The following is a 44,878-nucleotide window of genomic DNA, read 5'->3' as shown; positions in this document are numbered from 1 at the left end:
TTTTCGTTGCCGTCAACACCCTGTTTCGAGGAAGTTGCCGCTGCTTCGTGGTTGCCGTCACCGGAGTGGCGGGCGCCGTGAAGCGAGGGAGCGAATTCTAGACATGTTTGTGAAATGTGCAATCACTTTTTGCGCCTGCGGCGCAGGAAGTGCGTTGGCGCCAGACTCGGCAAGGTCACCACCCGCCACGGCCACCTGCTGGCGTTGCCGGAGGGGCCACGCGGCTGCCGTCTCACATATGGCCTCCCACACATACATGCGTGGGAGGCCGCGATTGCGGCCGCACCGGGTGGCCGGCCGTGCTGCTGGGCCACAATGGGGGTTTCCCCTGCCCTGCACCGCCCGATGGCCGATTCCGCACCGCGCTCCCTGTTACGTGATCTTTCCCTGCCGGCAGTGGTGGCCGGCTTCATCACGGTCCTGGTGGGTTTCGCCAGTTCGGCGGTGATCGTGTTCCAGGCGGCGCAGGCGGTCGGCGCCGGCCAGGCTGAGATCGCCTCGTGGATGTGGGCGCTGGGCATCGGCATGGGCGTGACCTGCATCGGCCTGTCGCTGCGCTACCGCATGCCGGTGGTGACGGCCTGGTCCACGCCCGGTGCGGCGATGCTGGTGGTCGGCTCCGCGGCGCTGCCGCTGTCCGATGCGATCGGCGCGTTCGTGCTGGCCGCGCTGATGGGCACGCTGGCCGGCTTCTCCGGCGTGTTCGAGAAGGCGATGCGGCGCATCCCGGTGTCGCTGGCCTCCGGCATGCTGGCCGGCGTCCTGCTGCGCTTCGGGCTGGACGTGTTCGTCTCGGTCGGCACGCAGCCGTTGCTGGTCTTGGCGATGTTCGCCACCTACCTGGGCGGACGCCGGCTGGCGCCGCGCTACGCGGTGATCGCCACCTTGCTGGTGGGCGTGGCCATCGCCGGCGGCCAGGGGCTGATGCACATGGACCAGGTGCAGCTGCAGCTGGCACGACCACTGTTCACCCTGCCGACACTGTCGTGGGCGGCGGTGTTCGGCATCGCGTTGCCGCTGTTCATCGTCACCATGGCCTCACAGAACGTCCCCGGCGTGGCGGTATTGAAGGCCTCCGGCTACGACGCGCCGATCTCGCCGGTGGTGGGCTGGATCGGCGTGGCCAATACGCTGCTGGCGCCATTCGGCGGGTATGCGCTGAACCTGGCGGCGATCACCGCGGCGATCTGCATGGGCCGCGACGTACACGAGGACCGGGCGCGGCGTTATCCGGCGGCGGTGAGCGCGGGCGTGTTCTATATCGTGATCGGGCTGTTCGGGGCGACGGTGGCGGCGGTGTTCGCCGCCTTCCCCAGGGAGCTGATCGCCACCCTGGCCGGCATTGCGCTGCTGGGCACCATCGGCAACAGCCTGGCGGTGGCGCTGAAGGACGAGGGCGAGCGCGAACCTGCGCTGGTGACTTTCCTGGTCACCGCCTCGGGGCTGTCGATGGCCGGGATCGGGTCGGCGTTCTGGGGGCTGGTGGCGGGCGCGGTGACGTTGCTGGCGCTGCGCCGGCGATAGCGGTTGCGCGCTGGCCACCGCCAGTGCCGGCGCATGCCGGCCTTACAACGGCCGGACCTCGAATACCTGCTTGAGGACGTGGCTGCCGCCCGGCGCCAGTTCGATCAGGTCCGGGCCGACATTGCCGGCTTCGACGCACACGTAGTTGCGCCAGCCGGCGCCGATGTCGTCCATCTTCGCGGCGGCCGCTTCGCCGGCGTTCCAGACGACGGCGGAACGGCTGCCTTGGGTGGTGATGTCGATGCTGCGGCCGAAACCCGGGTCGCGCAGCACGTAGTGGCCGCGCGCCTGCGTGTAGATGCGGTCGCTGCGGCCGGGATCGCGCGGGTCGCGCAGGTTCCAGTCGCCCTGCTGGACGTGGGCGTTGCCAGCGTCGAGCTTGTCCAGGTAGGTCAGGCCATCCAGGCCGGCGACGTCGACCTTGAGCGCATCGCTGACGTTGAAGTAGTTGTGCAGCGCCTGGGTGAAGACCGCCGGCTGGCTGCCGGTGTTCTCGGTGATGAGCTCCTGCTCCAGCGTGCGGCCGATGCGCAGCTTCATGGTCAGGCGCAGCGACAGGCCCTCCAGCACGGGCGGCGCCAGGGTCAGGAGCATGCTGCCATCGGCCTCGCGGCGGGCATCGCGCAGTTCCCAGGGCACGGTGCGCACGAAGCCGTGCGAGGGGACGTCGCTGCCCTGGCCCTGCCTGGCGAAATACGGCCAGCACACCGGGCTGCCGCCACGGATCGGCGTCGGCGGTGGCTTCGCCGCGGGCGAGAGCCACATCACCTCGCGTCCGCCGTTGGGCACGAACGACAGCAACTGGCCGCCGAACACGCTGATCGCCGCGGTGGAGAACGGCGTCTCCACCTTCCAGGCGGTGAAGCCGTTGAAATCGCCTGTGTCCAGGCCCTGCACATCCTTCATCGGAACCTCGCTCCGTACGATCGCTGAGTGGACGAACCGCGAATGGTCGGCGGGCAGCCGGAACACGGTGGGCGGCGCCGGCCGGGCATCGCGCAACGCCTGCAGGATGCGGCTGCCGGCGCGGCCGTCGGCATTCTGCCAGCCCAACCGCTGCTGTTCGATGCGGATCGCGCGGCGGGTGGCGTCGCCGACCATGCCATCGGCGCTACCGATGTCGTGGCCGCGCGCGAGCAGCAGGGACTGCAGTTCGCGGCGCTCGCCACGGCCCAGGCCGGGATCGTCGGTGGGCCATGCCGCGACCAGTCCATTGCCGCCGCGCAGGCGGTCGGCCAGGGTGGCGATGGCCAGCGCGTAGCTCTCGGCCGCGTTGTAGGAATAGATCGCGTCGTAGTTGCGGAACACCAGCAACGCCGGCCCCGTGCTGCCCGCCGGCAGCAGCAGCGCGGCGGGGCTGTCGTCGGCCAGCGCCGCGGCCTGCACTGCACCACCATCGACCCCGGTGATGCCCAGCGCGCGCCACGCCGCCAGCGGCCTGCGCTTGCCGCGCCCGGCCACGCTGGCGTCGAACCCGGCGGGAATGCGTACTTCCACGCCCCACGGCTGGCCGCTGCGCCACCCCGACTGCTTGAGGTAGTTGGCGGTGGAGGCCAGCGCATCGGGGATGCTGCCGACCAGATCGCGGCGGCCATCGCCATCGCCGTCGACCGCGATGCGCGCGTAGGTGGACGGCATGAACTGGGTCTGGCCGAAGGCCCCGGCCCAGGAGCCGGTGAGGCCATCGGCGACCAGGTCGCCACGATCGATCAGCCGCAGCAGCGCCAGCAGTTCGCTGCGGAAGAACGCCTGGCGGCGCCCGTTGCAGGACAGGGTCGCCAGTGACTGCAGCAGCGGGCGCCGGCCGGCGATCCGGCCGTAGTCGCTTTCCACGCCCCATACCGCGACCACGGTGGCCGGATCGACCCCGTACCCGCTGGCGATCCGCTCCAGCAGTGCGCGATGGGTGTCGAGCATGGCGCGGCCATCGGCCACGCGCTGCGCATCCACCAGCGCGGCGAGGTAGTCCCAGATCGGCGTGGTGAATTCGGGCTGGGCATCGAGCAGGGGCAACACGCCCAGGTCCGGGGTGACCTCGGCGAACAGCGCGTCGAAGCGTTCGGCGGGCATGCCCTGGGCCAGCGCCGCATCGCGCACGCCGGCACCGCAACGACCGAAATCGGCAAGGGCGGCATGCGCCTGGGGCGCGGTGGCGAGCGCGCCGGCCAGGGCCAGCGCCGGCAATCTCCGCAACGACTTCATGCAACGGCTCCCTGCTTCGCGCCATCCTGGAACGCAGCCCGATGATAAGAGGCGCGGCGCCCGCCGTGCGAACTCAATCCGGCCGCAGCAGGCGCAGGCCGAACATGCGCGCGGGCGCATCCCAGGCGGCCGCCACCCGCAGGCCGGCGGCGGCCGCCATCGCGGCGAACTGCGCGTCGTCGTACTTGTGGCTGTATTCCACGTGCATGGCCTCGCCGTGTTCGAAGGCGAATGCATGCCCGGCCACGTGCACCACCTGCGCGCGGCGACTCACCAGCGAGGTCTCGATGCGCCGCCAGGGCACCACGTAGCGGGCTCGATGGGCGAAGCAGGAAAGGTCGAAGTCGCTGCCGATCTCGCGGTTCAGCCGTGCCAGCAGGTTGAGGGTGAAGTCGGCAGTGACCCCGGCCGCATCGTTGTAGGCGGCCTCGATCAGCGCCGGATCCTTGTCCAGGTCGATGCCGATCAGCGCCAGCCCCTCCTCGCCCATCGCCTGGCGCATGCCGCGCAGGATCGCCACCGCCGCGGCTTCGGTGAAGTTGCCCAGGGTCGAACCCGGGAAGAACAGCAGCGTGCGCCGCGCCGCACGCCGTGGCGGCGGCAGCGCCGGCAGCGCGGTGAAGTCGGCGCAGACCGGGAGCATCTCGACCGCGGGGAAGTCCACCGCCAGCGCGCGGATGCTGTCCAGCAGCGCGGTGCGCGAGATCTCCACCGGGGTATAGGCCACCACGTCGTCCAGGCCCTGCAGCAGCAGCCGGGTCTTGCGGCCACTGCCGCTGCCGTACTCCACCACCCGCACCCGCGGCCCCGCATGCGCGGCGATCTCCGGCAGCACCCGGGACAGCAGCTCGAGCTCGGCGCGGGTGAGGTAGTACTCCGGTTGCCGGGTGATGCACTCGAACAGCGCCGAGCCGCGCGCGTCGTAGAAGTACTTGGAGGGCAATGCACGCGGCCGCGCCGACAGCCCGGCGAGCACGTCGGCGGTGATGGTGGCACGGTCGGGACGGTGGTCGACCAACCCCTCCAGCAACGGATCGGCGCTGCCCATCAAAGATCCCTGGCCAGGCGCAGGCCGGCGAACTGCCAGCGCGCCGAGGGTGGAAAGAAATTGCGGTAACTGGGGCGCACGTGCCCGGCCGGCGTGGCGCAACTGCCGCCGCGCAGTACGAACTGGCCACACATGAACTTGCCGTTGTATTCACCGGCACTGCCCGGCAGCGGGCGGAAGCCGGGATAGCCGGTGTATGCGCTGCCGGTCCATTCCCAGACATCGCCGAACAGCTGCCGTGGCACGCCCGGCGCCGTGGCCGCGGCGGCGGCCGGGTGCAGCAGGCCGGCGTCGGCGAAGTTGCCGGCCACCGGCCTTGCCGCGGCCGCCGCTTCCCATTCGAACTCGCTGGGCAGGCGCGCACCGGCCCAGCGCGCGCAGGCGTCGGCCTCGAACCAGCTCAGGTGGCACACCGGCGCATCCGGATCCAGCGCGCGCCAGCCGCCCAGGGTGTATTCGCGTTCCAGCGCCGGGTCCCAGTACAGCGGACGGCACCATTGCCCTGCCTGCAGCTGCGCCCAGCCGTCGCTCATCCACAGCAGGGGATCGCGATACCCGCCATCGTCGATGAAGGCGCGGTACTCGGCGTTGCTCACGGGGCGGTCGGCCAGCGCGTGCGCCGGGACCAGCGCGCGGTGCCGGGGCGACTCGTTGTCGTAGGCAAAGCGCGCATGCGCGGGCCAGGCCTGCGCGCCGATCTCGACGATGCGTTCGGCGCTTTCGATCCACACCGCGTCGGCACGGGCAGGCAGCGCGGGCGGTGCGGGCAGGTCGTCGCGGTAGGCCGGCTGCAGCGGGTTGCTCCACAGCGCGTGCTTGATGTCGGTCAGCAGCAGTTCCTGGTGCTGCTGCTCGTGCTGCAGGCCCAGCAGCAGCAGGCGTTGGCCCTCCTCGTCCAGGCTGCCGGCGCGCAGGCACTGGCCGATGCGCTCGTCGACCTGGGCGCGGTACGCCAGCACCTGGGCCAGTGCCGGTCGCGACAGCAGCCCGCGTTGCGCGCGCGCATGCGCCGGGCCAACACTCTGGTAGTAGCTGTTGAACAGCACCTGCCAATGCGGCTGCAGCGGCCGGTAGCCGGGTAGCCGGCCAAGCACGAACTGCTCGAAGAACCAGGTGGTGTGGGCCAGGTGCCACTTGGCCGGGCTGGCGTCGGCCATGCTCTGCACCATGGCGTCCTCGGCCGACAGCGACGCCGACAGCGCCAGGCTGGCCTGGCGCACGGCGCGGTAACGCTCGGCCAGCGTGGGCGGCGTTGTCGCAGCGCTGGAGGCCTTCAGCAATGCGGCACTGGAAATCTGCATGTCCCCGAGCTTAGCCATGCCCGGTTAGCGCGGCGTCATCGACGCCGGGCAGTGTTCAGGCAAGCGCGTCCAGGTAGTACCAGCGCCCGTCCTGACGCACGAAGCGGCTGTGTTCCTGCATGCGCACGGCACTGCCGCCGCCGATGCGGTAGCGGGCGACGAACTCCACCTCGGCGGTATCGGCGCCGGTGACCCGGTGCCGCTTCACGTCCAGGCCGAGCCATTGCGTGCGCTGGCCCGGCGCATCGTCCAGTGACAGCGCCTGCGGCCGTGTATCGGGATGCCAGGTGGCAAGCAGGTAGTCGCTGTTTCCGGTGACGTAGGCGCTGTAGCGCGAACGCATCAGCGCCTCGGCATCGGGGGCGGCCTCGCCGGCATGCCAGCGCGCGCAGCAGCGGCCGTGGGGGTGGCCGGAGCCGCAGGGACAAGGAGAGGTCGGGGTGATCGGCATGCGCGTATTTTCCCTCCCCGCCACCGCCGCGGCCAGCCGGCACCGGCGTATGCTGTCGCGCCCCCCGTTCAGGTCCGACCATGCTGGAACTCCTGCCCACCGAGTTGCCCTGGCTGCTGGCCATCGCCTTCATCGCCGGGCTGGTGGACGCCGCGGTCGGCGGCGGCGGGCTGATCCAGCTGCCGGGCCTGTTCACGGTGCTGCCGCAGCACACGCCGGCCGCACTGCTGGGCACCAACAAGTTCAGCTCGGTGTTCGGCACCGGTGCGGCGACCTGGCGCTACGCGCGCTCGGTGCGGTTCCCGTGGCGGCCGGTGCTGCTGGCCGCGGCGACCGCGTTCGTGTTCGCCTTCCTCGGCGCCACCGCGGTCAGCCTGCTGGCCAAGGACGCGGTGCGTCCGCTGGTGCTGGCCCTGTTGATCGTGATGCTCGGCTACACGCTGGCGAAGAAGGACTTCGGCGCCCTGCACCGGCCGCGCGAAGTCGGCCGCCGCGAACTGGGCATCGCGCTGGCGATGGGCGCGGTGATCGGCTTCTACGACGGCTTCTTCGGCCCCGGCACCGGCAGCTTCCTGATCTTCCTGTTCATCCGTTTCTTCGGCCTGGATTTCCTGCGCGCTTCGGCCGCCTCCAAGGTGGTCAACCTGGCCACCAACGTGGCCGCACTGTCGTTTTTCGTGCCCAGCGGCAACGTGCTGCTGGCCTTCGCGGTGCCGATGGCGGCGGCCAACGTCGCCGGGTCGGTGACCGGCACCCGGCTGGCCCTGCGCGGCGGCACGCCGCTGATCCGCAAACTGTTCCTGCTGCTGGTGGTGGTACTGATCGCGCGCATGGCGTGGGACACGTTCGCTGGCTGAACGCAGCAGGACGGATTGATCGAGGACAACGCCGCTACCACGCGCGGATGTGGATGATGGGGCGATGGCGGCTCTCCCCGGCCGCCCTGGAGACCCACCATGCAACTGGATTTTTCAGGCAAGGTCGCGCTGGTCACCGGCGCCGCCTCGGGCATCGGCGAGGCCGTCGCCCGGCAACTGGCCGCCGGCGGCGCGCAGGTCGTCGTCGCCGACCTCCACCGCGACGCCGCCGAGCAGGTGGCCTCGAGCATCGGCGCCCAGGCCCGCGCACGCCAGCTCGACGTCAGCGACGCCGACGCGGTACGGCAACTGGTGGACGCCACGGTGGCCGAGTACGGCGGGCTGCACCTGGCGGTCAACAATGCCGGCATCGGCGGCGCCAGCCAGGACACCGCCGACTACCCGTTGGAGGAATGGCACCGCGTGCTCGGGGTGAACCTGCACGGGGTGTTCTATTCGATGAAGTACGAGATCGCCGCGATGCTGGCCGGCGGCGGCGGTGCCATCGTCAACATGGCCTCGATCCTCGGCAGCAACGGCTGGGCCGGGTCCACCGCGTACGTCGCGGCCAAGCATGCGCTGGTCGGCATGACCAAGACCGCGGCGCTGGAGTACTCGGCGCGGGGGCTGCGCATCAACGCGGTAGGCCCCGGATTCATCGACACGCCGCTGCTCGCCGGCATGGACCGCGCGGCCTACGACGGCCTGGTCGCGCTGCATCCGGCCGGGCGCCTGGGCAAGGCCGCCGAAGTGGCGGCGCTGACCTGCTTCCTGCTTTCCGGGCAGGCGTCCTTCATCACCGGCAGCTACCACCTGGTCGACGGCGGCTTCTCGGCCCGCTGAACCACCGCGGCCGGCGGTGGCGGCGCGGGCCCGGCGGCTGCCGTCCGTCGGGTCCGCCCGCGTCTTCACCTGTTCGCTCCTAACGAATTGCTTACATGTCGCCCACGCCCGTCATGGTGGCGGGCGAGGTAGTCCGGCAATCCAAGGAGCTTCCCGATGACGTCGTTATCGTTGCATCCGCACCGCCTGACCAGAGCCATACAGCTTTCCCTGCTGTGCCTGTTGCCTGCCGTCGCCACCGCACAGGAATCCACCACCGCCCGCACCCTGGACACGATCCAGGTCACCGGCACCCGCATCAAGAAGGCCGAACTGGAAACCCAGGTGCCGGTGCAGGTGCTCACCCGCGAGACCATCGACCGCACCGGCTACACCTCGGTGGCGGACGTGGTGCAGCACCTCACCGCCAGCGGCGCCTCGCTGAGCACCAAGCTCAACTCCAGCGGCAACTTCGGCTTCCCGCCCGACGGCGGCGGCGTCGGTGCCGGCGCGGCGACAGTGGACCTGCGCCACCTCGGCCCCAAGCGCGTGCTGGTGCTGGTGGACGGCATCCGCTGGGTCAATGAATCCTCCGGCTCGGGCGTGGGCTCGTCGGTGGACCTGAACACCATCCCGCTGGCGCTGGTCGAGCGCATCGAGGTGCTGGAGGACGGCGCCTCGTCGATCTACGGCTCCGATGCCATTGCCGGCGTGGTCAACATCATCACCCGGAAGAACGTGGAAGGTGGCCGCGTCGAGGTCCAGTACGGCGACTACAACCTCAAGGGCGGCGGCACCACCGGCGTGGACTTCAGCTTCGGCCGCAGCGGCGACCGCGCGCAGTGGGTGGTCGGCGCCTCGTACTTCAAACAGAAGGAAATCTCCTCGGCCGAGTACCAGTGGGCACGCGAGCCGGTACCGGGCACCGGGCTGGCCAACGGCAGCTCGGCCACGCCGCAGGGCCGGCTGGTGTTCGCCGACCCGGGCGGCAATACCTACAGCATCACCTCCAACACGGGCGTCACCAGCCCGCGCTTCGATCCCACCCAGACCGGGTGCGTGCGCACCGACGACTACCACTGCTTCGCGACGCCGGACCGCTTCAACTTCGCGCCGTACAACCTGCTGCTGACGCCGAGCGAGCGCAAATCGGTGTTCGGCCAGGTGCGCCTGGACTTCACCCCTGCGGTCAGCGGCTGGTTCCGCGGCCTGTACAGCGAGCGCACGTCGGCCAACCAGGCGGCACCGGAGCCGATCTTCCTGGGCACCGATGCCGGCGTGTACAACGCGTGGGCCGAAACCCGGCTGGTGATCCCCGCCAACCAGCGCTACAACCCGTTCGGCTTCGACCTGACCACCATCGGCCCGGACGCCAACCTGTTCCTGATCGGGCGCCGCCCGGTCGAAGGCGGGCCGCGCCGCTACGAGCAGGACGTGAAGACCTGGTACGCCGCCGGTGGGCTGGAAGGCAGCTTCGAGGTCAACAGCCGGCCGTGGAGCTGGGACATCAACGCCATGTCCAGCCAGAGCAAGGCCACCCAGACCAACACCGGCAGCTACAACGTCAAGCACATCAACCAGGCGCTGGGCGACCCGGCGGCGTGCGCGGCCATTGCCGGCTGCGTGCCGCTGAATATCTTCGGCGGCCCCGGAACCATCACCGCGGACATGCTGGCGTGGATCTCGCCGGTGGTGCGCGACCGCAGCAAGAACACCCTCAGCCTGGCCTCGGCCAACATCACCGGCGAACTGGCCGACCTGTGGGCCGGGCCGCTGTCCTTCGCCGCCGGCGCCGAATGGCGCCGCTACAAGGGCGAGTACTACCCCGATCCGATCACCGTGGCCGGCGAGTACAACGGCGTGCCGTCGGGCATCACCATCGGCAGCTATTCGGTGAAGGAAGCCTATGCCGAGTTCGACGTGCCGCTGGCACGCGGCGGCTTCTGGGGCAAGAGCGTGGACCTGAGCGTGGCCGGCCGGTATTCGGACTATTCCACCTTCGGCGGCACCGGCACCGGCAAGATCGGGCTGCGCTGGCAGCCGGCCGATGAACTGCTGCTGCGCATGTCCTTCGCGCAGGGCTTCCGCGCACCATCCATCGGCGAGCTGTACGGCACACTGAGCCGCTTCGACGCCACCCTGGTGGACCCGTGCAACAACGCCGCCTCCACCACCCCCAAGTGCGTGGCCGATGGCGTGCCGCCGGGTTATGAGCAGGTCAATCCGCAGATCTCGGTGGTCACCTCCGGCAACCGCGACCTGCAGCCGGAGAAGAGCCGTTCGTTCATGGCCGGCGCGGTGTGGAGCCCGGGCTGGGCCGAGGGCAGCAGCTGGGCCAGCAAGCTGGACCTGGGCGTGACCTTCTACCGCCACACCATCGACGGCGCGATCCAGGCGCCGGATGCGCAGGCGATCCTCAACCGCTGCATCGACAGCCGCGACGCGGTGGCCTGCGCCAGCTACACCCGCAACGAACGCGGGCAGATCATCCGCTTCGAGGACATCCTCGCCAACCTGGGCACGATCAACACCAGCGGCTGGGACTTCAGCGCGCACTGGCTGCTGCCGGAAACCGGCTGGGGCCAGCTGGGACTGGACTGGAAGGCGACCTGGGTCACCCGCTACGAGCTGGTCAACGAATCCGGCCAGGCCGAGCCCAGGCGCCCCGGCGTGGAAGTCAACGACAGCTCGATTCCGGAATGGACCTCGAACCTGACCGCCAACTGGGACTACCGCAACTGGAACGCGAGCTGGTCGCTGCGCTACGTCGACCGCCTGCGCGAAAGCTGCGCCGGCGCCAACGGCTTCCCGATCTGCACCGACAGCGCGGCCGACCTGCACTGGCTGGGTGCCACCACCCTGCACGACGCGCAGGTGAGCTGGCGCACCGACGCGTGGATGAAAGGGCTGAAGATCACCGTCGGCGTCAACAACGTGTTCGACAAGAACCCGCCGATCTGCCTGAGCTGCACGCTCAACGGCTACGACCCGGGTACGTACGACCTGCCCGGCCGCTACAGCTACGCCCGGCTCAGCCTGGACTTCTGAGCCGCCACCCCGGCAACGACGACAAGACGACAAAGGGAGCCACCAGGCTCCCTTTGTCTTTTGCTGCCCCGCTCCGCAACGGCCGCCGCTTACCGGCCATGCTGATGCGCTGCGTCCAGTTGAGCCAGGCGACGCGCGGTGGCGTCATGGATGTCCGGCAGGTCGGCGCGGATTTCCCGGAGACCGGCGAGCAGCAGCACGGCCAGTGCCGGCGCAGCGACCCTCATTGCTTCATCGCGCCGCTCCGCCCATCGATGCGTCCATCCGGGATGGCGGGCAATGCCGCACCACTTCGGCCCGCCGGCAGGCTGCCCTGCCCTAGCGCAGCAGCGCGCCGGCCAGCCCCATCAGCACCAGCACCATCACCGGCAGCATCGACAATGCGAAGCCCAGCGCGCGGCTGGACGGTGCGCTCACGTAGGCGCGCCAGTAGATGAAGCGGCCGACCAGGTACACCGCGCCGATGCCGGCGACCCAGGCGGCCGGCCAGAAGCGCGCGGCGACGAACAGCGCCGGCAGCAGCGCGACCATCAGCTCCAGGGTGTTCATCTGCACCCGGTAGACGCGCTCGAAGCCCTCGTGGCCGCTGACCGCCGGCGCCTTCACGCCGTAGCGGCCGCGCGCACGCCCGACCATCGCGCCGAAGAACAGGTACTGGACCACTGCCAGCAACGCCACCAACTCAACGTAATGCATGGTTACTCCGGGATGCTCGCGGGAATGCGGGGCGCCGGCTCCGCGCCTGCCGGTCGCCTGGCGCGCGGCTCAGCGGCGCGCGTGGCCCACTTCGATGAAGCGCAGGAACTCGGCGCGGGTGCGGGCGTCATCGTGGAAGCTGCCGCGCATGCGCGAGGTGACCATGCTGACGCCGCGCTTGTGGATGCCGCGGGTGGTCATGCACTCGTGCGAGCCCTCCACCACCACGCCCACGCCCAGCGGCTGCAGCACGTCCTGGATGACGTCGGCGATCTGCGCGGTCATCTTCTCCTGCACCTGGAAGCGGCGCGCATAGGCCTCGACCACGCGCGCCAGCTTGGAGATGCCGACCACGCGGCCGTTGGGCACGTAGCCCACGTGCACGCGGCCGATGATCGGCGCCATGTGGTGCTCGCAGTGGCTTTCGTACTCGATGTCGCGCAGCACGATCATCTCGTCGTAGCCGGCCACTTCCTCGAAGGTACGCGCCAGGTACTCGCGCGGGTCGTCCTGGTAGCCCTTGAACCAGTCGCCATAGGCCTCGGCCACCCGCCGCGGGGTGTCCAGCAGGCCCTCGCGGGCGGGGTCTTCGCCGGCCCAGCGCAGCAGGGTGCGCACGGCCTCCTCGGCCTGGGCCTGGGTGACGGACGGGTTGTTGGAGTCGGCCATGGGTGACGGCGCCTGGATTGCGGGGGTGGACATGCTACCAGCCGGGTGTCGCCGGGGCATCGCCGGCAGCGGCCGGAAACGACGAAGGCGCCCGCAGGCGCCCTCGTCCACGGCTTGGGTGCGCTGCCCTTACTGGCCGAGCACGTCCTTCACGTAAGCCACGATCTCCGCGTCCTGCGCATTGTCGAAGAACGCCTGCTGGAAGCGCGCGCCGCCCACGGCCTGCTTCACCAGCGCCGGGTCGATCGACTTCAGGCCGGCGATGAAGTCCTTCGAGGCGCCCTGCTTCACCTGCGCCAGGATGCCGGCGTTGGTCATCTGCGACTCCCTGCGCTCGGCCGGGTAGCCCTGGCCGCGCTCGCCGGCGAAGGCCTTCTCGAAGATGTAGCGGATGTTGATCTCCGCGCCCCAGCCATAGCCCTTGGCGAACGGCAGCGACAGCGCGTTGCCGTTGTTGACCTGGGCGAACAGGAACGCATCGGTCGGCTCGATGCAGTAGCCGCAGTACACGCCCGGCCAGGCGTTGAGCGACATCAGCGCGCCCTGCCCGGTACCGCAGCCGGCAACCACGAAGTCCACGGCCCTGGCGTTGAGCAGCAGCGCGGCGCAGATGCCCAGGTGGATATAGGTCAGGCGGTGGTCGTTGTCGCCATCCATGCCGACGTTGAACACCTGGTGGCCCTGCGCGGCGGCCACGGTCTGGAGCTGTTCCAGCACCACCGGGTTCTTGGCGGCCTGGCTGAACTCCTGCATCAAGGCGATCTTCATTGCGTCACTCTCTGTTCGAAGGGGGAAATGCATGGCGCCCGGCCGTAGCCGCGCGCCGGGGGATGCCGGATCAGCGCGCCAGCCAGCCGCCGTCGACCGGGATGACCGCGCCATTGACGTAGTCCGAAGCGCTGGAGGCCAGGAACACGGCCGTGCCACCGAGGTCTTCCGGCCTGCCCCAGCGGCCGGCCGGGATGCGGTCCAGGATCGCCTTGCTGCGGTCCTCGTCGGCGCGCAGCTGCGCGGTGTTGTCGGTGGCCATGTAGCCCGGGGCGATGGCGTTGATGTTCAGCCCCTGCTGCGCCCATTCGTTGGCCAGCAGCCGGGTGATGCCGGCGATGCCGCTCTTGGACGCGGTGTAGGACGGCACCCGGATGCCGCCCTGGAAGGACAGCATCGAGGCGATGTTGATGATCTTGCCGCGGCCCTGGGCGATGAAATGCCTGCCGGCGGCCTGGCACATGAAGAACGCCGACTTGATGTTGACGTTCATCACGTCGTCCCAGTCCTTTTCGCTGAACTCCACCGCGTCGGCACGGCGGATCAGGCCGGCGTTGTTGACCAGGATGTCCAGCCCGCCCAGACCCTCGACGGCCTCGCGCACCACCCGCTCGACCGGCTCGATGCTGCCCAGGTTGGCCTCGATGTTGACGAAGCGGCGGCCCAGCGCGCGCACCTTGGCCGCGGTCTCCTCGGCCGGAACGATGCCGGCGCCGGCGATGTCGGCCCCGGCGGCGGCCAGGGCCAGCGCGATGCCCTGGCCCAGACCGGTATTGGCACCGGTTACCAGCGCGATCTTGCCTTCGAGGCTGAATGGATTCGTCATGGTGTTCCTCTCCCTGAGCGGTGGTACGGGGGTGGGTTGCGGTGCCGCGCCTTGCCCGGTGGGCGATGCCGCGCGGCGCTGGCGCCTGGCGGGTCCTGGACGGACCTGCCGGATGCGATTCGGGGCCATCATAGCCAATTGGGTAACCGGTGGCATTCCGCGCCGCGGAATACTGGCTTTCCTTTCCGGAACAATGGTTTGGGATCAATCCAGGGGCGGTTGGCAGGAATCGCGCACGATCAGGTGCGGACGCACGCTGGCGATCTGCAGCGCGGCCTGGCCCTCGGGCTGGATCAGCATCGCCGCGGCGGTGCGGCCGGTATCGCGGGTATTGCGCCGCACCGAGGTCAGCGACGGCCACAGCCGCGAGGCCAGTGGGCTGTCGTCGTAGCCGACCACCGACAGTTCGCGCGGGACGTTGATGCCGGCGCGCATGGCGACCTTGTAGACGCCGGCGGCCATCTCGTCGTTGCCGGTGAAGATCGCGGTCGGGCGCTGCTTGCCGAGCAGCAGCTTCTCGGCCGCGGCCACGCCCGATTCGAAGGTGTAGCCGGCCTCGATGATGCGCGCCGGCGGCAGTTCGATGCCACGCCGCTGCAGCGCGTCGATGAAGCCGGCGGTGCGCTCGTGCGCCGAGCGGTAGGCCGAGGGGCCGGTGATCAGGGCGATGTCGCGGTGGCCGAGCGAAAGCAGGTAGTCGGCGGCCTCGGCGGCGCCGTCGCGGTCATGGGTGATGACCATCTGCGAGGTGTCGTCCAGCGGCAGCGAGGCGATGCGGGTGTAGCGGCAGCCGATCTCCTCCAGCATGTCGGCCAGCGCCTGGTCCTCGGATGCGCGCGGCACCAGGATCACGCCGTGCAGCTTCTGCTGCTGCACGAAGCGCTTCACGCCCTCGATGTAGCCGGGGCTGCGGGTGTCGCAGGGATGCACCACCAGCTCGAAGCTGGAGCCGCGCAGCGCGTCGAGCGCGCCGTACTGCATGTCCACCACGTACTGCGCGGTGGGGTTGTCGTAGACCATGCCGATCAGGAACGAACGCCGGAACGCCAGCCCGCGGGCCAGCGGATCGGGCGCGTAGCCAACCTCGCGCATCAGCGCCTCGACCTTCTCGCGGGTGTCTTTGCGCACCAGCGGCGAGTTGTTGATGATCCGCGACACCGTCTTTTTGGACACGCCGGACAGGCGCGCGATGTCGTTGATGGTCGCGGCCCTGCCCAGCGGCCGGGTAGTGGCGTCGGAATCGGCCTTCTTGCGCAATGACATGTCCTTGCAAACCATCCAGCGGAACGGGTTCTGGCGGCGCCGCGCCCGGGGGGCACGGCGATGGGAGCGGCGCGGCGGCCTCCCGTCGCTGCCGGCGGCATCCGCCGGCGGCAGGGCAGGGAACCCGCGCCAGGCGGTGATGTTAGCCCGAGACGGCGCCGCGGACCGGAAACGGCGCCTGGCTGTCGCGGCCGGCCCGGCTCAGCCGCGCAGCAGTGCCGGCAGCCACAGCGACAACTGCGGGAAGAACGTCACCACCAGCAGTACCCCCAGCCCGGCCAGCCAGAACGGCCAGATCGTCTTCATGCTCTGGCCCACGGTGATCTTGCCGATGGCCGTGCCGATGAACAGCACCGAGCCCACCGGCGGCGTCACCAGGCCCAGGCCGCCGGTCAGCACCAGCACCAGGCCGAAGTGGATCGGGTCGATGCCGTAGGCTTTGGCCACCGGCAGGAAGATCGGGGTGCAGATCAGGATCATCGGCGCCAGGTCCATGAAGGTGCCCAGCAGCAGCAGCATCACCACGATCATCAGCAGCACCATGAATTTGCTGTGCGCGAACGACTGCAGGAACGCCACCGCCGCCGCCGGTACCTGCAGGTAGGCCAGCAGCCAGCCGAACACCGCCGCGGTGGCGATCACGAACAGGATCACGCCGGTACTGCGCGCGGCATGGATCACCGTGTCCAGGAACGCGCGCCAGCGCAGCTGCCGGTACAGCACGGTGGTGACCAGCAGCGCGTAGACCACGGCGATGGCCGCCGACTCGACCGCGGTGAAGATGCCGGCGCGGATGCCGACGAAGATCAGCGCCACCAGCCCCAGGCCGGGCAGCGCGGCGACCAGCCGCAGCAGCACCGCGCGCAGGCCCGGGAAGGCTTCCACGCCGTAGCCGCGGCGCCGCGCCACCGCGTAGCCGGTGACCATCAGCACCACCGTCATCAGCAGCGCCGGCACCACGCCGGCGGCGAACAGGTCGGCGATGGACAGGCCGCCGCCGGCCGCCGCCGAGAACAGGATCAGGTTGTGCGAAGGCGGCACCAGCAATGCCACCAGGGCCGCGGTGATGCTGACGTTGACCGCGAAATCGCGGTCGTAGCCGCGCTGGACCATCTGCGGGATCATCGTGCCGCCGACCGCCGACACATCGGCGATGGCCGAGCCGGATACGCCGCCGAAGAACAGCGAGGACAGGATCGAGACCTGGCCCAGGCCGCCGCGCAGGCGCCCGACCAGCGACGCGGCCAGCGCGATCAGGCGCTCGGAGATGCCGCCGCGCATCATGATCTCGCCGGCGAAGATGAACAGCGGAATGGCGATCAGCGAGGCCGAACCGGTGCCGGCCGAGATCTGCTGCACCAGCACCACGCTGGGCAGGTCCAGGTAGAGCAGGGTGGCCAGCGCGGCGGCGGCCAGCGCATAGGCGACCGGCACGCCGATCAGCAGCAGCGCGGCGAACACGGCGAACAGGATTGCGATGCCCATGGTTCAGCGGTCTCCTTCGATGGCGGCCGGCTGCAGCGCCAGCCACAGCCGGTTCAACGCGAACACCACCATCAGCGCGCCGCCCAGGCTCAGCGGCAGGTAGTTCACGCTCTGCGGCAGGTTGGCGCCGGCGGTCTTGATGTGCAGGCCGTCGATCCACAGCACCCAGCCCCACCAGGCGATCACCGCGCCGATGGCGGCCACCACCAGCGGCACCAGCGCATCGACCACGCGCCGCGCCAGCGGGTTGAGGTGGTCGGCCAGCAGGAAGAAGCCGAAGTGGCGGTGGGTATGCACGCCGGCGGCCGCGCCCATGCTCATCGCCGTGCTCAGCAGCAGCAGGGTGACCGGCTCGGTCCAGCTGGGCGAATCATTGATCACGTAGCGGGCGAACACCTGCCAGCCCTGCACCACCACCAGCCCGAGCAGGGCGACGACGGCAACGTGGATGACGACGGTGGCCAGGGTTTCCAGCGCGCGCTGCGGGCCGGCCTGGGTACTGCGGGAAGTGGCTTCGGTCATCGCTGCGGATCCTCAGGCGAAATCGCGGATGCGGCGGTGCAGGGCGGCGATCTCCGGCTGCTGCAGGTAATCGCGCAGCAGCGGGGCGGCGGCCTCGCGGAACGCGCCGATGTCCACCGCGTTGGCCTTCACGCCGTGGGCCAGCACCGCCTGCCGCGCCTTGTCCTCGGACGCATCCCATTCGGTGCGCATCACCTGCACCGACTGCCGCGCCAGGTCCAGCAGCAGCCGGCGGTCGCCGGGGGCCAGCGCGTCGAAGCTGCGCCGCGACATCAGCAGCACGTCCGGCGCGTACGAATGCTGGCTTTCCGACCAGTAGTGCGCGGCCTCGAAATGGCGGCTGGAGTGGAAGCTGCGCATGTTGTTCTCGGCGCCGTCGATCATGTGCGTCTCCATGCCGGAGAACGTGTCGCCCAGCGACATCGGCGTCGGGTTGGCGCCGAACAGGCGCATCAGCTGCAGGAAGATGTCCGAGCTGGCCACGCGCAGCTTCAGGCCGTGCAGGTCGCGCGGCGCCACGATCGGGTGCTTGGTGTTGTAGAAGCAGCGCGCGCCCGAGTCATAGATCGCCAGGCCGACCAGGCCGCGCTGCTCGAAGCCGGCCAGCACCGCGTCGGCAATGCCGCCGTCCAGCGCGCGGCGCATGTGCGCGACCGAATCGAATACGTACGGCAGGCACAGCGCGCGGGTCAGCGGGAAGGCATTGTTCAACGCCCCCGAGTAGACGCGGGTGATGTCGATGGCGCCGAAACGCGCCATGTCGATCGCTTCCGACTCGCGGCCAAGCTGGCCGGAGTGGTACTGCGCCAGCCGCAGCCGTCCACCGGTCTCGCGCTCGAGCTGCTGCCCGATCCACCTGACCGCGGTGACGGTGGGGTAGTCGGCCACGTGGACATCGGTGGCGGTGAGCACGCGCCCGTCGCCCACCGCCTGGCGCGCCCCGCCCGAACAGGCCACCAGCGCCGGCGCGGCAAGCGCGCCCAGGCCGGTGGCAAGAAATGTCCTGCGATCGATCATCGTACCCCCTCCACCCATGTCCACCGTATGCGCCGGTCAGCCGGCGGCCACCGCCCTGCAGGCAATCTCGCCGTGGCCCTCGAAGCGGATCACGGCCTGCTGGCCGACCGCAATGTCGTGGATGCCGGTGGCGTTGCCGGTGGCGATCAGGTCGCCACGGCGCAGCGGCCGGCCGCGGCGCGCCGAACGTGCCAGCGCGAACGCATACGCCGCACGCAGGCCGCCGGGCAGGTTGCAGGCACCGCCGATGCCGACCACCACGCCGTCGATCTCGGTGCGCGCCAGCAGGCATGCCTCATCCAGCCGCGTCCAGTCGGCGATCGCGTTGCCCAGCACCAGGCCGTTGTTGTTGCCGAAATCGGACACCACCACCCGCGGCCCCAGCACGTTGATCGTCGCCAGCGGGCTGCTGGCCACTTCGACCCCGGTGAACAGGCGCGCGGGCAGGGCGGCGGCTTCCTCCGCGGTCCATTCCAGCTTGTCGGCAGGCGCATCGGCGTCGAGCTGCAGCACGTACTCGGCCTCGACCGCGGCAAACCCGCCGGCCCCGGAAAACACCGGGATATCCACGATGCTACCGGTAGCATTCCAGAGCTGGCGTGCGAACACCGGGCCGAGCAGGCGCTCGTCGCCGGACGCATCGCGGCGCTCGGGGGCGATATAGCCGACCTTCCAGCCGACCACCGCATCGTCCCAGCGGCCGATGGCCAGGTCCTGCACGCGATAAGCGGTCACCAGGTCGGCCGGGATCCCGCCGGGGAACGCGGCGAGCAAACGCCCGGCGCGGCGCGCGTCCACGAACTGGCGGGCGATGTCGTCCAGCGCGGCGGACGGATCCTGTCGGCCTTGATCGTTGCTCAAGTGGCTCTCCTGGTGGCGTTGCTGCACCGCCCATCGACAGTGCTGTGGGTGCTGTATATGGTAAACCGGTGTCATATGGCAATACGCAACGCATCACGGCCATCCCCGTTCCGCATCGCGAGAGTACCCATGTCCCCGCTCAGAATCGGCAGATCATTGTTATTCATGGCTTTTATCCTGGTCTTCGGGGTTTCCGCCGCTGTCGCGGGCACCGCCCCGGACGGCGAACCGGCAGCGGGATCGGCACAGCGGATCGCGCTGTGGCCGGCTGGATTGGCACCGGGAGACAAAGCGCTGCCGGAGGCCGCCCGCATCGTCGAGCGCAGCGCCGATCCGGCGCTGCCGGACCGCTACATCACCCACGTCAGCGCGCCCTATCTGGTCATGTACCGGCCGGCCCGCCCCAACGGCACCGCGCTGCTGGTGACCCCCGGCGGCGGCTACCAGCGCGTGGTGCTGGACAAGGAGGGCTCGGCGCTGGTGCCGGCCTTCGTCGAGGAGGGCGGCATCACCCTGTTCGTGCTGCGCTACCGCTTGCCGGGCGAGGGCCGTGACGACCGCGATGCGGCGCTGGCCGATGCGCAGCGTGCGCTGCGCCTGATCCGTGCCCGCGCCAGCGAATGGCAACTGGATCCACGGCGCATCGGCGTGATCGGCTTCTCCGCCGGCGGGCACCTGGCCGCACGGCTGGGCAACGGCTTCGGACAACCGGCATATCCGGCCACGGACGCCATCGACCGCACCAGCGCGCGCCCGGATTTCCAGCTGCTGGTGTACCCGGTGATCGACATGGACGGCGCCGACACGCACCCCGGCTCGCAACACCGCCTGCTCGGCCCCGATGCGGATGCAGCGCTGCGGCGGCACTACTCGATGCAGCACCAGGTGCGTGCCGACACCCCGCCGACCTTCCTGGTGCACGCCGGCGACGACGCCGCGGTGCCGGTCGGCAACAGCCTCGGCTTCTACGCCGCATTGCACCGGGCCGGCGTGCCCGCGGAACTGCATGTGTTCCCGTACGGCGGCCATGGCTTCGGTACCCGGGGCATCGCCGGGCTGGGCGCCGCCGCATGGCCGCGGCTGGCGCGCGACTGGATCGCCGCACAGGCGCCGGAGCACGCGCCATGACCGCCCTGCCCGGCGATCCGCGACGGCGGCATTTCCTGCGCGCCGGCACGCTGTGCTCGCTCGGCGCCGGGCTGGCGGCCGCGCTGCCGGCCGCGGCCGCGCGCATGCCCCCGAGCCCGCTCGCCCGCGTGCGCGGGGGCCGTATCGCCGGGCAGACGGAGCACGGCATCCATGTGTTCCGCGGCATCCCGTATGGCGCGGACACCGCCCCCCGGCGCTTCCAGCAGGCCGTACAGGAAGCCCCCTGGCGGGGCGTACGCGACGCGCTGGCCTGGGGCCCGGCCGCGCCGCAGACCAGCGGCGAAGGGCCGGGCAGCGAGGACTGCCTGTATCTCAACGTGTGGACTCCGGCCCTGCGCGACGGTGGCCGCCGCCCGGTGCTGGTGTACCTGCACGGCGGCGCCTACAACAACGGGTCGGGCAGCGACCCGCTGTACGACGGCAGTGCCCTGTGCCTGCGCGGCGACGTGGTGGTGGTCACCGTCAACCACCGGCTCAACGTGTTCGGCTACCTGTACCTGGGCGGGCTCGGCGGCGAGGCGTTCGCCGATTCGGGCAACGCCGGCCAGCTCGACCTGGTGCAGGCGCTGCAGTGGGTGCGCCAGCACGCGGTCGAGTTCGGCGGCGACCCCGGCAACGTCACCGTGTTCGGCCAGTCCGGCGGCGGCGCCAAGATCGCCACGCTGATGGCGATGCCGGCGGCGCAGGGCCTGTTCCACCGCGCCTGGACGATGAGCGGCCAGCAGGTGACCGCCGCCGGCCCGCGCGCGGCCACGCAGCGTGCACGACGGGTGCTGGAGCACTTCGGCCTGCGCGAACCGCAGGCGCTGCGCACGCTGCCCATGGAGGCGTTGCTGGAAGCGGTGAAGCTGCGCGACCCGTCGTGGGTCGAGGACACCGGCCTGTACTTCGGCCCGGTGCTGGACGCGCGCCACCTGCCCACGCACCCGTTCTGGCCGCAGGCGCCGCTGCAGTCGGCCGCCATTCCCATGGTCATCGGCAATACCCGCGACGAGACCCGTGCCTTCCTCGGCCATGACCCGCGCAATTTCGCACTGGACTGGGAAGCGCTGCCGGCGAAGCTGGAGCGCGAACAGTTCGTGGACCTTCCCGCGTCGGAGGTGATCGCCGCCTACCGGCGGATGTACCCGCACTACACGGCGTCGGAGGTGTTCTTCGCGGCGACCACCGCCGGACGCTCGTGGCGCGGTGCGGTGGAGGAACTGGAGGCGCGCGCGCGCCAGGGTGCGCCGACCTGGGCCTACCAGCTGGACTGGTACGACCGTGGCGGCGACGCCGACCGGCTGCGTGCCTTCCACACCCTGGACATCCCGCTGGTGTTCCACAACACCCGCCAGCCCGGTTCGCGCACCGGTGCCACCGCGTCGGCCACGCGCATGGCCGATGCGATGAGCGATGCGCTGCTGGCGTTCGCCCGCCATGGCGATCCCAACCATGGCGGGCTGCCGCACTGGGCGCCGTACTCGTTGCAACGCCGGCAGACCCTGGTGTTCGACGACGACAGCCGCCTTCAGGACGATCCGCGCGGCGGCGAGCGCCGGCTGTACGCGCAGGTGCCGTTCGTGCAGCGCGGCACCTCATGAGCCACACATGCCACCCCGCCATGAGCGGCAGCGAACGGTTTGTTCACCGTTTTGTCCTAGACTGGCGGCATGATTTCAGATGCAAATGGTTACTTCGACTTCAGCGGGCGCGAGCGGCTGGTGGCGGCCATCGACGCCGCGCTGGCCACGGCTGATGTCGCCACCGCGGTGGCGCGGGTCGAACAGGTGCTGCGGCAGGCCATCGCCGACCCGGCGATCGTGCTGCCGGATTGCGTGCACGAGCCGATCAGCGACCACTACGCGCGCCGTGAGCTGTACCGCAGCGCGCGCCATGGCTACAGCATCATCGCCATGACCTGGGGGCCGGGCCAGGGCACGCCGCTGCACGACCATGACGGCCTGTGGTGCGTGGAGGGCGTGTGGCAGGGCACGCTGCGGATCACCCCGTACCGGTTGTGCGAAGACCACGGCGACATCGCCCGGCTGCAGCCCCTTGCCGCCGTGGACGGCGCGCGCGGCAGTGCCGGCAACCTGATCCCGCCGGATGAGTTCCATGTGCTGTGCAACGCCAGCGACGATGAGATCGCGATCTCGGTGCATGTCTACCAGGGGCCGATGGAGCACTGCACGGTGTTCGTTCCCGAGCCCGGGATCGCCGACGGGTACCGGCGCGAGCGCCGGGTGCTGCAGACCGATACGCGGTGACGCCGGTCCCCCTTCTCCCGCCGGGAGAGGGGGATGGCCGGCATTGCCGGCGGTGCGCGACGCCTACCGCAGCGGCAGGCGGTTGTTGAGCCGCGTCACTTCCTCGATCCCGCCTTCCTGCATTACCCGCACACTGGCGCCGCTGCACTGGAAACCCGGCGGCAACGCCAGTTCCACCGTGGTCGTGCGCGGCTGCAGGTCCGATGGCGCTTCCAGCGCCGGGATCGCAACGCGCGCCACCTCGCGGCCGCGTGCATCCTCGACCCATGCAAACCCGGGCCGGGTGGCGACATGGCCGAGGCTGTGCACGGTCAGCCGCACGCGCCCGTCCTCGACCTGCAGGTCGCCACGGCCGATGCCCAGGTCGGCGCGGGTTTCCACCGGCGTGCCCGCCGCGATCCGCTCGAACTCGAACACGTGCGCCTGCTTCGGTGCGAAACGCAGGGCGGTGGATGCGCTGCGCTCCAGCTCCACCTCGCGCACCTGCGGCTTGCCGTCGATCCGGTCGTCGCCGTCGCGGTCGATGCCACTGCTGATGCGCCAGGTGCCGGCGGCGATGTTCCAGCCGGTCATCGTCGCCTCCAGCGGCACGTCTGCCATGTTCCAGGCGATCACCTTGAAGCGTTCGCGCGAGGGCGCGTGCACCAGCAGCGCCACCTGCTCGGCGGCCCCGGGCCGGGCGAAGCGCCAGCTCACGGTGTGCCCGGGGAAGCTCTGGTTGCGCTTGAGTGCGATGCCGCCCAGGCGCAGGCGCTGCAGGAATTCGCTCGGCGCCTCGACGCGGTCGCTCCACCAGTGGCCCTCGGTGTTCATGTACTCGCGCTGGGCCTTGGCCTGGATGCCTTCGGCATGCAGGGCTTCCAGATACGATTTGTCGCCGCTCAGCTGCCACGCGGTGACGGCGGCGAAGCCGGTGTCGCCCTTGTCGGCGGCGGCGACCAGCTGGCGGCCCCAGTCCTGCTGGCGGCCCAGCACGTCGATGAAGTTCTCGCCCAGGTTGGCCAGCGCGCCGGGGCCGCCGCGCTGCACGCGGTAGTCCAGCGCCTTCAGGTACTTGTCATCGCCGCTCCAGCGCCAGGCCGCCCAGAATGTGTGCATGACGTCGCCAGCGCCCGAACCCTGGTTCAGTTCGCCACCCCGGGTCTTGCCGGTGGCCCAGTTGATCTCGTTCGGCAGCGTCCAGCGGCCGGTGTCGTCGGTATGGGCGTGGGCGAGGTAACTGTCGGCCAGGCCGGTGACCAGCGCGCGGCCGGTGCGATCGGCGTTGTATTCGCCCATCAGGAACGCCGGGTGCAGCGCCGGGAACGAATAGGGCTTCTGCCATTGCCAGTTAGGCTCGCGGTAGACCTTGTTGCCACCGAACCAGTTGCTGGAGAACAGCAGGTGGCCCTGCGGGTTGCGCAGGATGATGCGCTCGTCGAACGCGCGCACCGTCTGCATCAGCCGCTCCACGGTCAGCGGGTCGCCCCAGTTGAGGTAGAGCATGGCGCTGTTGGCGTTGATGCCTTCCTCGTAGGCGTGCAGTTCGTCGGTCTCGATGGTGCTCAGGCCGTTGGCGAACATGCCGTTGCGGTACACCGCGTCGGACAGCGCGGTCAGCGAGGCATTGAGGCGCTCCGGCTCCACGCCCATCAGCGCCAACCCCGGCCACTGCTGGGTCAGGTCGGTATCGTCGGAGATGCCGCCGCCGAAATCGCCGTACTCGACCTGGCGGTTGTCGATCCACCAGTCGACGAAGCGGCGCACGCGCCTGAGGTCCTCCACCTGGCGAAACGCCCACAGCGGCACGCCCGCGGGCGGCTGCGGCTGCTGGAACGGTGGCCGGCCCTGGCTGTTGTAGCTGATGTAGTTCCAGTACAGCCGGCCCAGCACGTGGTCGGGGTCCACCCGCAGCAGGTCGCTGAGGTCGGCGTACACGCGCGCATACAGGCGCTGGCGCTTGGAAGTGGTGTGCTCCTCGACCAGGAAGCCCCAGTTGTCGCGCACCTGGTTGAAGCGGTCGGCCAGGTGTTCGGCAAGCGCCTGCCGGCGGTCCTTGAACACCAGCCGCAGTTCGGCGCCATCCAGCGCGGCGGCATTGAAGCCGGGCGCGGCCGAGGCGATGGAGATCCACAGGCTGTCGACGGTAAGGATCCGGTCGCGCAGGTCCAGCCATAGCGTGCGCGGCTGCCCGGGCCGTACCGAGACCGACACGTCGATCATGTCGCGGGCCGGCCAGATCGGGTCCTTGATGCGGATGTTCAGCGGGATCACCGCGCCGTCGGGGCCGTCGTGGGTGGCCGCCAGGTCCAGCGCCGGCAGGTCGATGGCGATGCCGTCCAGGCCATCGTGCATGTTCTCCCAGCTGTGCGCCCAGCTGCGGATCAGCGGCTGTGCCGCCGGCGCGTCGCCGACTCCGGACGGCACCAGGACGTGCACGATCGGCTGCGGCCGCGCCGGCAGCGAATCGGCCGTGCGCCGGCGCGACCCCGCGCCCTTGGGCAGGGCCATCACCACGCTGCGCTCGTCGGGGGCGAAGCGGCCGTCGATGTAGTCGCGCAGCGCGGCGATGTTGGTGTAGTCCGGCAGCACCCGGCTGTCGATCAGGTAGCGCTGCTTGACCGTGCCCTGCGGCTCGGCGGCAGCGCTGACGTGGTAACCCCATATCTCCTGGATCGGTGTTTCCTGTTCGACGTTGGAAAAGCGCAGCGTGCCGCCGGTCTGCGTGGCGAACCCGTCCACGCTGCGGACCACGCCGCGGGGCCGGGTGAACAGGGTGCCGGCGCTGCCGCGCAGTTCGCCGTGGGCCGCGCCCCGGATCTCGATGCGGTTGATGGCTTCGCCATCGGGCACGGTCAGGTCCAGGTGCTGGCCGCCCTCGACATAGGTGTTCCAGTCCGGCAGCTGGAAGTAGTCGTTGCGGCCGGGCAGGCGCGAGCGGTTGTAGACGCCCGGCCAGGTGGTCTCGGCGATGCCGTCTGTGCCCTTCCACATCCACTGTTTCTTGTCGCGGATATCGGCGAACTCGACCTTGCGGATCGTGGTCACCGCCGCCTCCAGTACCGGTGGCGGCGCGCCGTCCCAGCCATGGCGGTGCCACCAGGCCCGTTGCGAGGAGGACGCGGTGCCCTCCTGCGCCCGCGGCGCGTCGTTGCGCGCCAGCGCGGCCACGTCGCTGGTGGCGAGCATGCGGTCGTAGACGCGGATCTCGTCGAAGTCGCTGCCGCGCAGGAAGTTGTAGCGGCTCTGCACCTGGTACGGCGCCATCACCCGCCCGGCCAGGCCGAGCTGGTCGAGCGCGGCGTCGTAGTCGCCGGTGGTGTCCACGCGCGCCACCTCGCGGCCGTCGAGGAACAGGCGCACGCCCTCGTCCTCGTCCCAGGCGAAGGCGATGTGCTGCCATTGTTCGGGCGACGGGTTGCGGTCCAGGCGGAACGACACGCGGGTCCGCGCCAGGTTGGCGTCGGTGACGAAGGCGTCGAAGCCATGGCCGTTCCAGTCGATGCGCAGCCAGGTCATGTCCCAGCTGCTGTGGTCGGCGTAGCCGACGCGGAAGATCACGAACGGGGCCTCGCCCACGGCGTAGCGCGAGCGCCAGAAGAAGGACAGGGTGCCGCGTTCGGCACGGATGTTGCCCGGCGCGTTCCACGACAGCACGCCGTCGTCTTCCCAGCGGATCGCGCGGCCGTGGGCGCCGTCGTCGACCAGGCTCACCTTGTCCTGGAAGTTGGGGACGGCATCGCCCTGCGCCTGGTCGGCGACGAAGCCGTGGTCGGCCGATACGCGGAACAGCAGGTTCGGCGGGGAAGAAAGCGCCGCCGCCGGGAGAGCGGCGGACAGCGCCGAAGCCAGCAGCAGCAGGCGGAGCGGGGAGCAGGCGTTACGTGGTGACATCGGGCGTCTCTTGGAAGCGCGCGGCGGTTGCCTGCGCCGCGCGCGGTGGGCCAAGTTAGCGACGCCAACGCGTCATCACATCCTGCGTCGCACCATCGGCTGGCTCCCGGCAACACGCCGGGAGCGCAGCCAGGATCAGAACCGGTAACGCAGCCCCAGGGTATAGGTGCGTCCGGTCTGGCTGTACTCCAGCGGCAGCGACACCGACGGGTTGGCCACCCACGATTCCTGCGCCTCGTTGGTCAGGTTGGCGCCTTCCAGGCTCAGCTCCAGCTGGTCGCTGATGCGGTAGTGGATCGACGCATCGACGATGGTGGTTCCGCTCTGGCCATGCACGCCGTTGGCGTCGCTGTTGAAGCCGGCCTCGGTGCCCGGCACCTGGATCAGGTAGTCGTTGCGGTTGGTGGCCGAAACGCGACCGGAGAAACGCTCGCCTTCGTAGAACAGCGTCGCGTTCCACGAATTCTTGGACTGGCCGGTCATCGCCGCCTTCTGCGCCGTCGCGCCGGAGGACAGCAGGTACTGGATGTCCGAATCGACGTAGGTGTAGTTCAGCTGCGTGCCCAGGTTGGACCACTTGCCCGGCAGGAAGGTGAACGGCTGCACGTAGTTCAGCTCCACGCCCTGCAGCTTGCCGCCCGGGGTGTTGACCGGCACGGTGAAGGTGAACTCGTCGCTGGGGCTGGCGTTGAGGTTGTCCAGCAGGCTGGCCGGCAGGCCGCTGTCGGCGTAGACGCGGGTTTCGCGGGTGTTCTGGATGTAGCTGCCGATGTCCTTGTAGAACACGGTGGCACCGAGCATGGCGCCTTCGTCGAAGTACCACTCCAGGCCCAGGTCGTAGCTCTTGGCGCGCACCGGGTCGAGCATCGGGTTGCCGCCGCTGACCGTACGGGCGCTGCCGCTGACGTTGACGGTCACGCCCGGGGTCAGGCTGCCCAGGCCGGGACGCGACATCACCTTGGCCGCGGCGAAGCGCAGCAGGAAATCCGGGGTGAGTTCGGCCACCACGTTCAGCGAGGGCAGGGTGTCGTTGTACTCGCGGGTCACCGTGGCGGCCACGGGCTTTCCGCTGGCGGTGGCGATGCCAGAGGAGGTCTGCTTGGTGCGGACATGGCGCACGCCGAGGTTGCCGTACACCGGGATCGAACCGATCTCGGTGGAGAACTTGCCCATCAGCCAACCGCTGCGGTCCTGCTCCTCGACGCCGCGCATGCTGGCCGGGTAGTCGACCAATGCGTAGATCCCTTCGCCGTTGAGGACACCGAACATATTGGCGATGGCGCCGAAGTTGGGCACCACCCACGTGCCGGGCGAGCCGGCCAGGCCGCCGAGGCTGGCCAGCTCGGTCATGTCGGCAGGCACGATCTTGTTGCCGGTGCTGAAGTTCGGCACCGCGGTCTCGTTGCCGACACGCCGGCGCTCCATAGAATCGAAGCTGTAGTTCTTGCCCTGCACGCCGCCGCTCAGGGTGAACGAAGGGCCGATGACCCACGAGAAATCCAGCTCGCCGTTGTGGAACTCGTTGGTCACGTAGTTCTGGCGCAGGCGGATCGTGGACAGGGTCCAGCCGTTCGGATCGGTCGGGCTGACACCGTAGTTGAACACCGGCTTGTTGGCGTTGCCACGGTAGTCGTAGCTGTAGCCCTGCACATCCAGCTTGTCCATCATGATGGTCGCCTGGACCGGATTGTCATGCTTGGACCGCGAGGTGCCGACCCTGCCGCTGAGGGTGAAGCTGTCGGTCAGCCTGTGCTCGCCGTCGAGGCTGACCTGGTAGAAATCCGTGCTCCATTCGTCGTGGCGGTTCTCGGCGCGGATATCGACGTTGTCCATCTTTGCGTAGACCAGGGCGCCATTTTCGATCACGCCGTCCCTGACCACGATCTGCGCCTTGCCGTCTGCGCCGGTCTTGCTCAGGCCGTTGGCCTCTATGTACTTCTCGTCGCGCTGGGCATCGATCTTCGAGTAGAGCATGTCCAGGCTGAAGGTGGTGCGGTCGCTGGGCTTGAACTGCAGCGAACCGGTCACGCCCAGGCGCTTCTGGTCATGTTCCATCAACGTATAGCGCGGGAAGCGCGGCGTGTAGACCTGGTCGCTGCAGACGCCCGGGAATGGAGCGGTGCCTTCAGCGCAACCCGCAAAGCCAACGCCCTTTGGATTGGCTGTGTTGGTCGGCGTGTTCGCCCGTGCATTGGCCCAGCGCACGGTGCCGGTGCCTTCCTCCACGGTCTCGCGCTCGGAGTACGCCACCGACAGCAGCGCGCCGACCTTGCCGTCGGCCCAGCTGTTGGCGATCAGGCCGGCGAAGCGCGGCATCGCCGCCTGCGAGGCGTCGTTGTAGGCGGTCTGCACATTGGTCACGAGGGTGAAGCCGTCATAGTCGAACGGCCGTGCGGTGCGCAGGTCCACGGTGGCGCCGAGCGAGCCTTCCTCGACGTCGGCCGAGGCGGTCTTGCGCGCGATCAGCTGCGAGAACAGGTCCGAGGCGAATACGTTGAAATCGAAGCCGCGGCTGCGGTTGGTGCCGCCCTGGCCGTCGCTGCTGCCGACGGTGCTCAGCGCTTCCATGCCGTTGATGCGCACGCGGGTGAAATCCGGACCCAGCCCGCGGACGGTGATCTGGCGGCCTTCGCCGCCATCGCGGGTGATGACCACGCCGGGGATGCGTTGCAGCGATTCGGCCAGGTTGCTGTCGGGGAACTTGCCGATGTCCTCGGCGACCACGGCGTCGACCATGCCGGCTTCGCCGCGCTTGATGTCCAGCGCCTTCTCGACACTGGCGCGGTAGCCGGTGACGGTCACGGTGTCCAGTTCGGTGGCGGCGGCGCCTGCGTCCTGGGCGGCGGCGGCGCCGGCCTGCAGCGCCAGCGCGATCGACAATGCGAGCAAGGTAACCGGTGTCTTTTTCTGCTTGCTGTGTGGATACATGTGTTTCCCCCTCTCCAAAGGTTTACATGCGAAGCGGCGATTCCTGTAGTGCCAAAGGCATATGACACCGCTGGTCAAAACCGAAAGTAGCAGGAGCTCCGGGAGGGAGCATCTTGCACTGCAACAGGCGGGGAAATGCCCGCAACCCCTTGTCTTTGGGACATTACGGCGCCGATATCGACAGGGGCAAGGGACATTTCGGTGTGTATGACACCGATGGTCAAACTATCGTGCCATCATTCCCGCCCGTGTAGACCGCGACAGGAGTCCCGATGAGTTCCCCCCGTGTTGTCTGTTTCGGCGAGCTGCTGCTGCGGCTCGGCGCCCCCGGCCACCAGCTGCTGCTGCAGACCCCGGCGCTGGAGGTGCATTGCGGTGGCGCCGAGGCCAACGTCGGCGTCTCGCTGGCGCACTTCGGCCATGACGTGGCGATGGTCAGTGTGGTCGCCGACAACCCGCTGGGCGCGGCGGTCGGCGGCGAGCTGCGCCGGCACGGGCTGGATACCACGCGGGTGCGGCGCGGCGACGGCCGCATGGGCCTGTATTTCCTGACCACCGGCGCCGGGCACCGGCCCAGCGAGGTGGTCTACGACCGCGCCGATTCGGCCTTCGCCAGCGCGCGCGCCGACAGCTACGACTGGCCGGCGCTGTTGCGCGGCGCACAGTGGCTGCACCTGTCCGGCGTCAGCCCGGCGCTCGGCGCCGAGGCGGCGCAGGCCACCCTGGCGGCCGCGCGCGCGGCCTGCGCGGCGGGCATCAAGGTGTCGTTCGACGGCAATTTCCGGCCGAAGCTGTGGGAGCGCTGGGGCGGTGACGCCAGGGCGATCCTGCATGATCTGTTCGACTGCGCGCATATCGTGTTCGCCGATTACCGCGACATCGGCGTGGTGCTGGGCGGGCAGTTCGCGCAGGCCGACGCACGGGCGCGCGTGGACGCGGCCGCGGCGATGGCATTCGCCGCATTCCCGCGGCTGCAGTACATGGCGTGCACCCAGCGCACCGCGCACAGCGCCGGGCACCACTCGCTCGGCGCGATGCTGCTCGGCCGCGACGGCACCCGCGCAGGCGCGCCGGATGCGGAACTGACCGGCATCGTCGACCGCATCGGCGGCGGCGACGCGTTCGCCGCAGGCGTGCTGCATGGCCTGATCGAGGGCTTCGACGCCGACGCCACGATCCGCTTCGGCCTGGCCGCCGGCTGCCTGAAGCATTCCATTCCCGGCGATTTCAACCCGGTCGGCGTCGCCGACGTGATGGCCCTGGTGGGCGAAGGAAAATTCGATGTCCGGCGCTGATCCGCGCGTGCGCGCTGTCCTGAAACTGGCACCGGTGATCCCGGTGTTCACCCCCGGGTCCATCGACGATGCCGTGCAGGTGGCGCAGGCACTGTTCCGCGGCGGCCTGCCGGTGATCGAAGTGACCCTGCGCACGGCCACTGCCATGGACGCGATCAGGGCGATGGCCGAAGCGGTGCCCGACGCGGTGATCGGTGCCGGTACCGTGCTCGACGCGCGGCAGATGGCGCAGGTCAAGGCCGCCGGTGGCCGCTTCGCGGTCTCGCCGGGCGCCACCGACCGGCTGTATGCCGCCGCGCGCGATACCGACCTGCCGTTCCTGCCGGGCGTGGCCACTGCATCGGACCTGATGCGCGGGCTGGAGCAGGGGCTGGACACGTTCAAGTTCTTCCCCGCGGTACAGGCCGGCGGCACGGCGATGCTGGCGGCGTGGAACGGCCCGTTCGGCGACGTGCGGTTCTGCCCGACCGGCGGCATCGGCGTACAGACCGCCGCGCAGTTCCTGCACCTGCCCAACGTGCTGTGCGTCGGTGGCTCGTGGCTGACCACGCGCGATCTGCTGGCGGCGCGCGACTGGGCCGGGATCGAACGCCTGGCGCGCGAGGCGGCACTGCTGGCCGGCTGAACCGGCGACCGTCCGTCGGCCACCGCGCCGTTGCTTCCAGGGCGTGATCACGATCAATGCGGCGGCACGCGGACGGCGCGAGAGTAGGCGCGTTCCCCCACGGAGATCGCGTATGGACAGGACAATGAAGGCCGCGGTGGTGCGTGCATTCGGCCAGCCGCTGGTCATCGAGGAAGTACCGGTACCGCGCCCGGCGGCCGGTGACATTCTGGTGAAGATCGAAGCGTGCGGCGTCTGCCACACCGACCTGCACGCCGCCGAGGGCGACTGGCCGGTGAAGCCGGAGCCGCCGTTCATTCCCGGCCACGAAGGCGTCGGCCACGTGGTCGCAGTGGGCGAGGGCGTCCACCACGTCCGCGAGGGCGACCGCGTCGGCATTCCCTGGCTGTACTCGGCCTGCGGCCATTGCGAACACTGCCTCGGCGGCTGGGAAACGCTGTGCGAAAGCCAGCGCAACACCGGCTACTCGGTCAATGGCGGGTTCGCCCAGTACGCGCTGGCCAACGCCGATTACGTCGGCCACCTGCCCGACAGCGTGGGCTTCGTCGAGATCGCACCGGTGCTGTGCGCCGGGGTGACCGTCTACAAGGGGCTGAAGGTCACCGACACCAAGCCCGGCGACTGGGTGGTGATCTCGGGCATCGGCGGGCTCGGCCACATGGCCGTGCAGTACGCGCGGGCGATGGGCCTGAACGTGGCGGCGGTGGACGTGGACGAGGGCAAGCTGGCACTGGCGCGGCGGCTCGGCGCGACGGTCACCGTCGACGCCCGCGCCACCGACCCGGCGGCATTCCTGAAAAAGGAGATCGGCGGCGCCCATGGCGCGCTGGTCACCGCGGTATCGCCCAAGGCGTTCGCGCAGGCGCTGGGCATGGTCCGGCGCGGCGGCACGGTGTCGCTCAACGGCCTGCCGCCCGGCGACTTCCCGCTGGACATCTTCGGCATGGTGCTCAACGGCATCACCGTGCGCGGCTCCATCGTCGGCACCCGCCTGGACCTGCAGGAGTCGCTGCAGTTCGCGGCCGACGGCAAGGTCGCCGCGACCGTCTCCACCGATACGCTGGACAACATCAACGCGGTGTTCGCGCGCATGCGCGCCGGCCAGATCGAAGGGCGCGTGGTCCTGGACATGAGCGCCTGACCGTCCATGCATGGCCGCCGTCGCCCGCTTCCCCTCCCGTGGGCGCGGCGGCCGTGCATCGCTGCCTCAATGCGGTGACCACTGCCATTCCAGGCCCAGGGTCCAGCTGCGGTCCGCGCCGGGTTCGTAGTAGCGGCGGTTGCCGTCGTTGACGATGACCGAACCGATGTAGCGCCGGTCCAGTACGTTGTCCACGCGCGCGAACAGGCGCAGCGGGCCGCTCGCGGTATGCCACTGGCGGGCCGCTTCCAGGTTCACGAGTGCGTAGCCCGGCGCGCGTCCGTCGCCCAGGTCGGTACTTGTGGTCGCGCCCGCGGCCACGGTCTCGGCGGCCAGCTGCCAGCGATCCGGCCGCCAGTCCCAGCGCGCCTGCAACAGCTGGCGCGGCACCCCCGGCAGCGCGGTGCCGGGTGCCACTGGATTGCGCGGCGCGGTGCACGGCGCAGGCAGGCCCGAGCAGGTCAGGTAGCCCTCGCGCACACTGGCCTGCAGCCACGTCCATGCCAGCTGCAGGTGCTGGGCCTCGCCGATCGGCTGCCGCCAGCCCAGTTCCATGCCGCGGCGGCGGGTGGCGCCGATGTTGCGGTAACTGCTGCGGCCGCCGCTGTTGCTGGCGACCGCCAGTTCGTCGTCGGTATCGGTGTGGAACAGCGACAGGTCCAGCCGGGTGCCGGCCTGGATGCGCCACTTGGCGCCGAGTTCGAGGGTGCGGCTGGTGGCCGGCGACAGGTCCAGCGCCAGCCCGGCACCGCCATCGGCGCGATAGCCCAGCTCGTTGAAGGTCGGCGTTTCGAAACCACGCCCGGCCGATGCGTACAGGCGCAGGTCCTGGCCGGCGCGGAACACCACCCCCGCTACCGGGGTGGTGGCGGTGTACTGGCGGCGGCCGCTGTCGTCCGGGTTGCCGGCTGCGATGTAACGGTCGTCGGAGCGGAAGTCCACCCGGCTGTGGCGCGCCCCGGCCAGCAGCGACCAGCGCGGTGCGAACTGCCACCAGGCCTGCGCGAACGAATCGACGTTGCCGACCCGGTCGCGCTGGTCGCGACGCAGCCGGCCGCGGACGCCCAGCACGTCGCCGACGAAGTTCTCGTGGCCGCTGCGGTGCTGCCGCTGGCGGTCGGCGTTGGCGCCGATCACCAGTTCCAGCGGGCGCGCGGCCAGGGTGCCGTGCCAGGCCCAGCGTGCATCCACGCCGCCGTAACCACCGTCCAGGTCGATCACCCCGCCGGCATGCAGCGCATTGGCCTGCGCCGCGGGCGGGATGGCCAGGAACTGCGCCACGGTGCGCTGCCCGGCATAGGCCATCAGCCGCCAGGTCTGGCGGCTGCGCTGCAGCGTGTACACCGCGCCGGCCTGCGCCTGCCGCACCGACTTGCGGGTGTCGTACAGGGAGGCGACGGCAGTGGCCTGGCGCGGGTCCTCGCGCACCTGCGTGCGGTCCAGGCCCAGCGGGTCCTGCGCGCGCGGCGCATCGAGCACGTTGAACAGCAGGTCCAGGCGCTGGCCCGGCGCCATCTCGAACCCGAGCCGGGCGTTGAGCGATTGCCGCCGCGCCGCACTGTGCCGGCGCCAGCCGTCGGTGCGGTAGTCGCTGGCGGCAACGTTGTAGCGCATGGCACCGGCCAGGCCCCGCAGCTGCAGGCCCAGGCTGCGGCTGTTGTCGCTGCCGGCACTGGCACGCAGCCGCCAGGGGTCGCCCGCCTGGCCATCGGCGCTCCACAGCTGCACCACGCCGCCGGAGGAGTTGCCGTACAGCGCCGAGAACGGCCCGCGCAGCACGTCGATGCGTTGGGCACCAAGCAGGTTGAAGTGCGACAGCTGGCCCTGGCCGTCGGGCATGGTCGCCGGCACCCCGTCCACCAGCAGCCGCACGCCGCGCACGCCGAAGGTGGAGCGCGCACCGAAGCCGCGGATCGACAGCTGGGTGTCCTGCGCCAGGTTCTGCCGCTCGCGCGCCAGCAGGCCCGGCACCCCGCCCAGGGCCTCGGACACCAGCACGCCGCGGCCATTGCCATGGGCGTCCACGTCCTGGGTGGTGATCGACGCGGGCAGGTCGAAATCGTCCACCGCATGCACCCGCGCCGCCTGTACCTGCACCGCGTCCAGGGTCGCCGGGGCCGGCGCCGCCAGCGCCACCACCGGCAGCGCCGCTGCCACTTCCATCACCGGGAACCACCGCCTGCGTCGCTTCATGCCGGCATCATCGCCGATCGCCGCCAAGCGGTGGACCGTGCGCGACGGTTCCGCCTGAAACCCCCTGCGGCCAAGCGCCCCCGGCCCTGTTAGGATGGGGCGGTTTGACCGCGCTGCGCGGTCGTCCCGAAGTTCCCCCTCCCGCCACCGTGACGAGTACCGCCGTGTCCTTCTTTGCAAACGTGGAACAGGTTCCTGGCGACCCGATCCTGGGTCTGACCGAGGCCTACAACGCCGATCCGCGCCCGACCAAGGTCAATCTTGGCGTCGGCATCTATTACGACGAAGACGGCCGCATCCCGTTGCTGCGCGCCGTGCAGCTGATCGAACAGCAGCTCGCCGCCGAGGCCAAGCCGCGCGGCTACCTGCCGATCGACGGCCTGCCGGCCTACACCCAGGCCACGCAGAAGCTGGTGTTCGGCGAGGGTTCGGAACTGATCGCCAGCGGCCGCGTCGCCACTGCGCAGACCATCGGCGGCAGCGGCGCGCTGCGCGTGGGCGCGGACCTGCTGCACAGGCTGCTGCCGCACGCCACCGTGGCCATCAGCAACCCGAGCTGGGAAAACCACCGCGCGGTGTTCGGTGCCGCCGGCTTCGAGGTGGTCGATTACACCTACTTCGACAACGCCAGCCACGGCCTGGATTTCGCCGGCATGATCGCCGACCTGCAGAAGCTGCAGCCCGGCACCGTGGTGCTGCTGCATGCCTGCTGCCACAACCCGACCGGTGCCGACCTGGACACCGCGCAGTGGCAGCAGGTCGCCGCGCTGCTCAAGGACCGCCAGCTGTTCCCCTTCATCGACATGGCCTACCAGGGCTTCGACAAGGGCATCGAGCAGGACGGCCAGGCCGTGCGCATCATCGCCGAGGCCGGGATCGACAGCTTCATCGTCGCCAACTCGTACTCCAAGTCGTTCTCGCTGTACGGCGAGCGCGTCGGCGCGCTGTCGGTGGTCGGCCCGGATGCGGCCTCGACCAGGGCCGTGCAGTCGCAGGTCAAGCGCATCATCCGCACCATCTACTCCAGCCCGTCCACCCATGGCGCCGCGCTGGTGGCCGGCGTGCTGGGCAGCGCCGAGCTGCGCGGCATGTGGGGCGCCGAGCTGACCGCGATGCGCGAGCGCATCCACGCCCTGCGCGCCGGCATGGTGCAGAAGCTGGCCGCCCTGGGCGCGCCGGAGTTCGGCTTCATCCAGCAGCAGGCCGGCATGTTCTCCTATTCGGGCCTGAGCAAGGCGCAGGTGGACCGGCTGCGCGACGAGTTCGGCATCTATGCCGTCGGCACCGGCCGCATCTGCGTGGCCGCGCTCAGCCAGAAGAACCTGGACTACGTGGCCAAGGCGGTCTACGACGTCAGCCGCGGTTGATCCGCGGCCGACGCCAGGATCCGGAAAAGCCCGGCCACGGCCGGGCTTTTTCATGCCCGGCTGCGTCGGCTCAGGCAGGTACCAGCCAGGTCGTGGCCGCCGCGCCGGCCACCATCGCCGCCAGTCCCGCGCCGACGGCGACGCCGTAACGCGGCCCGCCGCTGGCGAACGCCAGCACCGACTTGGCCAGCGAGGCCGAAGCCAGCAGCGCCACCACGCCCCAGCGCGCCGCGTCCAGCTGCAGGCCGCCGGACGCGTTCAGGCTGGCGATGCCGGCCGCGGCTGCGTGCAGTTCGCCGAGAGCGGCAATGGTCGCGCCCACCAGCGCCCCGGCCTGGCCGAACACCTGGCGCAGCCATTCGGACACCAGCAGCACGGCGGCGATCACCAGCGCGATCATCACCGCATGGCCGAGGCGCAGTGCCTTGGCGGTGGCGGTACGCGGCACCGCCTCTTCCTTCACGTGGCGCAGGCCCAGCAGCGAGAACGCCAGCAGTGCCAGCGCGGCGGCCAGCAGCGGCCAGGCGCTGGCGCGCAGCAGCGCCGGCGACGTGGTGCCGATCACCGCCGCGAACAGCATCAACGAGGCCAGGTTGGCCAACAACGCCGCCGACGCCGACGGACCCACCAGCACGGCCGCCGCCCTGCTGCCGCGGCCGAAGCCGGCCACCGCCGCGGTCGACGAGGCGAAGCCCGAGAAGAAGCCCGCCATCGGCAACCCCCAGCGCGCACCGACCATCCGCAACGCCAGGTGGCCGAGCATGCCCACCCCCATCACCAGCACCACGATCTGCCACAACTTGGACGGCACCAGCACGCCCCAGGGGTCGATCGCCTCGTCCGGCAACAGCGGCAGCACCACCAATGCACTCGCGGCGAGCAGCAACGCGTCGCGCATCTCCTGGTCGCTGATCACATCGCGGCTCAGCCGTGCCAGCGGCGCCTTGGCCCACAGCAGGATGGCCACCACCACCCCGAGCGCCGCCGCCAGTTCCGGCGCGTCGAACGCGAGCCCGCCGAGCAGTACGGTGAGCAGCAGCGCGATCTCGCCGGTCAGGCCCGGGTCGGCGCGCGCGGTGATCCGGTAACTGCTCCACGCCAGCAGGGCGGCCGCCAGCAGCACGACCAGGAATACCGCCTGTCCGAAGGCGATGCCCACGGTTCCCATCAACGCCAGCAGGGCGTGGGTACGCACTCCTGCCTGCAGCGTGGTGGCATTGCCATGCTGGCGTTCGCGCACGGCGCCGATCAGCAGGCCGATGCCGAGCGCCGCGGGCAGACTCTGCGTTGCCTGCTCCCAGTCCATGTCCCCTCCCTCCGGAATGCCCATTTTAAGCCAGTACCGGCAGGCCCCGACGGCGCGCGCCTGTCTCCACGGACGACATCGCGTGGCCGCCGCCATGCCCTGCCAGGACAGGACCTGTCCATGACCTCGTAAAAGCAGGGACAACCCGCGACAATAGCGCTCCTTTCGTCTGAAGGTAGCTCCTGACCATGTCCCGCACGTCGCTGACCCGCTTCCTGATCGAAGAGCAGCATGCCCGGCGCATCAACGCCGACCTGCGCCAGCTGGTGGCGGTGGTGGCCCGCGCCTGCACCAGCATCTCGATCGCGGTGAGCAAGGGCGCGCTGGGCGGCGTGCTCGGCGACGCCGGTACCGGCAACGTGCAGGGCGAGGCGCAGAAGAAGCTGGACGTGATCTCCAACGAGATCCTGCTCGAGGCCAACGCCTGGGGTGGCCACCTGGCCGCCTGCGCGTCGGAGGAGATGGACCACAGCCAGCCGGTGCCGTCGGAGTATCCGCAGGGCGACTTCCTGCTGCTGTTCGATCCGCTGGACGGCAGCTCCAACATCGACGTGAACGTGTCGGTGGGCACCATCTTTTCGGTGCTGCGCGCGCCGCCGGGCGTGGAACAGCCCGGCGACACCCACTTCCTGCAGCCGGGCGTGCAGCAGGTCGCGGCCGGCTACTGCATCTACGGGCCGAGCACGATGCTGGTGCTCACCGTCGGCCATGGCACCCATGCCTTCACCCTGGACCGCGAGACCGGCGAGTTCGTGCTCACCCAGCGCGGCATGCAGGTGCCGGCCGACACCCGCGAGTTCGCCATCAACATGTCCAACCAGCGCCATTGGGAAGCGCCGATGCAGGGCTACGTGGCCGACCTGTTGGCCGGCCGCGAGGGCGTGCGTGGCAAGGACTTCAACATGCGCTGGATCGCCTCGATGGTGGCCGACGTGCATCGCATCCTCACCCGCGGCGGCATCTTCATCTATCCGTGGGACCGGAAGGACCCGTCCAAGCCGGGCAAGCTGCGGCTGATGTACGAGGCCAACCCGATGTCGATGCTGGTCGAGCAGGCCGGCGGTGCCGCCACCGACGGCCGTCGCCGCATCCTCGACATCCAGCCCGAACAGCTGCACCAGCGCGTGCCGGTGTTCCTGGGCTCGCGCAACGAGGTGGCCGAGGCCACCCGTTACCACCGCGAGCACGACGCGCAGGGCTGAGCCGCCTGCGACCTGGGGGCGCGCGGCAGCCGCGCCCCGCCGGGTCATGGCCGGGCGCAGCGCAGCGGCGGCGGATCAGAACAGCTCGCCCTGCGGCGAGGCCTTCTTCGCTGGTACCGGCGGCACGAAACGGCTGCAGTCCAGCCACGGCCACTGCTCGCGCGAGGCGTTGAAGCCCAGGCGCCTGCTGGCCAGCGCGAAGCGCCGCGACAGCAGCTGCGCGTAGACGCCTTCGCCGCGCATGCGCCTGCCGAACTGGCTGTCGTAGTCCTTGCCGCCGCGCAGCTGGTTGATAGTGCTCATCACGTGCCCGGCACGCTGCGGGTGGTGCGCCTGCAGCCAGTCGCGGAACAGCGGCGCCACTTCATGCGGCAGGCGCAGCAGCACATAGCCGGCGCTGCGCGCGCCCGCATCGCGCGCCGCTTCCAGCACTGCTTCCAGCTCGGCGTCGTTGATCCACGGGATCACCGGCGCAACCATCACCCCAACCGGGATGCCCGCGTCGTGCAGCCGCCGCATCGCCCGCAGCCGCGCATGCGGTGCGGAAGCTCGCGGCTCCAGCCTGGCCGACAGGCGCGGGTCCAGCGACGTCACCGAGAAATGCACGCTGACCAGGCGCTGCGCGGCCAGCGGCGCCAGCAGGTCGATGTCGCGCTCGACCAGCGCGTTCTTGGTGATCAGCGAGAACGGGTGGCGGGTCTCCAGCATCACTTCGATCAGCTGCCGGGTGATGCCCAGCCGGCGTTCGATCGGCTGGTAGGCATCGGTGTTGATGCCCAGCGCGATCGGCTTGACCACATACCCGGGCCTGGCCAGCTCCCGGCGCAGCAGCTCGGCGGTATTGGTCTTGGCGAAGATCCGGGTCTCGAAATCCAGCCCCGGAGACAGGTTCAGGTAAGCGTGGGTGGGCCGCGCGAAGCAGTACGAGCAGCCATGCTCGCACCCCCGGTAGGGGTTCACCGACTGCTCGAAGCCCACGTCCGGGGAATTGTTGCGACTGATGATGCTGCGTGCGGTTTCCGCGCGCACGTCGGTGCGCAGCCGCGGCGCGGCGAACTCTTCGGTGTCGTCGGCCTGCCAGCCATCGTCGACGGCATCGGTGGTGGTGGTTTCGAAACGGCCGGGCAGGTGGCTGGCGGCACCGCGGCCCTTGATCACGGTCGGCATCGGCCTACGCTAGCGCGGCGGCGTCGCAGATGCAGCGACGCGGCGTTCATGCTGGCCGCCGGGGCGCCTTCGCCATCGCGCGCCATGCACCGCCCATGGCTAGAATCGCGGCATGCGCGAAGCCCTGCACCATCTCTGGACCGGCGTGTCCTCCATTCCGCACGCGGCCCAGATCCTGGCGGCGGCCTATGTCGTGTACCTGGTGCTGCTGGCCGGCTACATCGTGCTGCAGAAGCGCGAGCCGGTGGCGACGCTGAGCTGGATCCTGTCGCTGGCGGCGCTGCCCTACATCGGGTTGTTCGTGTTCTACCTGATCGGACCGCAGAAGATCGTGCGCCAGCGCCTGCGCCGCGGGCGTTCGCGCGAGGGCATGGAGGCCTACAACGTGGTCTGCCCGGCCGACCTGCACTGCACCGAGCTGGCGCGCATCGGCCAGGCCACCACCGGGCTGCCGCCCAGCACCGCCACCGCGGTGGACTGGCTGGTCGACGGCGCGGCGACCTACGCCGCGATCCTGGCGGCGGTCGCCACGGCGCGGCGCCACGTGAACCTGGAGTACTACATCTTCGAACCCGACCACGCCGGTACCGCCCTGCGCGACGCGCTGGCCGAACGCGCAAAAGCAGGGGTGAAGGTACGGCTGCTGCTCGACGCGGTCGGTTCGTCGCGGATCCGGCGCAGCTTCCTGCAACCGCTGGTCGATGCCGGTGGCGAGGTGGTGTGGTTCCATCCGCGGCAGCTGCTCAAACCGTTCCAGCGGCCGTGGCTGAACCTGCGCACGCACCGCAAGCTGGTGGTGATCGATGGCACGGTCGCCTTCACCGGCGGCATCAACATCACCGATGAGGAGGACGAAAGCCGCGACCCCAACGCCTATCGCGACCTGCATACCCGCCTGAGCGGACATGTCGTACGCAGCCTGCAGCTGGTGTTCCTGGAGGACTGGATCTACGCAAGCGGGCAGGGCATGGACAACTTCGACCGGGAGGACCTGTTCCCGTCCGATGGTCCCGTCCGTGACGACGGCACGGTGCAGGCACAAGTGCTTGTGTCCGGTCCGGATTCGTCGTGGGAGGCGATCCATCGCATGCACGTGGCGGCAATCCACGAGGCGTCGCGCCGGGTGTGGCTGGTGACACCGTACTTCGTCCCCGGCGAGGCCGCGCGGATGGCGCTGACCTCGGCCGCGCTCGGCGGGCTGGACACGCGCCTGCTGGTCCCACGGCGCAGCGATTCGCTGTTCGTCACCCTGGCCGGCCGCTCGTACTACGACGAGCTGCTGCAGGCCGGGGTCAAGATCTACGAGTACGGTCCGCGCATGCTGCATACCAAGGCATTCATCGCCGACGACGACACCTGCATCGTCGGCAGCGCCAACTTCGACCACCGCAGCTTCCGCCTGAACTTCGAACTGTCCATGCTCTACCACGACCGCCGGCTGACCGCGCAGCTGGATGCGATCCTTGCGCAGGAGTTCGAGCGCGCCACGCCGGTGTTGCCCGACCGCCATCGCCCACTGTGGCGCCAGCGCCTGCCCGAGGCATTCGCCCGCCTCGCCTCGCCGCTGCTGTAGCGCCCGGCGCCATGGAACCGGCCCCGGGCGGGCCGCTACACTGGGCGCCTCCACCGGGAGATCGTCATGTACTGGCTGTCGCTGCTGCTCGCGCTGGGCGCCTTCACCGTTTCCATCACGACCACGCACAGCGGCCTGATGCTGCTGTCGTTGCTGGCCGCGCTGCTGCTGTTGCTGCTGTGGATGAAGGGGTTGTACGCGGCACGCTTCGGCAGCACCACCAGGCAGGCGCCTCGGCCGCTGCACGCGGCCGAGCTGCAGGCCCTGCGCGACCAGTTGCGTCCCCCGGTACCGCCGGCGGCTCCGCCGTCCTCCCCTGCACCTGAAGAACAGCCGCCGTCATGACCTGCCTGAGCGTCAACGTCAACAAGATCGCCGTGCTGCGCAATTCGCGCGGCGGCAACGACCCCGACGTGCTGCGCGCGGCGGCCGCGTGCCTGGATGCCGGTGCGCACGGCATCACCGTGCATCCGCGCCCGGACCAGCGGCATATCCGCGCCGACGACGTGCATGTGCTTTCGACGCTCACCCGCGCACGCGGCGTCGAGTTCAACATCGAAGGCAATCCATTCGCGCCACCACGCCCGGGCTATCCGGGACTGCTGCCGTTGTGCGAGCAGACGCGCCCGGCGCAGGCCACCCTGGTACCGGACGGCGATGGACAGCTGACCTCCGACCACGGTTTCGATTTCGCCCGCGACGGCGAACGCCTGCGCCCGCTGATCACTGCCTTGAAGGGCTGCGGTTGCCGGGTCAGCCTGTTCGTCGACGCTGGCAACCCCGACATCGCGATGGCCGCGGCAATCGGTGCCGACCGCGTGGAGCTCTATACCGGTCCCTACGCCGAAGCCTTCGCCAACGGTGCCCCCGATGCCGCGCTGGCACTGTTCGCCGATGCCGCGCGCCGCGCCCAGGCCGCCGGCCTGGGGGTCAACGCCGGCCACGACCTGTCGCAGGCCAACCTGGGCCGCTTCCTCGCGCACGTACCGCAGGTACTGGAAGTATCCATCGGCCACGCCCTGATCGGCGAGGCGCTGTACGACGGCCTGGATGCGACGGTCAGGAGCTACCTGCGCATCATCGGCCAACGGCGCTGATCCAGCCGCAACGCCCCTCCATCCCACAAGAACAGGCAGCCAGCGGGAGCACGACACCGGCATCCCGGGAACGGCGCAGCGTGCATTGGAGCCTGCCCATAATCCCCAGGCCCGGGCCGCGGAGCCGCTTGTCCGGGCACGCGGGCTCATCCGGCAACGATGCACGCCCCCGTCCACAGCACGATGCATCCGTGTCGGCCCAGGGGCCGGTAGCGGGTGCGTAGCGGAACCGGGACAAAGGCGTAGCGGCTGCGCCAGGGCAAAAAAAAACGCCCCCGGCTTGCGGGGGCGTTTTCCAGTCGCGTCATGACTTGGGTATTGCGTTACTGCACGAAACCGATCTTCTTCATCTGAGCGTTCTTGGCCTGGGCCAGGATCTTGGCCATGACCTCGTACTCGGAATCCGGATTGGCATCGATGCGAAGTTCCGGCTGGTTGGTCGGATCCTTCTGTACTTCTTCTTCCATCTTCTGCTGCAGGTCGTTCACGTTCACCGGGCTGTTGTTCCAGTAAACCTGATTGCTCGCATCCACACGCAGATCGATCGGCGGCGGCGGCTCGCGCAGCTGCGGCGGCGGGTTGATGACCCGCTGCGGCAGGTCCACGGCGATCGGGTACGTCATGATCGGCGCGGTCACGATGAAGATGATCAGCAGCACCAGCATCACGTCCACGAGGGGCGTGACGTTGATGTCGGCCATGGGGCCCCTGTTTCCACCACTACTGAAAGCCATCGCTTATTGCCCCTTTTCTTTGGTGGCAACGAAACCGACGTCCAGCATGCCCTGGCCCTGCGCGATCTTGGTCACTTCATTGATCACGCTCATCTTGGTGGTCTTGTCACCACGCAGGTTGAGCGGGGGCTGCGGCGTCTGCTGGGCAGCAGTGGCGAAACGCGACTCCAGGGTCTCCTTCGACACCGGCTCATCGTTCCAGTAGAGCGAACCGTCTTCCTTGACTGCCACCGTGATCGGGCCCGAACGCTTCTCAGCGTCGTCCGGATTGATGTACAGGTTGGCCTCGGGCAGCTCGACCTTGACCTTGTGGGACATCAGGGGAGCCGTGATGATGAAGATGATCAGCAGCACCAGCATCACGTCCACGAGGGGCGTGACGTTGATGTCGGCCATGGGGCCGCCGCTGTTACCACTACTGAAAGCCATAACGGGCTCCGTCTATATCGTTGCGAGGACTGCTCTGCTGCCGGCTCAGCGAACGCGCGAGCCGGTGGCGAAGAAGTCGTGCAGATCGTGCGCGAAGGTGTCGAACTTGCTGACGGTGGCGCTGTTGATCTTGCTGAAGAAGTTGAAGGCGAACACGGCCGGGATCGCGACGAACAGACCGATGGCGGTCATGATCAGCGCTTCACCCACCGGGCCGGCAACGGCGTCGATCGAGGCCGAACCGGTGGCACCGATCTTGATCAGCGCGCCGTAGATGCCCCACACGGTACCCAGCAGACCCACGAACGGAGCGGTCGCGCCGACGGTGGCCAGCAGGATCATGCCGCCCTGCAGCTTGTTGGATTCGCGGGTGACGGCCTGGCGCAGGGCGCGGTCGACGAACTCCGAACGGCTCAGGGTCTCGGCGGCACCGGCCTGCTGGTGGTGCGCAGCGGCCTGGGCGGCGTCCAGCGCGATCTTCGAGAACGGCTCCGAAGCCGGCTGCTCTTCCATGGCGCGGATCGCGTCCTGGGCATTGGCGGCGTCCCAGAACATGCCCGGCACGCGGTCGGAAGCCGACTTCAGGCGGGTCGAACGGAAGATGTTGATGACGGTCCAGTACCACGACATCGCCGACATCGCGACCAGGGTCAGCAGCACGACCCAGGAAACCGCGAAGTCACCCGGCTTGGAGGTCATTTCGTGAATCAGATGCTCGAAGCCCATCTGCGAGAGCGCGTTGTTTGCGTTGCCCCCGGCAGCAGCGGCGATGAAGATTTCCTGCAGCATGACGCTTACCTTTGTTGTGTGTGGTGTTAAAGGGTGTAGCTAAAGTCGAACGGTTCCCTGCTGGCGGCCGAGGGCCGCCGGGGGATCAGCTCAGCGCAAAGTTGACCGGGACGCGGACGCGACCAGCCGCCTTTTGTCCATTGATGACGGAAGGATTGAACTTCCACTTGCGTGCCGCATCCATGGCGGCGCGGTCGAGATCACGGTTACGGCTGGACTTCTCGACGGACACATTGGTGACGTTGCCGCTGGCGTCGACATCAATGATGAGGATGACCTCGCCCTGGATACCGGCGCGGAAGGCGGCCGGCGGGTAACGCGGCGGGTTCATGTTCTTGGACGAGATGTCCACGCTGGCCTGGATGTCGGTGACCTGCGCCGGCGGCGACGGCGGCGACGGC

General features: G+C 69.7%; 38 protein-coding genes. 15 read left to right on the top strand and 23 right to left on the bottom strand.

Going from position 1 to position 44,878, the window contains the following annotated elements; genetic code table 11:
- Positions 1-345 precede the first annotated feature (345 nt).
- A complete protein-coding gene (locus tag ABB33_RS14015; protein ID WP_056932513.1) occupies positions 346-1,524 on the top strand; it encodes a benzoate/H(+) symporter BenE family transporter in 1,179 nt (392 codons plus the stop codon).
- A gap of 42 nt (positions 1,525-1,566) precedes the next feature.
- On the opposite strand, the gene ABB33_RS14010 is transcribed toward ABB33_RS14015, so the two are convergent.
- The 4 genes from ABB33_RS14010 to ABB33_RS13995 all read right to left on the bottom strand — a co-directional run bounded on the left by ABB33_RS14010 (position 1,567) and on the right by ABB33_RS13995 (position 6,526).
- Positions 1,567-3,726 carry a lytic murein transglycosylase gene (locus ABB33_RS14010; RefSeq protein ID WP_056932512.1) on the bottom strand — a complete coding sequence of 720 codons (2,160 nt, stop codon included), beginning with the start codon at positions 3,724-3,726 and terminating at the stop codon, positions 1,567-1,569.
- A 73-nt stretch (positions 3,727-3,799) separates the two neighbouring features.
- Positions 3,800-4,774, bottom strand: a complete 975-nt coding sequence (gene egtD / locus ABB33_RS14005; protein ID WP_056932511.1) for an L-histidine N(alpha)-methyltransferase — start codon at positions 4,772-4,774, stop codon at positions 3,800-3,802.
- Positions 4,774-6,051, bottom strand: coding sequence for an ergothioneine biosynthesis protein EgtB (gene egtB / locus ABB33_RS14000; RefSeq protein WP_380610267.1), 1,278 nt, complete (start codon positions 6,049-6,051; stop codon positions 4,774-4,776). The genes egtD and egtB overlap by 1 nt, the downstream gene beginning before the upstream one ends.
- Positions 6,052-6,130: 79 nt before the next feature.
- Complete coding sequence (locus tag ABB33_RS13995; RefSeq protein ID WP_054661327.1) at positions 6,131-6,526, bottom strand: YchJ family metal-binding protein; 396 nt, start codon at positions 6,524-6,526, stop codon at positions 6,131-6,133.
- An 80-nt stretch (positions 6,527-6,606) separates the two neighbouring features.
- On the opposite strand from ABB33_RS13995, the gene ABB33_RS13990 reads away from it, so the two are divergent.
- The 3 genes from ABB33_RS13990 (at position 6,607) to ABB33_RS13980 (ending at position 11,253) form a co-directional block, all read left to right on the top strand.
- The gene (locus ABB33_RS13990) at positions 6,607-7,383 is read left to right on the top strand and encodes a sulfite exporter TauE/SafE family protein (RefSeq protein WP_054661324.1); all 777 of its coding nucleotides are present in this window, start codon (positions 6,607-6,609) and stop codon (positions 7,381-7,383) included.
- A gap of 99 nt (positions 7,384-7,482) precedes the next feature.
- Positions 7,483-8,226, top strand: coding sequence for an SDR family NAD(P)-dependent oxidoreductase (locus ABB33_RS13985; protein ID WP_056932509.1), 744 nt, complete (start codon positions 7,483-7,485; stop codon positions 8,224-8,226).
- A 156-nt stretch (positions 8,227-8,382) separates the two neighbouring features.
- Positions 8,383-11,253 (top strand): TonB-dependent receptor, encoded by a 2,871-nt coding sequence (locus tag ABB33_RS13980; RefSeq protein ID WP_056932508.1) that lies wholly within the window; start codon positions 8,383-8,385, stop codon positions 11,251-11,253.
- 89 nt (positions 11,254-11,342) lie between these two features.
- Here ABB33_RS13980 and ABB33_RS18785 read toward each other — a convergent pair whose 3' ends face one another.
- The 10 genes from ABB33_RS18785 to ABB33_RS13935 all read right to left on the bottom strand — a co-directional run bounded on the left by ABB33_RS18785 (position 11,343) and on the right by ABB33_RS13935 (position 19,360).
- Positions 11,343-11,480, bottom strand: coding sequence for a hypothetical protein (locus ABB33_RS18785; RefSeq protein ID WP_161809428.1), 138 nt, complete (start codon positions 11,478-11,480; stop codon positions 11,343-11,345).
- Positions 11,481-11,571: 91 nt separating this feature from the next.
- Complete coding sequence (locus ABB33_RS13975) at positions 11,572-11,949, bottom strand: MAPEG family protein (RefSeq protein WP_056932507.1); 378 nt, start codon at positions 11,947-11,949, stop codon at positions 11,572-11,574.
- A 69-nt stretch (positions 11,950-12,018) separates the two neighbouring features.
- A complete protein-coding gene (folE, locus tag ABB33_RS13970; protein ID WP_054661311.1) occupies positions 12,019-12,618 on the bottom strand; it encodes a GTP cyclohydrolase I FolE in 600 nt (199 codons plus the stop codon).
- Between the two features lie 129 nt (positions 12,619-12,747).
- The gene (locus tag ABB33_RS13965) at positions 12,748-13,386 is read right to left on the bottom strand and encodes an RpiB/LacA/LacB family sugar-phosphate isomerase (protein ID WP_056932506.1); all 639 of its coding nucleotides are present in this window, start codon (positions 13,384-13,386) and stop codon (positions 12,748-12,750) included.
- Positions 13,387-13,456: 70 nt separating this feature from the next.
- A complete protein-coding gene (kduD, locus tag ABB33_RS13960) occupies positions 13,457-14,212 on the bottom strand; it encodes a 2-dehydro-3-deoxy-D-gluconate 5-dehydrogenase KduD (protein ID WP_054661305.1) in 756 nt (251 codons plus the stop codon).
- A 204-nt stretch (positions 14,213-14,416) separates the two neighbouring features.
- Positions 14,417-15,475, bottom strand: coding sequence for a LacI family DNA-binding transcriptional regulator (locus tag ABB33_RS13955; RefSeq protein ID WP_054661302.1), 1,059 nt, complete (start codon positions 15,473-15,475; stop codon positions 14,417-14,419).
- A 201-nt stretch (positions 15,476-15,676) separates the two neighbouring features.
- Positions 15,677-16,960, bottom strand: coding sequence for a TRAP transporter large permease (locus ABB33_RS13950; protein WP_054661299.1), 1,284 nt, complete (start codon positions 16,958-16,960; stop codon positions 15,677-15,679).
- A gap of 3 nt (positions 16,961-16,963) precedes the next feature.
- Complete coding sequence (locus ABB33_RS13945; RefSeq protein ID WP_056932505.1) at positions 16,964-17,482, bottom strand: TRAP transporter small permease; 519 nt, start codon at positions 17,480-17,482, stop codon at positions 16,964-16,966.
- A gap of 12 nt (positions 17,483-17,494) precedes the next feature.
- Entirely contained in the window at positions 17,495-18,499 is a 1,005-nt protein-coding gene (locus ABB33_RS13940) for a TRAP transporter substrate-binding protein (protein WP_082595104.1), read from the bottom strand.
- 36 nt (positions 18,500-18,535) lie between these two features.
- Positions 18,536-19,360: a 2-keto-4-pentenoate hydratase gene (locus tag ABB33_RS13935; protein WP_056932503.1), complete on the bottom strand. Its 825-nt coding sequence runs from the start codon at positions 19,358-19,360 to the stop codon at positions 18,536-18,538.
- A gap of 165 nt (positions 19,361-19,525) precedes the next feature.
- On the opposite strand from ABB33_RS13935, the gene ABB33_RS13930 reads away from it, so the two are divergent.
- The 3 genes from ABB33_RS13930 (at position 19,526) to ABB33_RS13920 (ending at position 22,758) form a co-directional block, all read left to right on the top strand.
- Positions 19,526-20,488, top strand: a complete 963-nt coding sequence (locus ABB33_RS13930; RefSeq protein ID WP_056932502.1) for an alpha/beta hydrolase — start codon at positions 19,526-19,528, stop codon at positions 20,486-20,488.
- Complete coding sequence (locus tag ABB33_RS13925; RefSeq protein ID WP_056932501.1) at positions 20,485-22,092, top strand: carboxylesterase/lipase family protein; 1,608 nt, start codon at positions 20,485-20,487, stop codon at positions 22,090-22,092. Before ABB33_RS13930 ends, ABB33_RS13925 begins: the two co-directional genes overlap by 4 nt.
- A gap of 69 nt (positions 22,093-22,161) precedes the next feature.
- The gene (locus tag ABB33_RS13920; protein WP_056932500.1) at positions 22,162-22,758 is read left to right on the top strand and encodes a cysteine dioxygenase family protein; all 597 of its coding nucleotides are present in this window, start codon (positions 22,162-22,164) and stop codon (positions 22,756-22,758) included.
- 63 nt (positions 22,759-22,821) lie between these two features.
- Here ABB33_RS13920 and ABB33_RS13915 read toward each other — a convergent pair whose 3' ends face one another.
- The gene (locus tag ABB33_RS13915; RefSeq protein ID WP_056932499.1) at positions 22,822-26,631 is read right to left on the bottom strand and encodes a LamG-like jellyroll fold domain-containing protein; all 3,810 of its coding nucleotides are present in this window, start codon (positions 26,629-26,631) and stop codon (positions 22,822-22,824) included.
- A 135-nt stretch (positions 26,632-26,766) separates the two neighbouring features.
- A complete protein-coding gene (locus ABB33_RS13910) occupies positions 26,767-29,559 on the bottom strand; it encodes a TonB-dependent receptor (RefSeq protein WP_056932498.1) in 2,793 nt (930 codons plus the stop codon).
- 272 nt (positions 29,560-29,831) lie between these two features.
- Between ABB33_RS13910 and ABB33_RS13905 the strand changes: the two genes are divergently transcribed.
- From ABB33_RS13905 to adhP, 3 genes are all read left to right on the top strand, one after another.
- Positions 29,832-30,854: a sugar kinase gene (locus ABB33_RS13905; protein ID WP_056932497.1), complete on the top strand. Its 1,023-nt coding sequence runs from the start codon at positions 29,832-29,834 to the stop codon at positions 30,852-30,854.
- On the top strand, positions 30,841-31,479 hold the full coding sequence (eda, locus tag ABB33_RS13900; protein ID WP_054661277.1) for a bifunctional 4-hydroxy-2-oxoglutarate aldolase/2-dehydro-3-deoxy-phosphogluconate aldolase: 639 nt from the start codon (positions 30,841-30,843) through the stop codon (positions 31,477-31,479). The genes ABB33_RS13905 and eda overlap by 14 nt, the downstream gene beginning before the upstream one ends.
- Positions 31,480-31,591: 112 nt before the next feature.
- Positions 31,592-32,620, top strand: a complete 1,029-nt coding sequence (adhP, locus tag ABB33_RS13895; protein WP_054661274.1) for an alcohol dehydrogenase AdhP — start codon at positions 31,592-31,594, stop codon at positions 32,618-32,620.
- 66 nt (positions 32,621-32,686) lie between these two features.
- On the opposite strand, the gene ABB33_RS13890 is transcribed toward adhP, so the two are convergent.
- Positions 32,687-34,813 carry a TonB-dependent receptor family protein gene (locus tag ABB33_RS13890; protein ID WP_056932514.1) on the bottom strand — a complete coding sequence of 709 codons (2,127 nt, stop codon included), beginning with the start codon at positions 34,811-34,813 and terminating at the stop codon, positions 32,687-32,689.
- Between the two features lie 164 nt (positions 34,814-34,977).
- On the opposite strand from ABB33_RS13890, the gene ABB33_RS13885 reads away from it, so the two are divergent.
- Positions 34,978-36,180 carry an amino acid aminotransferase gene (locus ABB33_RS13885; protein ID WP_056932496.1) on the top strand — a complete coding sequence of 401 codons (1,203 nt, stop codon included), beginning with the start codon at positions 34,978-34,980 and terminating at the stop codon, positions 36,178-36,180.
- Positions 36,181-36,250: 70 nt separating this feature from the next.
- Here ABB33_RS13885 and ABB33_RS13880 read toward each other — a convergent pair whose 3' ends face one another.
- A complete protein-coding gene (locus ABB33_RS13880) occupies positions 36,251-37,486 on the bottom strand; it encodes an MgtC/SapB family protein (protein ID WP_056932495.1) in 1,236 nt (411 codons plus the stop codon).
- A gap of 188 nt (positions 37,487-37,674) precedes the next feature.
- On the opposite strand from ABB33_RS13880, the gene ABB33_RS13875 reads away from it, so the two are divergent.
- Positions 37,675-38,688, top strand: coding sequence for a class 1 fructose-bisphosphatase (locus ABB33_RS13875; RefSeq protein ID WP_054661265.1), 1,014 nt, complete (start codon positions 37,675-37,677; stop codon positions 38,686-38,688).
- Between the two features lie 75 nt (positions 38,689-38,763).
- Here ABB33_RS13875 and ABB33_RS13870 read toward each other — a convergent pair whose 3' ends face one another.
- A complete protein-coding gene (locus tag ABB33_RS13870; protein ID WP_056932494.1) occupies positions 38,764-39,855 on the bottom strand; it encodes a PA0069 family radical SAM protein in 1,092 nt (363 codons plus the stop codon).
- 112 nt (positions 39,856-39,967) lie between these two features.
- Between ABB33_RS13870 and cls the strand changes: the two genes are divergently transcribed.
- The 3 genes from cls to ABB33_RS13855 all read left to right on the top strand — a co-directional run bounded on the left by cls (position 39,968) and on the right by ABB33_RS13855 (position 42,525).
- Positions 39,968-41,428, top strand: a complete 1,461-nt coding sequence (gene cls, locus ABB33_RS13865) for a cardiolipin synthase (protein WP_056932493.1) — start codon at positions 39,968-39,970, stop codon at positions 41,426-41,428.
- 66 nt (positions 41,429-41,494) lie between these two features.
- The gene (locus ABB33_RS13860; RefSeq protein WP_225546662.1) at positions 41,495-41,773 is read left to right on the top strand and encodes a hypothetical protein; all 279 of its coding nucleotides are present in this window, start codon (positions 41,495-41,497) and stop codon (positions 41,771-41,773) included.
- Positions 41,770-42,525, top strand: coding sequence for a pyridoxine 5'-phosphate synthase (locus ABB33_RS13855; protein ID WP_056932492.1), 756 nt, complete (start codon positions 41,770-41,772; stop codon positions 42,523-42,525). The genes ABB33_RS13860 and ABB33_RS13855 overlap by 4 nt, the downstream gene beginning before the upstream one ends.
- 323 nt (positions 42,526-42,848) lie before the next feature.
- Here the strand turns inward: ABB33_RS13855 and ABB33_RS13850 are convergent, their stop codons facing one another.
- The 4 genes from ABB33_RS13850 to ABB33_RS13835 all read right to left on the bottom strand — a co-directional run.
- Complete coding sequence (locus ABB33_RS13850; protein WP_054661253.1) at positions 42,849-43,259, bottom strand: ExbD/TolR family protein; 411 nt, start codon at positions 43,257-43,259, stop codon at positions 42,849-42,851.
- Positions 43,260-43,262: 3 nt separating this feature from the next.
- The gene (locus tag ABB33_RS13845) at positions 43,263-43,688 is read right to left on the bottom strand and encodes an ExbD/TolR family protein (protein WP_054661250.1); all 426 of its coding nucleotides are present in this window, start codon (positions 43,686-43,688) and stop codon (positions 43,263-43,265) included.
- Between the two features lie 45 nt (positions 43,689-43,733).
- Complete coding sequence (gene exbB / locus ABB33_RS13840) at positions 43,734-44,477, bottom strand: TonB-system energizer ExbB (protein WP_054661248.1); 744 nt, start codon at positions 44,475-44,477, stop codon at positions 43,734-43,736.
- Positions 44,478-44,562: 85 nt separating this feature from the next.
- Positions 44,563-44,878, bottom strand: a 316-nt coding sequence (locus ABB33_RS13835) for an energy transducer TonB (RefSeq protein WP_082595103.1), incomplete at its 5' end; no start/stop codon positions are given.

This window comes from Stenotrophomonas acidaminiphila (assembly GCF_001431595.1).
GTDB classification, from domain to species: Bacteria; Pseudomonadota; Gammaproteobacteria; order Xanthomonadales; family Xanthomonadaceae; genus Stenotrophomonas; species Stenotrophomonas acidaminiphila.
The sequence above is the reverse complement of the archived record's forward strand: the minus strand, read 5'-3'. Positions and strand labels throughout refer to the sequence as shown.

What these genes read in the sequence shown, in the direction of transcription:
- ABB33_RS14015 (WP_056932513.1), top strand. Translation starts at nt 346, where the DNA reads ATGGCCGATTCCGCACCGCGCTCCCTGTTACGTGATCTTTCCCTGCCG.
- ABB33_RS13870 (WP_056932494.1), bottom strand. Translation starts at nt 39,855, where the DNA reads ATGCCGACCGTGATCAAGGGCCGCGGTGCCGCCAGCCACCTGCCCGGC.
- exbB (WP_054661248.1), bottom strand. Translation starts at nt 44,477, where the DNA reads ATGCTGCAGGAAATCTTCATCGCCGCTGCTGCCGGGGGCAACGCAAAC.
- ABB33_RS18785 (WP_161809428.1), bottom strand. Translation starts at nt 11,480, where the DNA reads ATGAGGGTCGCTGCGCCGGCACTGGCCGTGCTGCTGCTCGCCGGTCTC.
- ABB33_RS13975 (WP_056932507.1), bottom strand. Translation starts at nt 11,949, where the DNA reads ATGCATTACGTTGAGTTGGTGGCGTTGCTGGCAGTGGTCCAGTACCTG.
- ABB33_RS13980 (WP_056932508.1), top strand. Translation starts at nt 8,383, where the DNA reads ATGACGTCGTTATCGTTGCATCCGCACCGCCTGACCAGAGCCATACAG.
- ABB33_RS13890 (WP_056932514.1), bottom strand. Translation starts at nt 34,813, where the DNA reads ATGAAGCGACGCAGGCGGTGGTTCCCGGTGATGGAAGTGGCAGCGGCG.
- ABB33_RS13875 (WP_054661265.1), top strand. Translation starts at nt 37,675, where the DNA reads ATGTCCCGCACGTCGCTGACCCGCTTCCTGATCGAAGAGCAGCATGCC.
- ABB33_RS14010 (WP_056932512.1), bottom strand. Translation starts at nt 3,726, where the DNA reads ATGAAGTCGTTGCGGAGATTGCCGGCGCTGGCCCTGGCCGGCGCGCTC.
- ABB33_RS13925 (WP_056932501.1), top strand. Translation starts at nt 20,485, where the DNA reads ATGACCGCCCTGCCCGGCGATCCGCGACGGCGGCATTTCCTGCGCGCC.
- ABB33_RS13910 (WP_056932498.1), bottom strand. Translation starts at nt 29,559, where the DNA reads ATGTATCCACACAGCAAGCAGAAAAAGACACCGGTTACCTTGCTCGCA.
- ABB33_RS13990 (WP_054661324.1), top strand. Translation starts at nt 6,607, where the DNA reads ATGCTGGAACTCCTGCCCACCGAGTTGCCCTGGCTGCTGGCCATCGCC.
- ABB33_RS13950 (WP_054661299.1), bottom strand. Translation starts at nt 16,960, where the DNA reads ATGGGCATCGCAATCCTGTTCGCCGTGTTCGCCGCGCTGCTGCTGATC.
- ABB33_RS13985 (WP_056932509.1), top strand. Translation starts at nt 7,483, where the DNA reads ATGCAACTGGATTTTTCAGGCAAGGTCGCGCTGGTCACCGGCGCCGCC.
- cls (WP_056932493.1), top strand. Translation starts at nt 39,968, where the DNA reads ATGCGCGAAGCCCTGCACCATCTCTGGACCGGCGTGTCCTCCATTCCG.
- ABB33_RS13930 (WP_056932502.1), top strand. Translation starts at nt 19,526, where the DNA reads ATGGCTTTTATCCTGGTCTTCGGGGTTTCCGCCGCTGTCGCGGGCACC.
- ABB33_RS13920 (WP_056932500.1), top strand. Translation starts at nt 22,162, where the DNA reads ATGATTTCAGATGCAAATGGTTACTTCGACTTCAGCGGGCGCGAGCGG.
- ABB33_RS13915 (WP_056932499.1), bottom strand. Translation starts at nt 26,631, where the DNA reads ATGTCACCACGTAACGCCTGCTCCCCGCTCCGCCTGCTGCTGCTGGCT.
- ABB33_RS13945 (WP_056932505.1), bottom strand. Translation starts at nt 17,482, where the DNA reads ATGACCGAAGCCACTTCCCGCAGTACCCAGGCCGGCCCGCAGCGCGCG.
- ABB33_RS13965 (WP_056932506.1), bottom strand. Translation starts at nt 13,386, where the DNA reads ATGAAGATCGCCTTGATGCAGGAGTTCAGCCAGGCCGCCAAGAACCCG.
- eda (WP_054661277.1), top strand. Translation starts at nt 30,841, where the DNA reads ATGTCCGGCGCTGATCCGCGCGTGCGCGCTGTCCTGAAACTGGCACCG.
- ABB33_RS13855 (WP_056932492.1), top strand. Translation starts at nt 41,770, where the DNA reads ATGACCTGCCTGAGCGTCAACGTCAACAAGATCGCCGTGCTGCGCAAT.
- ABB33_RS13845 (WP_054661250.1), bottom strand. Translation starts at nt 43,688, where the DNA reads ATGGCTTTCAGTAGTGGTAACAGCGGCGGCCCCATGGCCGACATCAAC.
- ABB33_RS13860 (WP_225546662.1), top strand. Translation starts at nt 41,495, where the DNA reads ATGTACTGGCTGTCGCTGCTGCTCGCGCTGGGCGCCTTCACCGTTTCC.
- egtD (WP_056932511.1), bottom strand. Translation starts at nt 4,774, where the DNA reads ATGGGCAGCGCCGATCCGTTGCTGGAGGGGTTGGTCGACCACCGTCCC.
- ABB33_RS13995 (WP_054661327.1), bottom strand. Translation starts at nt 6,526, where the DNA reads ATGCCGATCACCCCGACCTCTCCTTGTCCCTGCGGCTCCGGCCACCCC.
- ABB33_RS13880 (WP_056932495.1), bottom strand. Translation starts at nt 37,486, where the DNA reads ATGGACTGGGAGCAGGCAACGCAGAGTCTGCCCGCGGCGCTCGGCATC.
- ABB33_RS13955 (WP_054661302.1), bottom strand. Translation starts at nt 15,475, where the DNA reads ATGTCATTGCGCAAGAAGGCCGATTCCGACGCCACTACCCGGCCGCTG.
- folE (WP_054661311.1), bottom strand. Translation starts at nt 12,618, where the DNA reads ATGGCCGACTCCAACAACCCGTCCGTCACCCAGGCCCAGGCCGAGGAG.
- ABB33_RS13850 (WP_054661253.1), bottom strand. Translation starts at nt 43,259, where the DNA reads ATGGCTTTCAGTAGTGGTGGAAACAGGGGCCCCATGGCCGACATCAAC.
- adhP (WP_054661274.1), top strand. Translation starts at nt 31,592, where the DNA reads ATGGACAGGACAATGAAGGCCGCGGTGGTGCGTGCATTCGGCCAGCCG.
- kduD (WP_054661305.1), bottom strand. Translation starts at nt 14,212, where the DNA reads ATGACGAATCCATTCAGCCTCGAAGGCAAGATCGCGCTGGTAACCGGT.
- ABB33_RS13905 (WP_056932497.1), top strand. Translation starts at nt 29,832, where the DNA reads ATGAGTTCCCCCCGTGTTGTCTGTTTCGGCGAGCTGCTGCTGCGGCTC.
- ABB33_RS13940 (WP_082595104.1), bottom strand. Translation starts at nt 18,499, where the DNA reads ATGATCGATCGCAGGACATTTCTTGCCACCGGCCTGGGCGCGCTTGCC.